Annotated in this window: 41 protein-coding genes; 28 read left to right on the top strand and 13 right to left on the bottom strand. The window is 73.3% G+C overall.

What is annotated here, in order from left to right:
• Positions 1-44: 44 nt before the first annotated feature.
• Positions 45-2,045 carry an ArnT family glycosyltransferase gene (locus PSU4_RS21710; protein WP_147111518.1) on the bottom strand — a complete coding sequence of 667 codons (2,001 nt, stop codon included), beginning with the start codon at positions 2,043-2,045 and terminating at the stop codon, positions 45-47.
• A complete protein-coding gene (locus PSU4_RS21705) occupies positions 2,042-3,322 on the bottom strand; it encodes a bifunctional glycosyltransferase family 2/GtrA family protein (protein WP_147111515.1) in 1,281 nt (426 codons plus the stop codon). Before PSU4_RS21705 ends, PSU4_RS21710 begins: the two co-directional genes overlap by 4 nt.
• Before the next feature lie 325 nt (positions 3,323-3,647).
• On the opposite strand from PSU4_RS21705, the gene PSU4_RS21700 reads away from it, so the two are divergent.
• The 13 genes from PSU4_RS21700 to PSU4_RS21640 all read left to right on the top strand — a co-directional run bounded on the left by PSU4_RS21700 (position 3,648) and on the right by PSU4_RS21640 (position 17,062).
• Positions 3,648-4,037 (top strand): cupin domain-containing protein, encoded by a 390-nt coding sequence (locus tag PSU4_RS21700; RefSeq protein WP_147111512.1) that lies wholly within the window; start codon positions 3,648-3,650, stop codon positions 4,035-4,037.
• On the top strand, positions 4,034-4,897 hold the full coding sequence (locus PSU4_RS21695; RefSeq protein WP_147111509.1) for an MBL fold metallo-hydrolase: 864 nt from the start codon (positions 4,034-4,036) through the stop codon (positions 4,895-4,897). The genes PSU4_RS21700 and PSU4_RS21695 overlap by 4 nt, the downstream gene beginning before the upstream one ends.
• A 51-nt stretch (positions 4,898-4,948) precedes the next feature.
• On the top strand, positions 4,949-6,100 hold the full coding sequence (locus PSU4_RS21690; protein ID WP_147111506.1) for a sugar ABC transporter substrate-binding protein: 1,152 nt from the start codon (positions 4,949-4,951) through the stop codon (positions 6,098-6,100).
• Positions 6,100-7,635: a sugar ABC transporter ATP-binding protein gene (locus PSU4_RS21685; RefSeq protein WP_147111503.1), complete on the top strand. Its 1,536-nt coding sequence runs from the start codon at positions 6,100-6,102 to the stop codon at positions 7,633-7,635. Before PSU4_RS21690 ends, PSU4_RS21685 begins: the two co-directional genes overlap by 1 nt.
• A gap of 41 nt (positions 7,636-7,676) precedes the next feature.
• A complete protein-coding gene (locus tag PSU4_RS21680) occupies positions 7,677-8,687 on the top strand; it encodes an ABC transporter permease (protein ID WP_246115264.1) in 1,011 nt (336 codons plus the stop codon).
• A gap of 21 nt (positions 8,688-8,708) precedes the next feature.
• A complete protein-coding gene (locus PSU4_RS21675; protein WP_147111500.1) occupies positions 8,709-9,821 on the top strand; it encodes an NDMA-dependent alcohol dehydrogenase in 1,113 nt (370 codons plus the stop codon).
• A 22-nt stretch (positions 9,822-9,843) separates the two neighbouring features.
• Positions 9,844-11,331, top strand: coding sequence for an aldehyde dehydrogenase family protein (locus tag PSU4_RS21670; protein WP_147111497.1), 1,488 nt, complete (start codon positions 9,844-9,846; stop codon positions 11,329-11,331).
• Positions 11,318-12,430, top strand: a complete 1,113-nt coding sequence (locus PSU4_RS21665; RefSeq protein ID WP_147111494.1) for an alkene reductase — start codon at positions 11,318-11,320, stop codon at positions 12,428-12,430. The genes PSU4_RS21670 and PSU4_RS21665 overlap by 14 nt, the downstream gene beginning before the upstream one ends.
• Complete coding sequence (locus PSU4_RS21660; protein ID WP_147111491.1) at positions 12,427-13,164, top strand: SDR family NAD(P)-dependent oxidoreductase; 738 nt, start codon at positions 12,427-12,429, stop codon at positions 13,162-13,164. The genes PSU4_RS21665 and PSU4_RS21660 overlap by 4 nt, the downstream gene beginning before the upstream one ends.
• Positions 13,161-13,910 carry an SDR family NAD(P)-dependent oxidoreductase gene (locus PSU4_RS21655; RefSeq protein WP_147111488.1) on the top strand — a complete coding sequence of 250 codons (750 nt, stop codon included), beginning with the start codon at positions 13,161-13,163 and terminating at the stop codon, positions 13,908-13,910. Before PSU4_RS21660 ends, PSU4_RS21655 begins: the two co-directional genes overlap by 4 nt.
• A gap of 151 nt (positions 13,911-14,061) precedes the next feature.
• The gene (locus PSU4_RS21650; protein WP_147111485.1) at positions 14,062-14,955 is read left to right on the top strand and encodes an isocitrate lyase/PEP mutase family protein; all 894 of its coding nucleotides are present in this window, start codon (positions 14,062-14,064) and stop codon (positions 14,953-14,955) included.
• Positions 14,952-16,358, top strand: a complete 1,407-nt coding sequence (locus PSU4_RS21645; protein ID WP_147111482.1) for a dihydroorotase — start codon at positions 14,952-14,954, stop codon at positions 16,356-16,358. Before PSU4_RS21650 ends, PSU4_RS21645 begins: the two co-directional genes overlap by 4 nt.
• The gene (locus PSU4_RS21640) at positions 16,355-17,062 is read left to right on the top strand and encodes an isochorismatase family protein (protein WP_222596363.1); all 708 of its coding nucleotides are present in this window, start codon (positions 16,355-16,357) and stop codon (positions 17,060-17,062) included. The genes PSU4_RS21645 and PSU4_RS21640 overlap by 4 nt, the downstream gene beginning before the upstream one ends.
• A 205-nt stretch (positions 17,063-17,267) precedes the next feature.
• Here the strand turns inward: PSU4_RS21640 and PSU4_RS21635 are convergent, their stop codons facing one another.
• Positions 17,268-17,948, bottom strand: a complete 681-nt coding sequence (locus tag PSU4_RS21635) for a GntR family transcriptional regulator (RefSeq protein WP_147111479.1) — start codon at positions 17,946-17,948, stop codon at positions 17,268-17,270.
• Between the two features lie 318 nt (positions 17,949-18,266).
• On the opposite strand from PSU4_RS21635, the gene PSU4_RS21630 reads away from it, so the two are divergent.
• The 4 genes from PSU4_RS21630 to PSU4_RS21615 all read left to right on the top strand — a co-directional run bounded on the left by PSU4_RS21630 (position 18,267) and on the right by PSU4_RS21615 (position 23,860).
• Positions 18,267-19,589 (top strand): MFS transporter, encoded by a 1,323-nt coding sequence (locus PSU4_RS21630; protein ID WP_147111476.1) that lies wholly within the window; start codon positions 18,267-18,269, stop codon positions 19,587-19,589.
• Positions 19,590-19,609: 20 nt separating this feature from the next.
• Positions 19,610-20,989: an FAD-dependent oxidoreductase gene (locus tag PSU4_RS21625; protein ID WP_147111473.1), complete on the top strand. Its 1,380-nt coding sequence runs from the start codon at positions 19,610-19,612 to the stop codon at positions 20,987-20,989.
• A gap of 100 nt (positions 20,990-21,089) precedes the next feature.
• Positions 21,090-22,427 (top strand): MmgE/PrpD family protein, encoded by a 1,338-nt coding sequence (locus tag PSU4_RS21620; protein WP_186817105.1) that lies wholly within the window; start codon positions 21,090-21,092, stop codon positions 22,425-22,427.
• On the top strand, positions 22,424-23,860 hold the full coding sequence (locus tag PSU4_RS21615) for an MmgE/PrpD family protein (protein WP_147111467.1): 1,437 nt from the start codon (positions 22,424-22,426) through the stop codon (positions 23,858-23,860). Before PSU4_RS21620 ends, PSU4_RS21615 begins: the two co-directional genes overlap by 4 nt.
• A gap of 257 nt (positions 23,861-24,117) precedes the next feature.
• Here PSU4_RS21615 and PSU4_RS21610 read toward each other — a convergent pair whose 3' ends face one another.
• The 4 genes from PSU4_RS21610 to PSU4_RS21595 form a co-directional block, all read right to left on the bottom strand.
• A complete protein-coding gene (locus tag PSU4_RS21610; protein ID WP_147111465.1) occupies positions 24,118-25,632 on the bottom strand; it encodes a sensor histidine kinase in 1,515 nt (504 codons plus the stop codon).
• Positions 25,629-26,372: a response regulator transcription factor gene (locus PSU4_RS21605; protein WP_147111462.1), complete on the bottom strand. Its 744-nt coding sequence runs from the start codon at positions 26,370-26,372 to the stop codon at positions 25,629-25,631. Before PSU4_RS21605 ends, PSU4_RS21610 begins: the two co-directional genes overlap by 4 nt.
• A 115-nt stretch (positions 26,373-26,487) precedes the next feature.
• A complete protein-coding gene (locus tag PSU4_RS21600) occupies positions 26,488-27,234 on the bottom strand; it encodes a siderophore-interacting protein (protein ID WP_147111460.1) in 747 nt (248 codons plus the stop codon).
• Between the two features lie 23 nt (positions 27,235-27,257).
• Entirely contained in the window at positions 27,258-27,869 is a 612-nt protein-coding gene (locus tag PSU4_RS21595; RefSeq protein ID WP_147111457.1) for a TetR/AcrR family transcriptional regulator, read from the bottom strand.
• 73 nt (positions 27,870-27,942) lie between these two features.
• Between PSU4_RS21595 and PSU4_RS21590 the strand changes: the two genes are divergently transcribed.
• From PSU4_RS21590 to PSU4_RS21565, 6 genes are all read left to right on the top strand, one after another.
• On the top strand, positions 27,943-29,427 hold the full coding sequence (locus PSU4_RS21590; protein ID WP_147111455.1) for a flavin-containing monooxygenase: 1,485 nt from the start codon (positions 27,943-27,945) through the stop codon (positions 29,425-29,427).
• A 16-nt stretch (positions 29,428-29,443) separates the two neighbouring features.
• Positions 29,444-30,388, top strand: coding sequence for an o-succinylbenzoate synthase (locus PSU4_RS21585; RefSeq protein ID WP_281290722.1), 945 nt, complete (start codon positions 29,444-29,446; stop codon positions 30,386-30,388).
• Between the two features lie 246 nt (positions 30,389-30,634).
• Positions 30,635-31,579: an NAD(P)/FAD-dependent oxidoreductase gene (locus PSU4_RS21580; RefSeq protein ID WP_147111451.1), complete on the top strand. Its 945-nt coding sequence runs from the start codon at positions 30,635-30,637 to the stop codon at positions 31,577-31,579.
• Positions 31,580-31,588: 9 nt separating this feature from the next.
• A complete protein-coding gene (locus PSU4_RS21575; RefSeq protein WP_246115263.1) occupies positions 31,589-33,058 on the top strand; it encodes an FAD-binding oxidoreductase in 1,470 nt (489 codons plus the stop codon).
• A gap of 1 nt (position 33,059) precedes the next feature.
• On the top strand, positions 33,060-34,604 hold the full coding sequence (locus tag PSU4_RS21570; RefSeq protein WP_147111449.1) for a CYTH and CHAD domain-containing protein: 1,545 nt from the start codon (positions 33,060-33,062) through the stop codon (positions 34,602-34,604).
• A 25-nt stretch (positions 34,605-34,629) separates the two neighbouring features.
• A complete protein-coding gene (locus PSU4_RS21565) occupies positions 34,630-35,652 on the top strand; it encodes a PHP domain-containing protein (RefSeq protein WP_147111446.1) in 1,023 nt (340 codons plus the stop codon).
• 161 nt (positions 35,653-35,813) lie between these two features.
• Here the strand turns inward: PSU4_RS21565 and PSU4_RS21560 are convergent, their stop codons facing one another.
• The 4 genes from PSU4_RS21560 to PSU4_RS21545 form a co-directional block, all read right to left on the bottom strand.
• A complete protein-coding gene (locus PSU4_RS21560) occupies positions 35,814-36,380 on the bottom strand; it encodes a DUF1707 SHOCT-like domain-containing protein (protein ID WP_147111444.1) in 567 nt (188 codons plus the stop codon).
• 45 nt (positions 36,381-36,425) lie between these two features.
• Complete coding sequence (locus tag PSU4_RS21555; RefSeq protein WP_147111441.1) at positions 36,426-36,839, bottom strand: cupin domain-containing protein; 414 nt, start codon at positions 36,837-36,839, stop codon at positions 36,426-36,428.
• A 234-nt stretch (positions 36,840-37,073) separates the two neighbouring features.
• Entirely contained in the window at positions 37,074-38,039 is a 966-nt protein-coding gene (locus tag PSU4_RS21550; RefSeq protein WP_147111438.1) for a carbohydrate kinase family protein, read from the bottom strand.
• Positions 38,040-38,043: 4 nt separating this feature from the next.
• A complete protein-coding gene (locus PSU4_RS21545) occupies positions 38,044-38,553 on the bottom strand; it encodes an SRPBCC family protein (protein ID WP_147111436.1) in 510 nt (169 codons plus the stop codon).
• Positions 38,554-38,624: 71 nt separating this feature from the next.
• Here PSU4_RS21545 and PSU4_RS21540 point away from each other — a divergent pair, with 71 nt between their 5' ends.
• From PSU4_RS21540 to PSU4_RS21520, 5 genes are all read left to right on the top strand, one after another.
• Positions 38,625-39,629, top strand: a complete 1,005-nt coding sequence (locus tag PSU4_RS21540; RefSeq protein WP_147111433.1) for a CobW family GTP-binding protein — start codon at positions 38,625-38,627, stop codon at positions 39,627-39,629.
• Between the two features lie 34 nt (positions 39,630-39,663).
• A complete protein-coding gene (locus PSU4_RS21535; protein ID WP_147111431.1) occupies positions 39,664-40,800 on the top strand; it encodes an alpha/beta hydrolase in 1,137 nt (378 codons plus the stop codon).
• A 67-nt stretch (positions 40,801-40,867) separates the two neighbouring features.
• On the top strand, positions 40,868-41,548 hold the full coding sequence (locus tag PSU4_RS21530) for a hypothetical protein (RefSeq protein WP_147111428.1): 681 nt from the start codon (positions 40,868-40,870) through the stop codon (positions 41,546-41,548).
• 161 nt (positions 41,549-41,709) lie between these two features.
• Positions 41,710-42,030, top strand: a complete 321-nt coding sequence (locus PSU4_RS21525; protein ID WP_147111426.1) for a putative quinol monooxygenase — start codon at positions 41,710-41,712, stop codon at positions 42,028-42,030.
• 81 nt (positions 42,031-42,111) lie between these two features.
• Positions 42,112-43,035: a LysR family transcriptional regulator gene (locus PSU4_RS21520; protein WP_147111423.1), complete on the top strand. Its 924-nt coding sequence runs from the start codon at positions 42,112-42,114 to the stop codon at positions 43,033-43,035.
• Here PSU4_RS21520 and PSU4_RS21515 read toward each other — a convergent pair whose 3' ends face one another.
• Both PSU4_RS21515 and PSU4_RS21510 read right to left on the bottom strand, forming a co-directional pair.
• On the bottom strand, positions 43,036-43,338 hold the full coding sequence (locus PSU4_RS21515) for a TfoX/Sxy family protein (RefSeq protein WP_147111420.1): 303 nt from the start codon (positions 43,336-43,338) through the stop codon (positions 43,036-43,038). It abuts the gene before it with no gap.
• An 85-nt stretch (positions 43,339-43,423) separates the two neighbouring features.
• On the bottom strand, positions 43,424-43,721 hold a 298-nt coding region (locus PSU4_RS21510), incomplete at its 5' end, for an aldehyde dehydrogenase family protein (RefSeq protein WP_147111417.1).

The following is a 43,721-nucleotide window of genomic DNA, read 5'->3' as shown; positions in this document are numbered from 1 at the left end:
GGCGCGGCGGGCCCCAGCCCCGCCGCGCCGCCGTCGCAACCGCGTCAGCTGGTCGGTGAGCTCAGGTCGTAGACCGTCCGCCCGCCCACCGTCGACGCGGTGAAGTGCTGCTGCACCCATTCCTGGATCTGCGCACCCGTGCCGCGGCCCTCACGACCGCCGCCGGGCCCGCCACCCATGCCTCCGGAGACGAAGTACCGCACGTCGCCCGCCGCCACCCAGGCCTGGAACTGCTCCAGGGTCGGGGCCGGGTCGCTCCCGGTGAACCCACCGATCGCCATGACCGACGCACCCGTCGCCAGCTGCAACGACGCCGCGCTCTGCGACCCGAGCGTCGCCGCCGCCCACCGCGCTCCGGCGGCGCCCGTGACGAGCTCGGCGAGGGCGGCATCGGTGTGTTCCTCACCGGGTCCACTGCCGCCGGGCGCGGCAGGGGAGGCCCCGGCGCCGTCACGGTCCCCGAACCCGGCCGGGCCACCGAAGCCGCCGCCGAACCCGCCACGCGCACCCTCCACCGACGGACCTGCCGACGGGATCGACCCCTGGTGCGCCGTCGTCGTGGTGTCGACGGCGTACGCCGCCGGCCCGGCCGCCCCGACCAGCACGGCCGCCGCGGCAACGGCCGCGAGCCACCGGCGCCTGCCGACCGGGACGAGCAGCACCACGGCCACGACGACCCCGGCGACGAGCACGACCCACCGCAGCCACGGCAGGAACTCCGGCGTGCGACCGAGCAGCACGAACGACCACACCGCGGTCAGCGCGGTCGCGGCGGCGAGCGTCCCGCGGCCCGTCCAGGTGTCGCGGGCCCGCCACGCCTCATGGCCGCCGACTGCCACCAGCGCGGCGATCCCCGGCGCCAGCGCGACCGTGTAGTACGGGTGGAAGGTGCCCTCCATCAGGGAGAACACCGCCGTCGTGACGACGGTCCAGCCGCCCCACAGCAGCAGCGCCGCGCGGGTGCGGTCGGTCCGTGCGGCGCCACGGGTGAACCACAGCCCGGCGACGAGCAGCAGCAACGCCGCGGGCAGCAGCCAGCTGATCTGGCCGCCGATCTCGCTGCTGAACAGCCGCCCCAGCCCGGTCTGTCCCCCGAAACCGCCGCCACCGCCGCCGGGACCACCACCGGAGAAGGCGCCGTCCGGGACCCCGCCGCCTGGGACTCCGCCGCCCGGGACTCCGCCGCCGTTCCCCGAGCCGCCGAAGATGCGGCCCAGCCCGTTGTAGCCGAAGGCGAGCTCCAGCGCGCTGTTGTCGGTCGACCCGCCGATGTAGGGCCGGTCGGCCGCCGGCCAGAGGGCGACCGCGACGATCCACCATCCCGCCGACACCACCACCGCGACGCCGGCCGCGAGCACCTGCCGGATCCGTCGCCACATGCCCGTCGGCGCCGCCCACAGGTATGCGAGGACCAACCCGGGCAGCACGAGGAAGCCCTGCAGCATCTTGGTCAGGAACGCGAACCCGATCAGCACGCCCGCGAGCAGCAGCCAGCGGGTCCCGGCTTTCTCGATCGCCCGGGTCGTCGCGTAGGCGGCGCCGACCATCAGCAGCACGAGCAGCGCGTCGGGGTTGTCGAACTTGAACATCAGCACCGCGACGGGGGTGAGCGCGAAGACCGCCCCCGCGACGAGCCCGGCGGCCGGTCCGGCGATGCGGCGCACGGTCGCCCACAGCAGGGCGACGACGCCGACGGCCATGAGCGCCTGCGGCACCAGCAGGCTCGCCGAGGAGAACCCGAAGATCCGCCCGGACAGCGCCATGACCCACAGCGACGCGGGCGGTTTGTCGACGGTGATCGCGTTGCCGGGGTCGAGCGAGCCGAAGAAGAACGCTTTCCAGTCCTGCGTCCCGGCCTGCACGGCGGCGGCGTAGAACGAGTTGGCGTAGCCGCTCGCGGTGATGTCCCACAGGTAGAGCGCGGCCGTGGCGACGAGGAGCCCGGCCAGCGTCGGCAGCTCCCAGCGGGGGCGGGGCCGCGGCGGCGGGGGAGGGTCGGGGACGGGTGCGGCGGCCGGTGCACCGGGGTCGAGCGTCGTGGTCATGCGTGGCTCTCCGGGGCGCGATCGACAGGAGCGGGGGTGGGGGGAACGCGTCGGGGGCTGCGGAACACCCACGTCCGGAACAGGACGAACCGCAGCGCGGTCGCAAGCGCGTTGGCGGCGACGAGTGCCGCGACCTCGGTCACCCGGCCCGCGCCGGGGACGAGCGTGTCGAGCAGTGCCAGCGCACCGGTGGTCAGCCCGAGACCGATGCCGAAGACGACCAGCCCCTGGAACTGGTGGCGCGCCGCGCCGTCGCGGCCGCGGACCCCGAAGGTGAGCCGGCGGTTGGCGGCGGTGTTGGCCACGGTCGTCAGCAGCAGCGCGACGAGGTTCGCCCCGATCGCGCCCATCGCGGCGCGGAGCAGCACGAACAGCAGCAGGTGGGCGACGGTGCTGGCGACGCCTATCGCCGCGAACCGGGCCAGCTGGCCCGTCATCCCGGTGGGCACGCCGGGCACCTCCAGAGGTGCGCGGCCGAGGCTCGCGCGCAGTTCGCCGACGGGGAGCCGGCCCGCGGCCAGGGCCCGGCCGACGCGCCAGATGCCGCGCAGGTCGGCCTTCGCGGTCGCGACGATGTCGACGCGCGAGTCGGGGTCGTCGACCCAGTCGACGGGGACCTCGTGGATGCGCAGCCCGGCACGTTCGGCGAGCACCAGCAGCTCGGTGTCGAAGAACCAGCCGGTGTCCTCGACGAGTGGCAGCAGCCGGGCGGCGACGTCGGCGCGGACGGCTTTGAACCCGCACTGCGCGTCGGTGAACCCGGCGGCGAGCGTGCCGCGCAGCAGCAGGTTGTAGCAGCGGGAGATGATCTCGCGTTTCGCGCCGCGCACCACCCGCGACCCGCGGCCGAGCCGGGTGCCGATCGCGAGGTCGGAGTGCCCGGACAGCAGTGGGGCGACCAAGGGTGCCAACGCGGCGAGATCGGTGGAGAGGTCGACGTCGCAGTAGGCGAGGACCTGCGCATCCGAGGCCTCCCAGACGGTCCGCAGCGCCCGGCCGCGGCCTTTCTGGTCGATGCGGACGGCCTCGACCTCGGTGATCTCGTCGGACAGTGCGGTGGCGATGCGGGGGGTGGCGTCGGTGCTGGCGTTGTCGGCGATCGTGATCCGGAACGCGTAGGGGAACCATGACCGCAGGTGGGCGTGCAGCCGCCGTACCGACGGTTCGAGGTCGCGCTCCTCGTTGAAGACGGGGACGACGACGTCGAGGACGGGGTATCGGGTCGGGCCCGGGGGGCGCGGCGCGGGCACGTCCGGCTCGGCGGTGTCGAGGGTCATGGGGACGACGATGTCGCCGGCTGATGTCGTGGCGTTGTGGTCGGGCTGTGTGACGGCTGTGAACGTGTCCCGGGTCGGGAGCCGGGCGCCGCCGCGGGGCGGTCCTGGTGCGCCGAAACCCTCGTGAGTGGCGATAGTCGCTATAGCGACTATCGCCACTCACAGGGTTGGTTCGGGCACCCTCCGTGCGTGAACGCCGCCCTGCTGCAAACCGACAACTGAAGACTGTTGACAGTTTTCAGCGAGGGGCTCTAGCGTCTCTCGCCGAGCCCGGATCGTTCGTCGACCGGTGCACTCACGACAGTCGAAGGGGACGGTGACGCGGATGGCGGCCTACTGGGCCAGCTGGTCGGACCTGCCGGAACAGGAGGTCCTGCCCGGGAACTTCCGCACCGCCGTGACGGGCAAGGAGATGGGCGTCAACCGCATCCGGTGGGTCCACCCCACCACGCTGCCGGCGCACACCCACCCCGACGCGGAGCAGACGATGGTGGTCACCAGCGGACGCATCGCATTCACGGTCGGCGGCGAGGAGACCGTTCTCGAAGAGGGCGACATCTGCGTGATCCCCCGCGACGTCGTGCACTCGGGACACAGCATCGAGGGTGAGGCGACGTTCGTGGAGATCTTCGCCCCGACCCGCATCGAGAACCTGCTGGGCTTCCTCGGCGGCGCGTCGATGCCGGACCCCGCGGGAACCGAGGAGAACCGGTGACACTGCAGCAGGTCAGCGCGCACGTCCACGTCGAGACCGCGCACCTCGGCAGCAACAACTCGATCATCGCCGGCGCCGACGGCGTGGCGCTGGTGGACACCCCGCACAAGCCGACCGACGCCATCGCGTGGCGCACGGTGGTCGACGGTTTCGGTCGGACCCGGTTCGTCGTCAACACCGACCACCACCCCGACCACACGATCGGCAACTTCTGGATGGCCGGCGAGGTGGTCTCGCACCGCGGCACCCGGGACCGTCTGCTCAACGAGGCGCCCGACCACGACTACCTGGCCAGGCTGTTCGACCGCATCGATCCCGAGGCGGTCCCGCTGCTGGCCGGGTACCGGGTGCGCGTTCCCGAGGTCGTCTTCTCCGACCGGCTCGACCTGCACCTGGGCGACGTGCACCTCGAACTGAGCTTCCAGCCCGGGCACACGGCCAACAGTCTGATCGCCTTCCTCCCGGAGGACGGGGTCGTGTTCACCGGCGACATCGTCTGCGAGGCGGGGCTCCCGTCGTTCCAGGACTCGCGGTTGTGGGACTGGTTCGACGCGATCGAGAAGGTCGCGTCCTACGACTTCTCCGTTCTCGTCCCCGGCCACGGGGAGGTGGCCGACCGGGCGGTGCTGGACCGCTACCGCGAGTGGGGGCGCGAGGTGGTCGGGCAGGTGGCCGCGGCGATCGGCCGCGGTGAGGACAGCGATCAGGCAGCCGCGGAGATCCGGTTCGCGGACAACATCCACGTCGACACCGAGGACTACGTCGGTTACCCCGACGACCTCATCGAGATGTTCCAACGACGGTCGGTCGCCCGCATCTACGACGACCTCGTCGAGCGGCCCGATCTCGCGACGCGCTAAGCCAGCCCAACCCCGGTACGTGTGCCGGCATCCCCTCTCGGAGAGTCATCCATGCGCATCTCGAAGATCGTCGTCGCGGTGGTCGCCGCGGCGTCACTCGGCCTGTTGGCCGGCTGTGGCGGTGGCAGCGGCGGTACCGACGGCGGAACGTCCACCGCGTCGGCCGCCGACACCGGAAAGGCCGAGGCGGCCCAGCAGAAGGTCGACGCCGCCAAGGCCGTCCCGGGCACCGACGACCTCGGCCCCGCGATCGACGTCAGCTCCCTCAAGGGCAAGACGATCTACAGCATCCCGATCGACAGCAAGGCCGAGTTCTACCAGGCCGGCGAGGCCGCGATGAAGATCGTCGCCGAGAAGGCCGGCGTCGGCTTCGTGACCTTCCCGTCGGACGGTACCCAGACCTCCTACCAGCAGGGCATCGCCCAGGCCATCAACGCGAAGGCCGGCGCGATCCTGCTCAACGGCCCGTTGCCCTCGACGCTGGGCCCGCAGATCGACGACGCGACGAAGGCCGGCATCCCGGTCATCCCGCTGCACCTGTCCGACAAGGACACCCCGTCGGTCACGGGGCTGAAGTACGAGGCGTTCGCACCGTTCAACGAGGGCGCGCACCTCATGACGCAGGCCGCGATCGCCGCCGGCAAGGGCGCCCCGATCCACGCCCTGGTCATCCAGGCGTCGGAGACCGGCCCGTCCAAGGGCATGGTCGAGACCATCGAGAAGGCGCTGACCGACGAGGGCCCCGCGGGTTCGGACGCCACCGTCATCAACGTCGCGGTGCCGCAGTGGTCGCAGCAGATCCAGAGCCAGGTCCAGTCGGCGCTGCTGAAGAACCCGAACATCAACGCGGTCCTGCCCATCTACGACTCGATGGCTCTCTACGCCGCGCCGGGCATCCAGCAGGCCGCCGGGGGCCGTGAGGTCCCGATCTACACGTTCAACGGGACGCCCTCGATCCTGAAGATGGTCCAGGACGGCACCGTCGCGATGAACGTCGCGGAGAACCCCGACTGGGTCGCCTACGTCAACGTCGATGTCGCGTTCCGCGCCATGCTGGGCGCCCCGCCGGTCCCGGCGGAGTCCGGCCCGGTGCGTGTCATCGACGAGTCCAACGTCGCGGACACCGGCAACCCGCCGGAGAGCGGCAAGGGCTTCGGCGACACCTACGCCGGCGCGTTCACGAAGCTGTGGGGCCTGGGCTGATGACCGCCCCCGCGCCGCTGCTGGCCGTGACCGGGCTCGCCAAGGCGTTCAACGGCGTCCCTGCGCTGCGCGGGGTCGACCTCGACGTCCGGCCCGGCGAGGTCCACGGGCTGCTCGGGGCCAACGGCTCCGGCAAGTCCACATTGATCAAGATCCTGGCCGGGTTCCACGACGCCGACGGTGGCACCGTCACCGTCGGCGGGACCACGGTGGCCGGCCCGTTCGGGGCGCGTGGTCTGCGTGACCACGGTCTCGGGTTCGTCCACCAGGACCTGGGCCTGGCCGGGACGTCCACCGTGCTGGAGCACATGGCACTGGACTCCCACGGCGACGCCCCGGGGCGGCGCCGGGTGAGGTGGAAGGCCGAGCGGGCCCGGGTGAGCGAGCTGCTCGAACGCTTCGAGGTCGACGTCGACCCGGACGCGACGATCGACACCCTCTCGCCCGTGCAGCGGGCGATGGTGGCGGTCGTCCGCGCGGTGGGCTCCCAGGAGCTTGCCTCCGGGAGCGGCGGCGGGCAGATCCTCATCCTCGACGAGCCGACGGTGTTCCTGCCGCGCCACGAGGTGGGGCTGCTGTTCGCGCTGCTCGGGCGGCTGCGGGAGCGCGGCGACGCCGTCCTGCTCGTCTCGCACGACCTCGACGAGATCCTCGAGGTCACCGACCGGGTCACGGTGTTCCGCAACGGGCGCACCGCCGGCACCCGGACGACGGAGGGCTCCACCCGCGACGACCTCGTGCAGCTGATCCTCGGCGCGCGCGACGAGCACGTCGCCAAGGGTGCCGCCATGGTGCGCTCGGACCGGCCCGCGCTGCTCAGCGCTCGCGGGCTGTGCGGGGCCCGGGTCCGCGACCTGGACCTGGACCTGCACGCCGGTGAGGTCGTCGGTCTCACCGGACTGGCCGGGTCGGGTTTCGAGGAGCTGCCCGACCTGCTCTTCGGGGCCCGCCAGGCCACCGCCGGACGGATCGAGCACGGCGGCACGGTGGTCGCCAGGCCGACACCGGCCCGCTCGATGGACGCCGGCGTCGTGCTGATCCCCGCGGACCGCAAGGGTCAGGGCGGGGCGCTGGGCCTGTCGGTCCTGGAGAACGTGTCCCTGCCGTTCCTGACCGAGCGGGCCGGTGGCCTGCACGTCGACTGGAAGAGCCTGGACCGCCGCGCGCAGGGGACCTGCGACCGGCTGGGTGTGGTGCCGGCCAACCCGCACGCCCTGTTCGGGCACCTGTCCGGCGGCAACCAGCAGAAGGCGCTGCTGGGCAAGTGGATGGACACGAACCCGCAGGTCATGTTGCTGGCCGAGCCCACCCAGGGCGTCGACATCGGAGCCCGCCGCGAGATCTTCGCGCTCATCCGGTCGGCCGTCGCGCAGGGCATGGCCGTGTTGTGCGCGACGTCGGACTACGAGCAGCTCGTCGAGATGGCCGACCGGGTCGTCGTGCTCGACGGTGGCCGGATCAGCGCCGAGGTCACCGGATCCGACATCACCAAGGACGTCCTGGCGTCCGCCGTCTACGCGGAGGAAGCGTCGTGAGAACCACCCGTTCCGAACCCCCCGTGACGAAGGTCGATCCCGTGACTTCCACCCCGGCAGCGCAGGCGAAGCGGCGCAAGGCACCCGCCGAGCCGGAGCGGTTCGCGCTCATCGGCGTGTGGGCGGTGCTGATCGTCGCGTTCAGCCTGGTCGTGCCGCAGACGTTCCCGACCGCGGCGAACGTGTCCAACATGCTGTCGTCGCAGGTCGTGCTGCTGATCCTCGCGATCGGCCTGCTCTACCCGCTGCGGGCGGGCGACTACGACCTGTCGGTCGCGTCCACGTTGAACCTGTCGACGGTGATCGTCGCGATCCTCAACGTGCAGCAGGGCTGGAACATCTGGGTCACGGTGATCGTCGCGATCCTCGCCAGCCTGCTCGTCGGTGTGATCAACGGCGTCGTCGTCACGGTCTTCGACATCAACCCGTTCATCGTGACGCTGGGCATGGGCACGGTCGTGCAGGGCCTGATCTACCTGCTGTCCGACACGTCCACGATCAGCGGCATCGACCGGGCGCTGTCGTCGGCCGTGCTCACCCGGCCCTTCCTGGGCATCCCGGTCGGCTTCTACTACGCGATCGTGCTCGTCGCGGTGGCCTGGTACGTCTTCGACAAGACCGCGTTCGGGCAGCGTCTGCTGTTCATCGGGCAGAGCCACGACGTCGCCCGGCTCAACGGCGTCAACGTCCCCGCGCTGCGCCTGCGCGCGCTGATCATCTCCGCGGGCTTCGCCGGTATCGCCGGTGTCGTCTACGCCGGTACCACGGCGAGCGCCGACCCGGTGTCGGGCGCGGCGTTCCTGCTGCCCGCGTTCGCGGCGTGCTTCCTCGGCTCGACCGTGCTGCGCATCGGGCGGTTCAATGCCTGGGGCACGTTGATCGCGGTGTACTTCCTGGTCACCGGCATCACCGGCCTGCAGCTGCTGGGTGCCGAGCAGTACGTCCAGCAGCTGTTCTACGGCGGTGCGCTGGTCATCGCCGTGATCCTGTCCAAGCTCGTCCGCAACCGCGGCGAACGCAAGCGGCGGGCCGAGGCCGCCGACCCGGCCTGATCGAACGAGGAGTCAGTGACAATGAAGGTACGTGGAGCCGTCATCCACACGGTCGGCGGTCAGTGGGAGGTCGAGGACCTCGAGCTCGACGAGCCGCGCGACCACGAGATCCGCGTCAAGATCATGGCGTCGGGGCTGTGCCACTCCGACGACCACTTCGTGACCGGCGACCTCGCCGTGACGCTGCCGATGGTCGGCGGGCACGAGGGCGCGGGCATCGTCGAGGCGGTCGGCCCCGGCGTCACCAAGGTGGCGGTGGGCGACCACGTCGCGACGCTGTTCATCCCCGCCTGCGGCAAGTGCCGCTACTGCGCGCGGGGCCAGCAGTACATCTGCGACAACGGCGCCGGCATGGAGCACGGCCGCGCGATGGACGGGACCGCCCGCTTCCACGCCGCGGACGGTTCCGACGTGGGCGGCGTGACCCGGCTCGGCACGTTCGCCGACCGGCTCGTCTGCCACGAGAACCAGGCCGTCAAGGTGCCCGACGACATCCCGTTCGAGCTGGCCTGCCTCGTGTCCTGCGGGGTGGCCACCGGATTCGGTGCCGCCGTCAACGCGGGCCCGGTCCGCCCCGGCGACGTCGTGCTCGTCGCCGGTCTCGGCGGCGTCGGCGCGAACGCCGTGCAGGGTGCCCGGATCGCCGGTGCCGCGCACGTCATCGTCGTCGACCCCGTGCCCTACAAGCAGGAGCGCGCCGAGGACTTCGGCGCCACCGCCGCGTTCGGCTCGATCGCCGAGGCCCGGCCGCTGATCGACCAGCTCACCAACGGCCAGGGCGTCAACGTCGGCATCGTGACCGTCGGCCGCGTCGACGGCGACATCATCGGTGACGTCTTCGGCGCGGTCGGCAAGGCCGGGCGCTGCGTGCTCGTGTCGGTCGGCGCGTCCGACAAGCACGTCGCGATCAGCCCGCAGGACCTCACCAACTTCGCGAAGTCGCTCAAGGGCGTCATGTACGGCGACTGCAACCCGACCGCCGACATCCCGGGCCTGATCGAGCTGTACCGCAGCGGCGTCCTGCGCCTCGACGAGCTCGTCACCCGGCGGTACTCGCTCGACCAGATCAACGAGGCCGTCGCCGACATGCACGCGGGCCGCAACATCCGCGGCGTGCTCGTCCACCAGCACTGACCTTCTAGGGGAAACGCGCGACATGACCGCAGTGACCGAGAACCCGGCCGACCTCGCCTCCCGGCCGGTGGAGCACACCCGCCTGCACATCGGCGGCGAGTGGACCGACGCCGTCGGTGGTGGCGAGCTCGACACCGTCAACCCCGCGACCGGTGAGGTGTTCGCGCGGGTGGCGCTCGGCGAGGCCGCCGACGTCGACCGCGCCGTCGCCGCCGCGCGGAAGGCCTTCGAGGAGGGCCCGTGGCCGCGGATGACCCCGCGCGAGCGGGCCGCCGCGCTGTGGCGCCTCGGCGACCTGATCCTGGCCGACGCCGCCGAGATGGGCCGCGTCGAGACGCTGGACCAGGGCAAGCCGTACGCGATCGCGCAGGCCGCGGACGTCCCGTCGGCGGCCGGGCTGTTCCACTACATGTCCGGGTACGCCACGAAGATCGAGGGCGAGACCATCCCGATCTCGGCGCCGGGGGAGTTCCTCACCTACACCCGGCGTGAGCCGCTCGGCGTCGTCGGGCTGATCGTGCCGTGGAACTTCCCGCTGGTCATCACGTCGTGGAAGGTGGCGCCGGCGCTCGCGGCGGGCAACACCGTCGTCCTGAAGCCGGCGGAGGCCACCCCGCTGTCGGCGCTGCGGCTCGCGCACCTCGCGCTCGAGGCGGGCATCCCACCGGGCGTGCTCAACGTCGTCAACGGCTACGGGTCGACGGTCGGCGCCGCGCTGTCGGCGCACCCAGGGGTGGACAAGGTGTCGTTCACCGGCTCCACCGCCACCGGTCGCCGGATCCTCGACGCCGCGGGTGGCAACCTCAAGCGCGTCACCCTGGAGCTGGGCGGCAAGTCCGCCAACGTCGTCTTCGGCGACGCCGACCTCGACAAGGCCATCGGCGGCTCCTCGGACGCGATCTTCTTCAACGCCGGCCAGGCCTGCGCGGCCGGTTCGCGGCTCTACGTCCACGACAGCGTCTACGACGAGTTCGTCTCGGGCCTGGTGGAGAAGGCCCGCGGGATCACGGTCGGCGACGGGTTCGACCCGGCCAGCCAGATCGGTCCGCTCGCCAGTCGCGAACACTTCGACCGGGTCAGCAACTACCTCGCCGTCGGCGCCACCGAGGGCACCGTCCTCACCGGAGGCGGCCGGGTCGGCGACCGCGGCTATTTCGTGGAGCCGACGATCATCGCCGACACCGCGCCCGACTCCCGCGTCACCAAGGAGGAGATCTTCGGGCCGGTCGTCGTCGCGCACCGCTTCACCGACGAGGCCGAGGTCGTCCGCGCCGCCAACGACACCCGCTACGGGCTGTCGGCCGGCATCTGGACCCGCGACGTCGGCCGGGCGCACCGCGTCGCGGCACGGCTGCAGGCCGGAACGGTGTGGGTCAACACCTACGGCGTCTTCGACCCGAGCATGCCGTTCGGCGGCATGAAGGAGTCCGGCTGGGGCCGCGAGATGGGCCACGAGGTGCTGCACGACTACACCGACGTCAAGACGGTGTGCGTCGATGTCAGCGCCTGATCACCCCACGGTCTTCGACCCCTGGGAGCTGGGCCGCTGCGAGCTGGCCAACCGCGTCGTCATGGCCCCCATGACCCGCAACCGCGCCGACGACGACGGTGTCCTGCCCGACTACGCCGCGACCTACTACGCGCAGCGCGCCGGCGCGGGCCTGATCGTCACCGAGGGCACCCAGCCCAGTGCCGCGGGCAAGGGCTACCCGGGCACCCCCGGCGTCCACAGCGACGACCAGGAGCGGGCGTGGGCGCGGGTCGCCGACGCCGTCCACGCCGCCGGCGGGCGGATCTTCTGCCAGCTCATGCACACCGGCCGGATCGGGCACCAGAGCCACATCCCCGCCGACGCCCGCGTCGTCGCCCCCAGCGCGGTGGCGGCGAACCTCGAGGTGGAGACCGCCGACCGGACCATGGTGCCCGCACCGGTCCCGGTCGAGCTCGACGACGCCGGTATCGCGCGGATCGTCGAGGACTTCGCGAGTGCCGCCACCCGGGCCGTGCGCGCCGGGCTCGACGGGGTCGAGCTGCACGCCGCCAACGGCTACCTGCTGCACCAGTTCCTCTCGCCGGGGACGAACCGCCGCACCGACCGCTGGGGCGGTAGCCCGGAGAACAGGGCGCGGTTCGTCGCCGAGGTGACGACCGCGGTCGCCGAGGCGGTCGGTGCCGATCGGGTCGGTGTCCGGATCTCGCCCGGCGGCCAGTTCAACGACATGGCCGACAAAGGCAACGACGACACCTACGTCGCGCTCGTCGAGGCGCTCGCGCCGCTGCGGCCGGCCTACCTGCACTCGTTGCGGCGGCGCTCGTCGCCGCTGCATGAGCAGCTGCGTGCGCTCTGGCCCACGGCATACGTGCTCAACACCGGCTTCATGGGTGCCAGCGAGCTCGACGACGTCGCGCCGCTGGTCGCCGACGGCCACGCCGACCTCGTCAGCGTCGGTCGGCTGTTCATCTCCAACCCCGACCTCGTCGCGCGCTGGCGCCACGGCCTGCCCCGCGCCGCGTGGGACGAGGACACCTTCTTCACCGCGGGCGAGCGCGGCTACGTCGACTATCCCGCGCACACCGTTCCCGAGCCCACCCCGAGGAGCAGCTCATGAGCACCCCGTTCGACGGCCGGGTGGTCGTCGTGACCGGCGCCGCGTCCGGAATCGGCGCGTCCACCGTCGAGGTGTTCCGCGCCCAGGGCGCGACCGTCGTCGGCTGGGACCTGTCCGGGACGACGGAGGCGGGCCCGCTCGACCTCACCGACCCCGCCGCGACGACGGCGGCCGCCGAGGCGGTCGTCGCCGAGCACGGCCGCGTCGACGCCCTGGTCAACTGCGCCGGGATCATCACCGAGAACCTGCCGATGGAGGAGACCTCCCCGGCGGACTTCCTGCGCACCTACGAGGTCAACGTCGGCGGGATCGTCAACGCCTCGCAGGCGCTGCACGCCACGCTCGTCTCGGCGAAGGGCGCGGTCGTCAACGTCGCCTCGCAGGCGGCGCTGGTGTGCCTGCCGCACCAGTCCGCGTACTCGGCGTCGAAGGGTGCGGTCGCGGCGCTGACCCGCTCGATGGCGATCGACTGGGCCGCCGCGGGTGTCCGCGTCAACGCCGTCTGCCCCGGCTTCACGCTGACCCCGATGGCCAAGCAGCAGATGACCCCCGAGCTCGACGCCGCCGTCTCGCGGCGCGTCCCGATGGGCCGGATGTTCGAGCCCGAGGAGATCGGGTCGGTCATCGCGTTCCTCGCGTCGCCGGCCGCCTCGGCCGTGACCGGCGTCGTCATGCCCGTCGACGGCGGCTGGACCGCCGGCGAGCCGGCCCTGCCGATGGGAGCGCCGTCATGACCATCGCGTACGTGTCCGGGGCCAGCTCCGGGATCGGTCGCGGCGCGGCTGTCCGGCTCGCCGCCGACGGCGCGACCGTCGTCCTGCTGGGCCGCGACGAGAAACGCCTCGCCGAGGCGGCGCAGGAGTGCGGCCCGAACGCGGTGACCGCCGCGTTCGACGCGGCCGACGCGGACGCCGTCGACGCCGCCCTGCCGGGCCTCATCGAGCGCACCGGACCGCCCGACGTCGTGGTGCACGCGGCCGGGATGACCGTCGTGGGCGCGCTCGACCAGCTGACGCCCGCGCAGTGGCACCAGCAGATCGACGTCAACCTGACCAGCATCTACAGTCTCAACCGGCACCTGTGGCCCGCGATGGTCACGGCCGGCGGCGGATCGGTCGTGCTCGTGGGGTCGACGGCGTCGTTCGCCGGCTTCCCCGCCGACGCCGCGTACGTCGCGTCGAAGGGCGCGGTGCTCGCGATGACGAAGGCGATGGCGCTGGACGGCGCGCCCGTCGGGATCCGGGTCAATGCGGTGTGCCCGGGCTTCATCCTCACGCCGAACCTGCAGGGCTTCTTCGACGCCCAGCCCGACCCGGACGCCGCGTCGGCGGGTGCGGCGTCGGCGGCGCCGTTGGGGCGCATGGGAACCCCGGCCGACGTCGCCGGTGCGGTGGCGTTCCTGTGCTCGGCGGAGGCGTCGTTCGTCACGGGGACGTCGATCCTCGTCGACGGCGGCCTGCTCGCGCGGGTGCCGAGTTGACCCGCGGCTCCGCTCGATCTGACCACCGCGGCTCCACGCAACCGCCAACTGTTGACAGTTGGCAGTTTGCGTCTCACGATGAATGCAGCCTCACGATGAACGAAGTTGCGCGGAATGCAGTTGCGCGACCCGACGACCTCCTGGAGGTTCGATGACCAGCCCGGGGCGAACCCTGCGCGCCCTCCTCGCGGCGCAGGACCGGCCGCTGATGCTGCCCGGCGCCGCCAACGCCCTGACGGCGCGCGTCGTGGAAGAGGCAGGCTTCGGCGCCGTCTACGTGACCGGCGCGGGCGTCACCAACACCTATCTCGGCGTGCCCGACCACGGCATCCTCACCCTCGACGAACTCTGCGGGCACGTCGAGGCGATGTGCGACGTCGTCGGCATCCCGGTCGTCGTCGACGCCGACACCGGCTTCGGCAACGCCCTCAACGTGCAGCGCACCGTCCGCCGCCTCGAACGCGCCGGCGCCGCCGGCCTGCAGCTCGAGGACCAGGTCAGCCCCAAGAAGTGCGGCCACTTCGCGGGCAAGGACGTCATCTCCGTCGGCGAGATGGTCGGCAAGGTCCGCGCCGCCGTCGACGCCCGCCGCGACGACGACCTCGTCATCGTCGCCCGCACCGACGCCCGCGCCACCGAGGGCCTCGCCGCCGCCTGCGAGCGGATGCAGGCCTACAGCGAGGCCGGCGCCGACGTCCTGTTCGTCGAGGCCCCCGAGAGCCTCGAGGAGATGCGCTACATCACCGAGAACGTCCCGGGCCTGCACGTCGCCAACATGGTCGAGGGCGGTCGCACCCCGGTTCTGCCGCGGCGCACACTGCAGGAGCTGGGCTTCGCCGTGGCGCTCTACGCGAACGCGACGATGCGCGGCGCGGTGGTCGGGATGCGCGAGGTGCTCGCCCACCTGGACAAGCACGGCGACACGCTCGAGGCGGGCCGCCTGATGATCAGCTGGGAGGACCGGCAGGCGCTCGTGCGCAAGCCCGAGTTCGACGAGCTGGAGGAGCGGTACGCAGCGACCGCGGAACGGAGGCGTGCCCGATGAGCGAGGTACACGATCTGAGGTTGGTCGGCGGGCGCGTCTTCCAACACGGCGCCGGGCTGCAGGATCTCGACATCCTGGTCACCGACGGCGTCGTCTCGGGCCTGGTGGCCCGCGGCGCGACCGTCGCCGCCGCGTCCGAGGTCGACATCACGGGCAAGGTCGTCCTCCCCGGCGGCATCGACCCGCACGTGCACCTGGGCAAGGACATCCGGGTTCCGCGCGACCCCGAGGACGGCGAGCGCGAGACCGCGTCCGCCGTCGCCGGCGGCATCACGTCGATGCTGATCTACCTGATGAGCGCCGACCCCTACGAGAAGGTGTTCGCGGAGTCCGACGCCGCCATGGCCGGCAACTCCCACACCGACTACGGCTTCCACTTCGTGCTCGGCACCGACGACCAGGTCGCGTCCATCCCGGACTACGTGCGCGAGCTGGGCGTCCCCAGCTTCAAGTTCTTCATGAACTTCCGCGGCGACGAGGGTAGGTACCTCGGCCTGCCCGGCAACGACGACGCCTACATGTACAACCTGCTCGGCAAGGCTGCCGACGCCGGCGCGCTCGTCTGCCCGCACCCGGAGAACATCGAGCTCGTCTGGAAGCTGCGCGAGCAGCCCCGCGACGAGACGCTGCCCCCGCTGGAGGCCTGGTACCGCAGCCGCCCGCCGGTCGTCGAGGCCGAAGCCGTGCAGCGCGTCGCCTACTTCGCCAGCCAGACCGGTGCCTCGGTGTACGCGGTGCACACCTCCAGCAAGGCCGCACTCGACGCGATGGCCATGCAGCAGACCGCGTACCCCAACCTCTTCACCGAGACCTGCACCCAGTACCTGACCCTGACCACGGACGCCGACTGCGGCACCTACGGCAAGGTCAACCCGCCCGTCCGGCACACCGAGGACGTCGAGGCGCTCTGGGAGGGGCTGCGCACGGGCAAGGTCGACACCGTCGGGTCCGACCACAACTCCCGCCACCGCACGGCCAAGGAGAAGGACATCTGGACGGCGTCCGCGGGCTTCCCCGGCACCGGCCTGATCCTGCCGACGACCATCGGCCTCGGCCTGGCCCGCGGCATCGACCTGGAGCGGCTCGTCGAGGCCACCAGCACCCGCGCCGCGCAGCTGTTCGGGCTGTTCCCGCGCAAGGGAACCATCCGCGTCGGCTCCGACGCCGACCTCGCCGTCCTCGACCTCGACACGCCCATGACGGTGCGTGCCGAGACCCAGCACTCCGTCGCCGAGTACTCGCCGTGGGAGGGCGCCGAGCTGCCCTGCTCCGTCGTGCACACGATCGTCCGCGGGAAGTTCGCGGTCCGCGACGGGCAGCTCGCTTCCGTGCCGGGCGGCACCTACCTGTCCCGCATCAACGGCGGCGCCGCGGCGCTCGCCTCCCAGAAGGAGCTCGTGTGACCGACCCCGTGTGGGGCGTCGGCGGTGCCGGCGTCATCGACGAGACGACCCTGAAGCACTACGACCTCGCCGGCTTCGGCGGGCCCGTCGGCCTCGGGACGCGGCCCGCGCTGCTGATCATCGACGTGCAGTACCGGACGGTCGGCACCCGCCCGATGCCGTTCGAGGAGGCCGTGCAGGAGTTCCCGACCAGCTGCGGCGACGTCGCGTGGGCGGCCGTCGAGCGGATCGCGAAGCTGGTGGCGCTGTTCCGTGAGAAGGGCTGGCCGATCCTCTACCCGCACGTCGCGCCGAAGAAGTCCTACGATGCCGGGCGGCTCGGCGCCAAGGTCCCGGCGATCATGACCATCCCCGAGAAGGGCTACGAGTTCGTCGCCGAGATCGCGCCGGAGGAGGGCGACGTGTTGCTGCCCAAGCGCCACCCCAGCGCGTTCTTCGGCACGCCGCTGGCCAGCTACCTGGTCGAGACGGGCGCGGACTCGCTGGTGGTCACGGGCTGCAGCACGTCGGGCTGCGTGCGTTCCAGCGTCGCCGACGCGTTCTCCTACAACTGGCGTGTCAGCGTGCCGGCCGACGCCGTGTACGACCGCAGCCCGGTCGTGCACGAGGTCAACCTGTTCGACATGGCGCAGAAGTACGCCGACGTCACGACGACCGACACGCTCCTCGCAGCGCTGGCGGACGTCCCCGCGAAGGGCGCCTGACCGCTCCTTCCGAGCGCACGAACGGCCCTTTCCCGCAACTCGGTTGCGGGAAAGGGCCGTTCGTGCAATTCGGGGTGGGCGCCGCCGGGCACTCCGCGGGGTGCTTCCGGGTTGCGCCGGGACTTGCACGAACGGCACAGTCGCGCAACTCAGTTGCGGCACTGTGCCGTTCGTTCGGAATGGGGGTGCGGGACGGGGGCCGGGCTCAGTCCGGTTCGGCGGCGCGCAGGACCGCGAGGGCGTTGTTGAGCGAGCTCGTCAGGTGGGACTCGAGCTTCGCGGCCGCGCCCTCGCCGTCGCGGGCGACGAGCGCGGCGAGGATCTCGCGGTGCTCGTCGAGGGCGGTGCGGGCGCGGCGGGGCTGGTGGGCCGAGCGGGCGCGGGCGAGCCGGATCCTGCGGCCGACGTCGGTCAGCGCCTCGACCAGCGGCGGGTTGGCCGCGAGCCGGGCGAGCCGGGCGTGGAAGTCGGGGTCCTCCGGGTAGGCGCTGGTGGCATGCACACCCATGCTGGACTCGGTCTCGTCGAGCATGCTGCCGAGCTCGTCGATGCGCTGCTGCGGCGCGTAGCGGGCGGCCAGGCGTACGGCGTGGGTCTCGAGCGCGATCCGCAGCTCGTAGAGGTCCGACAGCTCGCGCGCGGAGAACGAGCGGACGTAGACGCCGCGGTGCGGGACGGCCTCGACGAGCCCTTCGCTCGCCAGCCGTTGGATGGCCTCACGCAGCGGGCCGCGGCTGATGCCGAGGGCCTGCGAGAGGTGGACCTCGTTGAGCCGCTCGGCGGGGGCGAGGGTGCCGTCGAGGATCATCCCCCGCAACACCTCGAGGCTCTGCCCCGCGTAGGTCGCGACGCGGCCGAGCTTCGGCGGACGGGACTGCTCGCTCACGGGTTCTCCTCGCCTCGGGTGGCTGCGACCCGCTCCGTCATGGTGCCACGTGGCCCCACGGACACTCTTTCGCACGTGCGCGCGACCTCCCTCGGTCGCCGGTCCGGCCGCGCCTTCTGAGGCCCGACCGACCGTCGTCGATTACAAACTGTCGACAAGCGGAAACGCTATTGAGCTGCCGTGTCGACTTGGTCACCGGTCAATCTACGGCAAACTGTTGACAGTTGTCAGTAGGTGGCGCAGCGTAGGGCGAGTGGCTGCGGCAACGCGTTTCATGAACATCGCCGCACCGACGACGACGGGACGAGGGGGCTGACGATGCAGCCAGATGATCAGTCCACACAGGTCGGGACCGCTACGCCCGCGGTACCCGAGACCATCGACCCCAAGGTCGTCTCGGCCGGCCTCGTCGGCTCCGTCGTCGAGTACTACGACTTCGGCATCTACGGCTACCTCGCCACGGTGCTGTCCGTCGTCTTCTTCGCCGAAGGCTCCGACCCGACGACCGCCCTGCTCGCCACGTTCGCGACGTTCGCCGCCGCCTTCGTCCTCCGCCCGCTCGGCGGCCTGATCTTCGGCCACCTCGGCGACCGTTTCGGCCGCTCCCGCATCCTGGCCGCGACGATCCTCGCGATGTGCGCGGCCACCGTGCTCATCGGCATCCTGCCCACCTACGCCGCGATCGGCGTCGGCGCCGCGTTCCTGCTCGTCGCCGCCCGGTGCGTGCAGGGCATCGCGTCCGGTGGCGAGGTCGGCGGCGCGGCGGCCTACGTCGCGGAGAAGTCCCCGCCCGCGCGCCGCGGCTTCCTGTGCTCGACGGTGCAGCTCGGCGCCCTGTCCGGCGCGCTCCTCGCCTCGATCGTCGTGTCGGTCGTGAGCTCCGCGCTCACCGCCGACCAGCTGGCGTCATGGGGCTGGCGGCTGCCGTTCCTGCTCAGCCTCCCGCTGGGCCTGGTCGGCCTGTGGATCCGCTTCCGGCTCGACGACTCCGTCCACGAGGACGAGCTCGCCGCCGAGGGCGTCGCGTCCGCGCCCGTCGTCGAGCTCTTCCGAGCCCACCTGCCCGGGCTGTTGCGCACGCTGGGCCTGTCGACGCTGCTGTTCGCCGGCTACTACGTCGTCTACGTGTACGCGTCGACGCACCTGCAGCGCACCGGCGGTTTCGACGCCCGCGCCGCGTTCTGGTCGACGACGGTCACCCTCGTCGTGTCGTGCCTGGCCATGCCGTTCTTCGGCCGGATGTCCGACCGTGTGGGGCGCAAGCCGATGCTGCTGTGGGCGGCCGTCGCGTTCGGCGTGCTCGCCGTGCCGGGGTTCGCGCTGATGAACGCGCACTCCCTGCCCCTGGCGATGCTCGCGCAGGTCGTGCTCGGGCTGCCCGAGGCGGCGCTGATGGGCGTCGTGTTCGCGACCTTCGCCGAGATGTTCCCCTCCCGCGTGCGCTACACCGGCATCGCGCTGGGCTTCAACCTCGCGAGCATGGCCGTCGGGGGCACCGCCCCGCTGATCTGCCTGTGGCTGTTGCGCATCAGCGGCGACCCGCTCTCACCCGCCTGGTTCCTCGTCGCCGCGGCGGTCGTCACCGTCGTCGCGGCCCTGACCCTCACCGAGACCCGCGGCTCCGTGCTGCGGACCGCGTGACCTCCCCGAAAGGACTCCCCATGTCGGACAGCCGGCCCGCAGAGGTGGACGTCGACGTCGTCGTGGTCGGGGCGGGCGGTGGCGGGCTCGCCGCCGCACTCGCCGCGGCCGACGCCGGCGCGACCGCCGTCGTCCTCGAGAAGGAGGAGCGCGCGGGCGGCAACTCGGCCCTGTCCACCGGCTCCGTGCCCGGTGCCGGCACCCGTTGGCAGGCCGACGCGGGTATCGACGACTCCCCGGCCCGCCTCGCCGCCGACCTGCTGCGCCAGTCCGGCCCGCACGACGCCGAGGAGCCCGTCGAGGTCCTCGCCGCGGCGAGCGCCGGGCTGGTCGAGTGGCTCGTCGACAGCCACGACATCGACCTGCGGCTGATCACCGACTACAAGCACGTCGGGCACAGCGTGCCGCGGCTGCACGCGCCGCCGTCGCGCAAGGGCCACGCCCTCGTCGCGGACATGCTGCGCGCCGCCAAGGCCGCCGACGTCGAGGTGCTCACCCACTCGCCGGTCGACCGGCTCGTCGTCGAGGACGGGGTCGTGCGCGGCGTCGTCGTGTCCGGCGCCCGTTCGGGCACGTACACGTTGCGCTGCAAGGCGGTCGTGCTGGCCGCCAACGGTTTCGGCGCCGACCCGACCATGGTGTCGCGCTTCGCCCCCGACGCGGCGGGCCTGGAGTACCTGGGCGCCCACGGCAGCACCGGCGAGGCCGTCCGGTGGTTGCTCGACCTCGGCGCGACCATGGGCAACGCGTCGGCGTTCCAGGGCTACGCCGCCGTCGCCAGCCCGCACGGGTCGATCACGTCGTGGACGACCGTCGAGCACGGCGGCATCGTCGTCGACGCGAAGGGGGAGCGCATCGGCGACGAGTCGATCGGCTACTCCGGCTTCGCCGCCGACGTCTCCCGTGCCGCCGGGCCCGTCCACGTGATCTTCGACGCCCCGATCCGCGACTCCGTCGCCGCGCACGAGGAGGAGTTCGCCGAGCTCGTCGCCGCGAACGGCACGAAGGAGGCGCCCGACGCCGCCTCGCTCGCCGCCGCCATCGGCGCCGACCCGGACGTCCTCGCCCGCACCCTCGACGAGGCCGCCGCGGCCGCCGCCGGCGACGCCCCGGACCCGGTGGGGCGCACCGCCTGGGGCCGCGGCCCGCTGCAGCGCCCGTACGTCGCCGTCCGTGCGGTGCCCGCCCTGTTCCACACCCAGGGTGGCGTGCAGATCGACGCGCACGCCCGGGTCGTCGGCCCGGACGGTCCGATCCCCGGTGTGTACGCGACGGGTGGTGTCGCCGCCGGCGTCAGCGGACGGACGGGCGGCCGCGGCTACTCGTCGGGCAACGGCCTGCTCACCGCGCTGGGCCTCGGCATGATCGCCGGCCGGCACGCCGCCTCCGTCCGTTCCTGACCTCGCCCCCTGACCTCGCCCCCTGACGTCCGCTCCCCGACGGACACACCCGAGGACCCCGGGCCCGACCTGTCCGTCCCTGCGAAGAAGGAAGCACCGGTTGTCCGAGCTGCTCACGTGGGCGGCGGCCCGCGCCGCCGACGCCGACATCCCCGAGCACGTCCTGCGCACCGCGCTGGTGATCATGTGCGACGACCTCGCCGCGATGGTCGTCGCCCACACCGAGGACGAGGTCCGCGCCGTCACCGCGCAGGCGGGCGGCGGAGCGCCGGAGTCGACGGTCGTCGGGGCGCCCGGGCAGCGCTCCGACCGCAGGTCCGCGGCGCTGGCCAACGCCGTCGCCGCCAACTGGACCGAGCTCGACGGCGGCTACCGGCCCGCGACCTGCCACGGCTCGCTCTACTCGCTGCCCGCCGCGCTGGCCGAGGTCGAGGCCACCGGTGGCACGCTCGGCGACCTGCTGCGCGCCCACGTCCTCGGCTACGAGGTCGTCACCCGCGTCGCGCGGGCCTACCGGCCGCCGGTGCCGCTCGCCCTGCACCCGCACGCCACGCTCTCGCCGATCGGCGCCGCCGCGGCCCTCGCGGCGGCGCGGCGCCTCGACGCGGACACCTTCGCGACGGCCGTGCTCGGCGCCGCGTCGATGTCGCTGACCGGCCCCTTCTCCCACGCCACCAGCGGCGCGACGATCCGCAACGCCTGGGCGGGCGCGGGCGCGCAGCTCGGGTTCGTCGCCGTCGACGTCGCCGCGGCCGGGCTCACCGCGAGCCCGACCGTCCTCGACGAGGTGTTCGCGTCCACGGTCGTCACGCCCGGTGAGCTGACCGCCGGGCTCGGCGAGCGCTGGGGCGTCGAGGACGGTTACCAGAAGCCCTACGCGTGCTGCCAGTACCTGCACGCGAGTGTGGAGGCTGCCGCGGCGCTCATCGCGTCCATCCCGGACGTGGACGCGATCGCGTCGGTCGACGTCCGCACCCACCCACTGGGTGCCGCGCTCACCGAGGCAGACCCGGCGACGACACTCGCCGGCCGGTTCTCCCTGCCCCACGCCGTCTCGACGGTGCTGCACCACCGCACCACCGACGCCGCCGTGTTCTCCGGCGCGCACCTGCACGACGGGGCGACCGCGTCCCTGCGCGGGCGCGTCCGCATCGAGCCGTGGACCGACACGCCTCCCGCCCCGCACGACCGCCCGTCGACCGTGCGGGTCACCCTGCACGACGGCAGCGTGCTGGAGGAGACGGTGCTGTCGGCGGCGGGCGGCCCCGACCGGCCGCTGTCGCGCCCCGAGCTGCTCGCCAAGTACGAGACGCTCACCGGCGAGCTGCGCCCCGGGTTCGCCGACCGGGTCCGCGACCTCACCGACCCCCGCGGCCCCCTCGACCTCGAGGCCCCGCTGCGCGACGTGCTCGACAGGCTGCTGGGGGACAACCGATGACCACCTCATCCCCGAGTTCGCCGTCGGACCGGTCCGGCGGCGCTCGGGACCAGTCCGGCGTCGAACCCGGCGGGAGCACTGCCGCCGAGGCGCTCGTCGACGGCGTCCTCCGGGTACCCGCGGCGCTCCCCGCCGAGGTCGACGTCCTCGCCCGCCGGCACCTGCTCGACGCCGTCGGTGTCGGGCTGGCCGCGTCGCGGGTCGGGCCCGCCCGAAGGATCGTCCAGGTGCCCCGCGCAACCGGGCCCTGCACGGTCCTCGGAGCGGCCGAGGGGGCCGGGGCCGCCGACGCCGCGCTGGTCAACGGCACCCTCGTCCACTCCCTGGAGTACGACGACACCCACACCGGCTCGGTCATGCACGGCAGCGCCGCGCTCGCCCCCGCCGTCCTGGCCGCCGCCCAGGAGACCGACGCGCCCGGCGACGTCGTCGTCCGCGCGTTCGCCGTCGGCTGGGAGGTGCTCGTCCGGATCGGGCTGGCCACGCCGAGCGGGTTCCAACGCGTCGGGTTCCAGGGCACGTCCGTCGCCGGGACGGTGGCGGGCGCCGTCGCCGTCGGGCTGGTCCACGACCTCGACCGCGACGCGCTGCTCGACGCCGTCGGGGTGGCCGCCAGCTTCTCCGCCGGCAACTTCACGTTCCTGACCCGCGGCGCCACCAGCAAGGCCGCCCAGGCGGGCATCGCCGCGCAGGGCGCGGTGTCGGCCGTGGCGCTGGTGCGCGGCGGGATCACCGGCGGGCGCTCGGTGTTCGAGGGCGACCGCGGCTTCTTCGGCCTCTACGCCCACGACGGCTCCGCCGCCGGGCGCCTCGCCGACCTCGCCTGCGACCTCGGCAGCCGCTGGCACCTCGTCGACGCCGCCTTCAAGGGCCTGCCCTGCTGCCACTTCCTGCACCCGTTCGCCGAGGCCGTCGCGACCGTCGACGTGCCCGCCGACCGCATCGCCCGCCTGCTTTGCCGGGTTCCCGCCGGTCAGGAGGAGGTCGTCGCGGTGCCGTGGGAGGCCAAGCAGTCGCCCGCGACGGCCGGCGAGGCGCGCTGGAGCCTGCCCTACGTCGTCGCGCTGCAGGCCGTGCGCGGCGCGGTGACCCTCGACGACTTCGTCGGCGACCCCGATCCCGAGGTCGTCGCCGTCGCGAAGCGGGTCGAGCAGGAGCGCTGGGAGGACTCCGGCTACCCGGCGGTGTTCCCCGCCGAGATCGTCGCCGAGCTCACCGACGGCACGGTCCGCACGGTGCGGATCGACGACGTCGACGGCAACGCGGGGCGCCCCTGGGACGAGGAGCGGGTCGTCGCGAAGTTCCGGGACAACTGCGCGCGTGCCGGCGCCGATCCGGACACCTCCCGGGCGCTGGTCCGGGGCCTGCTCGGCACTGAGGTCCCCGACCTGACGGCCCTGCGACGCCTCGCCGCCCTGCCCACACCGGCCTGACCCCCGCGCGCAACCTCACTGCTGTCCGGCGCCCGATTCACGACCGTGAGGTTGCGCGCGATCCTTAGCGCGCAACCTGACTGCTCCCGGGCCGTCGAATCGGGACCGTGAGGTTGCGCGCGAGTCGTCGGTGCGCGCACCCCGACTGCTCCCGGCCCGATCGCGACCCCCGGGGTTGCGGCACAGACCGCGCGCAACCTCACCGCTGTCCGGCGGCCCGATCACGACCGTCAGGTTGCGCGCTGAAATCCGCGGGCTCAGGGGCGTTCGGCCGCGGGCTGCGGGGTCCGGGCACTCGTCGTGCGGGGGTCGGCGGGCGGCGGGGGAGTCCCGGTGTCGCCACCCGGGAGCCGCACGACGAACCGGGTGCGGCCAGGGACGCTCTCGACGCCCACCGTCCCGTCGTGCGCGGTCACGACGGCGTGCACGATCGCCAGCCCCAGCCCCGTGCTGCCCGCCGCGCGCGACCGCGACTTCTCCCCGCGCGCGAACCGTTCGAACACGTGCGGCAGCAGCGCCGCCGAGATGCCGGGGCCGGTGTCGGTGACCGTCAGGACGACCTCGCCCGTCCGGCTGTCCGGGGTCAGCCCCACCGTCACCTCGGTGCCTGGCGGGGTGTGGCTGCGGGCGTTGGCCAGCAGGTTCGTCAGCACCTGGGTGAGCCGGGACGCGTCGCCGACCGTCGAGACCGGCTCGTCGGGCAGCGCCATCCGCCACGAGTGGTCCGGTCCGACGGCGTGCGCGTCGCTCACCGCGTCGAGCACGAGCCGGGTGAGGTCGACGGGCGCGCGCTCCAGCGGCCGGCCCGCGTCGAGCCGGGCGAGCAGCAGCAGATCCTCGACGAGCGTCGTCATCCGCTCGGCCTGCGTCGAGATCCGCACGAGCGAGTACTCGGCGTCGGGAGACAGCTCGGAGCGCCGGGTCAGCTCGGCGTAGCCGCGAATCGCGGCGAGCGGGGTGCGCAGCTCGTGGCTGGCGTCGGCGATGAACTGCCGCAGCCGCATCTCGCTGTCCTGGCGCGCCTCCAGGGCCCCACCGACGTTGTCCAGCATCAGGTTCAACGCCGCGCCCATCTTGCCGACCTCCGTGCGCGGGTCGGTGTCCGGGATGCGCTCCACCAGCTCGACCTCGCCACGGTCGAGCCGCAGCGCGCTCACCGACGCCGCCGTCTGCGCCACCCGCTCCAGCGGGCGCAGCTCACGCCGCACGAGCACCGCCCCGGTGACGCCCGCGCCCAGCAGCGCGACACCCAGCACGATGACCTCGATCAGGATCAGCCCGTCGACGACCGACTCCGCCCGCGCCTGCGGCAACCCGATGACCAGCAGACTGCCGTCGGGGGCGGGGAACGCCGAGAGCCGGTAGGCGCCGATCGACAGCGACTTGCTGACCGGCTGCGCGTTGACCGGGACGGCCTCCAGCGCGGCGAAGTCCCCGGGGTCGACGGGCCGCGACGTGCCGCCCTTGTCGCTCACCAGCGCCTCGATGACCTGCCCGCCGACGACCCGCGCCCCCAGCGTCCGGGGTTCCTGCGCGGGGCCGAGGAAGGAGTCGTTGCGGTCGGGCGTCGTGCCCGGCGGCGGGGCGTTGTCGTGGAACCGGGAGAACCGCTGCCCGGCCGAGCGGAGGTCGTCGTCGAGCTGGCGGATCATGAACTGGCGGGCGGCGATCGTCGTCGCGAACCCGATGACCAGCACCGCGGCGGTCAACAGGATCAGCACGGTGGCGACGAGCCGCGCCCGCAGGGAGCGCGGTGCCGCCCGGGGGCTCACTCGCCCGACGCGGGCTTGAGCACGTATCCCGCGCCGCGGACCGTGTGGATCATCGGCGCCCGGCCGTTGTCGATCTTCTTGCGGAGGTAGGAGATGTAGAGCTCCACGACGTTGGACTGCCCCCCGAAGTCGTAGTGCCACACGCGGTCGAGGATCTGGGCCTTGCTGAGCACGCGTCGCGGGTTGCGCATCAGGAACCGCAGCAGTTCGAACTCGGTCGCGGTCAGCTCCACCTCGGCGTCGCCGCGGCGGACCTCGTGGCTGTCCTCGTCGAGGGTCAGGTCGCCGACGGCCAGCTCCGAGCCCTGCCGGGCCGCGGTCATCCCGGATCGGCGCAGCAGCCCCCGTAGCCGCGCGACGAGCTCCTCGATGCTGAACGGCTTGGTGACGTAGTCGTCCCCGCCCGCGGTGAGCCCGGCGACGCGGTCCTCGACGGCGTCCTTCGCCGTCAGGAACAGCACCGGGACGTCCGGGGTGTCGGCGCGCATGCGGCGCAACACCTCCAGCCCGTCGAGGTCGGGCAGCATGATGTCGAGGACGACGGCGTCGGGGCGGAACTCCCGCGCCGCGCGGACGGCGGTCAGCCCGTCGGCGGCCGTCCGCACGTCCCAGCCCTCGTAGCGCAGCGCCATCGACAGCAGGTCGGACAGCGTCGACTCGTCGTCGACGACGAGGACCCGCACCGCGCTGCCGTCCGCGCGCTGCAGCCGCCCCGCCACCTGCTCGTTCACCCCGGTCATGCTAGCGAGACTCGCGCGCGGGACTGTGCCGGCGCTGGGCGCAGTCTGTGCGTTCCCTGTGTAACCCTGTGAGTGGCGATAGTCGCTAGGGCGACTATCGCCACTCACGACCCTGCTAGCGCGCCCGCCAGTAGCCCGTCGCGTAGACGCGGCGCCTGTCCAGGCGACGGTCGTCGAGAAGGTGTTTGCGCAGGTCACGCACGGCAGCGGATTCCCCGGCCAGCCACGCCTGGCCGCCGGCCCCCGGCAGCGTCGCCGCACGCACCGCCTCGACGAGCCGTTCGCCCGCCGGCGCCTCGCCGCGGTGCACCCACTCGACGTCGGCGTTCGCGGTCAGCTCCTGCTCCTCGCCGGCGTCGGCGACCTCGAGGAAGGCGAGCACGGGCCCGGTGAAGCCGGCGAGCTCCTCCAGGACGGTCGCGACGGCGGGCAGCGCGCTCTCGTCCCCGATGACGACGTGGAACTCCGCCGCGGGGTCGGGCTCCCACCGCCCGCCCGGCTCGGAGACGCCCACCCAGGCGCCCGGCTCGGCCGCCCGCGCCCACGCCGCGGCCGGGCCGTGGCCCTCGTGCAGAACGAAGTCGACGTCGAGCTCGCCGGCGGCGGCGTCGAAACGGCGGACGGTGTAGGTGCGGATCGTCGGCCGGGCCTCGCCGGGCGGCCACACCGGCCCGCCCGTGCTCGCGCGCGGCACCGCGGGGCGGTCCTGGCCGTCGACGGGGAAGAACATCTTCACGCGGCGGTCGGGACCGTCGCCGGGGAAGCCCGCGAGCTCGTCGCCGCCGAGGGTCACGCGGATCATCTTCGGCGTGATGCGGGCGCTGCGGCGCACCTGCAGCAGCCGGGGTGGGGTCATCGTCATCGTCGGACATTCTGCCGAGCGGGCTACGAGCGCTGGTGCGCGAGCCCCGTCCAGACGAGATCCATGAGGTGTTCGGTGGCGTCGGCGGCGCTCGTGCGGGGTTCACAGTCGGGCGTGGATCCGCGCCACAGGGCGAGCCGCTCGCACGCGCCGACGATGACGTGCGCCCACCCGGCGAGCCGTTGTGGCGCGGCGTCGGGGGCCTGGGCGGCGAGCAGTCCGGCGATGAAGTCGGTCTGCTGGGCGCGGATCTCCTCGAGTGCGGCCGCGGCGGCCGGCGACACCGACGCCTCGGTGTAGAGCAGCGACCACGACGGTTTCTGGGCGTCGAGGTAGGAGAAGAAGGCGAGGGTGCCTCGGCGCAGCATGTCCTCGGGTCCGTCGGCGGCGGCCGCGGCGGCGGAGGTGACCTCGAGCAGCTCGGTGCGCACCCGTGCGACGCAGGCGAGCAGCAGGCCTTCCTTGGAGCCGAAATGGCTGTACAGCACGGGTTTGGTGACGCCGACGACCTCGGCGACGGCGTCCATCGACGCGTTCTGGTACCCACGTCCGGAGAACACCGTGACCGCGGCGTCGAGGATCTGTCGCTCACGCTCGGCGCGGGCGACACGGCGCCGGGGCGTGCGGGTCTGCATGGCGGTCGACCCTACCGGCCGCTAAGTTACCCGTGGTAGGTTACCGGCGGTAACACCCAGCGAGGGGGCAGTGATGAACGAGCGCATCGGGGCGGCCGTCCCCGGGGAGATCGTCACCGTGGACACCGCCGTCGTCGGCAGCGGGTTCGCGGGCCTCGGCATGGCCGTCAAGCTCGACGAGGCCGGCCGGCGCGACTGGCTGATCCTCGAGAAGGGCGACACCCTCGGCGGCACCTGGCGCGACAACGAGTACCCGGGCTGCGCCTGCGACGTCGAGTCGCACCTCTATTCCTTCAGCTTCCGGCAGAACCCGGCCTGGACCCGCACCTTCGCGCGCCAGCCCGAGATCCGCGCCTACCTCGAGGACGTCGCCGACCACTACCGGCTGCGCGACCGCATCCGCTACGGCGCCCACGTCACCGGTGCCGAATGGGACGGGACGGGGTGGGACGTCCGTCTCGCCGACGGCTCCACGATCCGCGCCCGCTTCGTCGTCTTCGGCACCGGCGCCCTGCACGACCCCGCGATCCCCGACATCGAGGGCCTCGACCGCTTCGCCGGCACCGCCTTCCACTCCGCCCAGTGGGACCACTCCCGCGAGCTGCGCGGTACGCGAGTCGCCGTCATCGGCACCGGCGCCAGCGCCGTCCAGTTCGTGCCCGCCATCGCGCCCGACGTCGAGTCGCTCACCCTGTTCCAGCGCACCGCCCCGTGGGTGCTCCCCAAGGGCGACAAGCCGATCTCCGACGACGCGCGGCGCCGCTACCGGCGCTTCCCGCTGCTGCAGCGCCTCGCCCGCACCGCCCTCTACTGGCGGCACGAGGTGCTGGTCGCGGGTTTCATGAACCCCCGGCTGATGAAGGTCATCGGCCGCGTCGCCACCACCTACCTCGACCGCTCCTTCGCGAACGACCCCGCGCTCAAGGCAAAGGTCACGCCCGACTTCACCATCGGCTGCAAGCGCATCCTGCTGTCCAACGACTACTATCCGGCCCTGCGCCGCGACAACGTCCACGTCGAGACGACGGGCATCGCCCGCGTCACCGAGACCGGCGTCGTCACCGCCGACGGCGTCGAGCACCCCTGCGACACCATCGTGTTCGGCACCGGGTTCACCATCGCGGACAGCCTGTCCCGCATGACGATCACCGGTCGCGACGGCGCCAAGCTCGGCGACGCCTGGCGTGGCGGCATGCAGGCCCTGCTCGGCACGACCGTCGCCGGCTTCCCCAACCTCTTCCTGCTCACCGGCCCGAACACCGGGCTCGGGCACAGCTCGATGGTGCTGATGATCGAGTCGCAGATCCCCTACGTCCTCGACGCGATGGACACCGTCGACAGGCACCGGGCCACCGCCATCGACACCGTCCGCGAACGCCAGGACGACTTCAACACCGAGGTCCAGGCCAAGCTCGAGAAGGCCGTGTGGAGCCAGGGCGGCTGCAACAGCTGGTACCTCGACGAGCACGGCCGCAACCGCACCCTCTGGCCGGGCGCGACCTTCACCTACCGCCGCCGCACCCGTCGTATCGACCCCGCAGACCACGTCCTGATCTGAGACGTACCGTCTGACCGTGCGGGCCTTCACCTACTCGATCCCCATGACGACGCGGTTCCGCGGCATCACCGTCCGCGAGGGGATGCTCGTCGAGGGGCCCGCCGGCTGGGGCGAGTTCTGCCCGTTCCCCGAGTACGACGACGCCGAGGCCGCGTCCTGGCTCGCCGCGGCGCTGGAGGCGGCTTCTGTGGGGTGGCCGGCGCCGGTGCGGGTGAGCATCCCGGTCAACTGCATCGTCCCCGCCGTCGACCCTCTCCGCGCCCAGGAGATGGTGCGGGACTCCGGGTGCACGACCGCCAAGGTCAAGGTCGCCGACGAGCCCGGCTCGCTGCCCGCCGACCTCGACCGCGTCGCCGCCGTCCGCGACGCCCTCGGCCCCGGCGGGGCGATCCGGGTCGACGCCAACGCCCGCTGGGACGTCGACGAGGCCGTCGCCGCGATCCGCGCCCTCGACCGCGCCGCCGGTGGGCTGCAGTACGTCGAGCAGCCCTGCGTCACCGTCGAGGAGCTGGTCGCGGTCCGCACGCGTGTCGACGTCCGCATCGCCGCCGACGAGGCCATCCGCCGCGCCGACGACCCCCTCGCCGTCGACGTCACCGAGGCCGCCGACGTCGCGATCCTCAAGGTCGCGCCGCTGGGCGGGGTGCGCCGGGCGCTCGCGGTCGCGGAGGCGTGCGGGCTGCCGTGCGTCGTGTCCTCGGCGTTGGAGACGAGCGTCGGGCTGGCCGCGGAGATCGCGCTGGCCGCGGCGCTGCCGGAGCTGGAGTTCGCCTGCGGGCTGGGGACGGTCGCGCTGCTGCGTGAGGACGTCGTCGACGCGCCGCTGCGGCCGGTCGACGGGATGCTCCCGGTGCTGCGCCGGGCCCCCGACCCGGTGCGTCGCTGCGCCCTCGCCGCCGACGGCGACCGCGCCGCTTGGTGGGGTGCCCGCCTGGCCCGGGTTTCGTCGCTCGTCCCGTAGTCCGGGCGCAACCTCACGGTCGTCTCGCGGCGCCGGAAGAGCAGTGAGGTTGCGCGCGGTTTGTCGGGCGCAACCTCACGGTCGTCCGACGGCCGGAACGCAGCAGTGAGGTTGCGCGCGGTCTGTGCGGTCGGCACCCAACACCGCGCGCAGGTACCGATCCCCGCGCAGGGCCGACCTCTCGTCGGCCGGGAACCCCGCCGGTGATCGTCAGCCGATTCTCGCCGGGGTTAGGGTGACCTGGTCATGTCCGTAGTGGTCGTCGGGGCCGGGCTGGCCGGGATCGCCTGCGCCACCGAGCTGGTGGCAGCGGGTGTCGAGGTGCGCGTGCTCGACCGCGCCGACCACGTCGGCGGCCGGATGGCCACCCGCACCGTCGACGGGCGGGCGGTCGACACCGGCGCCGCCTACTTCACCGTGCGCGACCCGGAGTTCGCCGAGGTCGTCGCCGGCTGGCGCACCGCGGGCCTGGCCCGGCCGTGGACGCCGGAGCTGGCGGTGCTGAGCGGCGACGGGCCGGGCCGCTCGCCCGGCCCGATGCGGTGGTCGGCGCCGCAGGGGCTGCGCAGCCTCGTCGAGGACCTGGCGTGCGGGCTTCCCGTGGAGCTCGGCCACCAGGTGCGCCACGTCCGCCCGGGGCCGACCGTCGACGGGGAGCCTGCCGGCACCGTCGTCCTCGCGATGCCCGACCCGCAGGCGGTGCGCGTCCTCGACCCTGCCCTGGCGGCGCACGCCGCGGCGGCGGGACGCCGCTGGCGCCCGGTGGTGGCGGTGGCGGCAGGGTTCGCGACGCGGTCCTGGGCGCCGCTGCCCGCGGCGTTCGTCAACGGTCATCCGGTCGTCTCGATGGTGGCCGACGACGGTGCCCGCCGCGGTGACGCGGCCCCCGTCCTGGTGGCGCACACGACCTCCGAGGTGGCCCGCACGTACGACGCCGACCCGGATGGCGCGATCCCGGAGGTGCTCGCCGCGGTGTCGGAGCTGCTCGACGTGCGCGCCGAGCCGGTGTGGACGCGCGCCTACCGCTGGCGCTACGCCGCGCCGGAGGACGACCGGGACGTGCCGTTCCTGCTGGCTGGCGACGGCGTCGCGCTGGCAGGCGACGGGTGGGGGAGCCCGCGGATCGAGACGGCGTGGCGGTCGGGGACGCTGCTGGGCCGGGAGCTGGCCCGGCGGCACCGGGCGTCGTAGCGTCGGGGCATGGAGACCGCCGAGCCCGTGTCGCCGCTGGACCGTCCCTTCGGTGACGACCGGCCCGCCCGGCTGGCGACGCTCGACGCGGACCCCGCCGCCGAGGCGGTACTCGCGGAGCTGCGCGCCGCGCTGCCCGCGGACCGGCTGCTGACCGATCCCGACACGATCGGCCCCTACGTCCACGACGAGGCGGAGTGGGCCGAGTACGGCACGCCGGTCGCGGTGGTCCGTCCCCGCACCACCGACGAGGTCGCCGCGGTGGTGCGCAGCTGCGCGCGCCATCACGTCGCCGTCGTCCCGCGCGGGGCGGGGACGGGCCTGTCGGGTGGCGCGAACGCCGTCGACGGCTGCCTGGTGCTGAGCCTGGAGCGGATGAACGACATCGTCGAGATCGACCCGGGGGAGCGGCTGGCGGTCGTGCAGCCCGGCGTGGTGAACGACCACCTGCGGGCGGCGGCCGCCGCGCAGGACCTCTGGTACCCGCCGGACCCGGCGAGCGCGCCGTGGTCGACGATCGGCGGCAACGTCGCCACCAACGCGGGTGGGCTGTGCTGTGTGAAGTACGGCGTGACCCGCGACTACGTGCTGGCCCTGGAGGTCGTCACCGCGGCGGGCGAGATCGTGCGGGTGGGCCGGCGGACGGCCAAGGGCGTCGTCGGCTACGACCTCGCCGGGCTGATGGTCGGCTCCGAGGGGACCCTCGGCGTGATTACCGAGGTCACCGTCCGGCTGCGACCGCTGCGGACGACGCCGCCGCGCACCGTCGTCGGCTTCTTCGACTCGCTCGCCGACACCGGTGCCGCGGTCGCGGCCGTCACCGCGGCCGGTCTGCAGCCGGCGGTGTTCGAGCTGATCGACCGGCACAGCCTGCGGGCGGTCAACGAGTGGCGCAACGCCGGCCTGCCCGAGAACGCCGCGGCGCTGTTGCTCGCCCAGACCGACCTTCCCGAGCCGGCCGCGACCGCCGAGGCCGAGGGCATCCTCGCCGCGTTCGAGGCGTGCGGGGCGAAGGACGCCATGATCTCGACCGACGCCGTCGAGGCCGACGCCCTCTTCGAGGCCCGCCGGATGGTGTACCCGGCGCTCGAGCAGCGCGCCGACGCCGTCCTCACCGAGGACGTGTGCCTGCCCCGGCAGAAGCTGGCCGACATGCTCGCCGAGGTCGAACGCATCGGGGAGCGGCACACCACGTTCATCGCCACCGTCGCGCACGCCGGCGACGGCAACCTGCACCCACTGATCATCGTCGACCGCCACGACGTGGACGCCCGCCGCCGCGCGCAGTCGGCGTTCGAGGAGATCATCGACGCCGCGATCGCGCGCGGAGGGACGGTGACCGGTGAGCACGGCGTCGGCCTGCTCAAGCGTGCCGGGATGCGCCGCGAGCAGTCGCCGCAGGTGCTGTCGATGCAGCGGGCGATCAAGGCGGCGCTCGACCCGCTGGGGATCCTCAACCCCGGCAAGGTGGTGGGTTGAGATGTCCTCCGACCGGGCACGTCACGACATGCGTCCCGCCACCGAGGTCCCGTCGACCGCCCGCACGTTCCGAGCCCCCGCCGGGACGAGCGCCCCCCGGCTGGCCGGGCTGCGCGGAGTGACCGCGGCCCCCGACCCTGCCGTCGTCACCGAGACGCAGCGCTACGACACCGACGACCTCCGCCTCGCCGCGGCCGGCATCCGGCTCGAGCTCGCAACGGGTCCCGACGACGCGCAGTGGCGGCTCACCCTGCCCGGCGAGGACGACGTCATCCGGCTGCCCGCGACGGTACCCGACGTCGAGGGCGCGGACCCGCACGACCCGCCCGCCGAGCTCGACGAGCTGGTCCGCGGCGTGCGCCGTGACCGTGAGCTGCGGCCCGTCGCCCGGGTCCGCACCGTCCGCACGACGACGCGGCTGCTCGCCTCCGGCACCCCGCGGGCGGCCCTCGACCGCGACGACGTGTCGGTGGCGACGCTGGGGGAGTCGACGACCGTCGACACGTGGACGGAGTTCGCGCTGCACCCGCCCGCCCGCGGCACGGCGCTGGCCTCGGAGCTGGAACGACGCCTCGGTGACGTCGGCGCCGTCGCCGCGGCCCCCGGCGCCGACGACCGCGTCGACGAGCTGCTCGCCCCCGCCCGTCCGCGACGGGTGCGCCGGGGGAAGAAGGGCACCGCCGGGCGGGTGCTGGTCGACTACCTCGCCGCCCAGGTCGACGCCCTTGCGGCGCAGGACATCCGGGTCCGTCGCGACGAGCCCGACGCCGTCCACCAGATGCGTGTCGCGTCCCGGCGGCTGCGCAGTGCCCTGCAGGCCTACCGCCCGCTGGTCGACCGCGAACGCACCGACCCGCTCGTCGACGAGCTGCGCGAGCTCGGCCGCACCCTCGCCCCCGCCCGTGACGCCGAGGTGCTGCGCGAGCGGATCAGCGCCGGGATCGCGGGACTCGACCCCGGCCTCGTGTTGGGCCCCGTGCAGGCCCAGGTCACCCGGCACTTCGCCCGGATCGAGGCCGAGGCCCGCGCCGCCGTCCTCGCCGAGCTCGACGGCGACCGCTACGCCCGGCTGCGCACCGCGCTCGACGACCTCCTCGCCGATCCGCCGCTCTCGGCGCGGGCGGGCAAGCCCGCGGAGAAGGAACTGCCGAAGGTCGCCGGGAAGACGGCGCGCCGGCTGGAGAAGGCCGTCGCGGTCATGGAGGACGAGCCCACCGACGACGCGATCCACCGCGTCCGCAAGGACGCCAAGCGGATGCGCTACGCCACGGAGCTCGCCGCGCCCGCCGTGTCGAAGAAACAGGTCAAGGCGTTCCGCAAGGGCCTCAAGGGGATGCAGACCGCACTCGGGGAGCACCAGGACTCCGTCGTGTCCCGCGAGGCGCTGCGTGAGCTCGGTGCCCAGGGCCACGCGGCCGGCGACAACGGGTTCACCTTCGGTGTCCTGCACGGCCACGACCGGGCGATGGCCGCGCTCGTCGAGTCCCGGCTGCCCGGGCTCTGGGACGTCGCGTGGGCGAAGAAGGCACGCCGCTGGCTGCGGTGACCGGCCACCGACGACAATCGCCGACGTGAGCGAGCCCCGCGACCCCGTCGCCGACCTGCGCCGCATCGCGTTCCTGCTGGAACGCGCCCACGAGTCCACCTATCGGGTGCGTGCATTCCGTGGGGCGGCGTCGGTGCTGCGACGCAAGACCGTCGACGAGCTGGCGCAGCTCGCCGGGTCGGGCGAGCTCGTCCGGCTGAAGGGCGTGGGCGAGGTGACGGCCCGCTGCGTCGAGGAGTCGCTCACCGGCGAGGAACCCGTCTACCTGCGACGGCTGCGCGCCACCGAGGACACCCCGCTCGACGAGGCCGCCGCCACCCTGCGCGAGGCGCTGCGCGGCGACTGCCACTCCCACACCGACGCCTCCGACGGCGGGTCGCCGCTCGCCGAGATGGTCGAGACCGCGATCGACCTCGGCCACGACTACCTCGTCATCACCGACCACTCGCCGCGGCTCACCGTCGCCAACGGGCTGTCCGCCGACCGGCTGCGGGCCCAGCTCGACCAGATCGCCGCCCTCAACCAGGCCCTCGACGGCCGGTTCCGGGTGCTCACCGGGATCGAGGTCGACATCCTCGACGACGGCGCCCTCGACCAGGACGCCGACCTCCTCGACCGGCTCGACGTCGTCGTCGCGAGCGTGCACTCCAAGCTGCGGATGGCGAAACCGGAGATGACCGCACGGATGCTCGCCGCCGTCGCCAACCCGCTCGTCGACGTGCTCGGGCACTGCACCGGCCGGATGGTGACGGGGCGGCGCAAGCGTCCCGAGTCGGAGTTCGACGCCCCGTCGGTGTTCGCCGCGTGCGCCGAGAACGGGGTGGCCGTGGAGATCAACTCGCGGCCCGAGCGGCTCGACCCGCCCAAGCGGCTGCTGCGCCTCGCGGTGGAGGCGGGCTGCGAGTTCACGATCGACACCGACGCCCACGCCCCCGGCCAGCTCGACTGGCTCGACAACGGCGTCACCCGCGCGGTGGCGTGCGGCGTCGACCCGGGGACGGTCCGCAACACCTGGACCGCCGACGCCCTGCTGGCCGCCCACGCGTAGCCGGGGCCCGGCTCGGCGAATTGCACGAACGGCACAGTCGCGCAACTCAGTGGCACCACTGTGCCGTTCGTGCAACCGGGCCCCGGCCCGCCACAGCGAACGAACGGCCCGCTGGCGCAATTCAGTTGCGCGACTGTGCCGTTCGTTCGGAATGGGCAGGCTCAGCCGCTGCGGAGCTTCGCGTCGCCCAGCAGCGAGAACACCCGGATGCGGACGACCGGGGTGCCGGGGACGCGGGGGACCGGGGCGAGGTCGACGCGGCGGTCGCCGAGCAGGCTGAAGCCGACCAGCTCGGCCTCGACGCCGTCGGGGACGACGACGTCGGTGTCGCCGATGATCGACCACACGTCGACGGTGACGGGTTCGCTGCTCTGCTCGGTGACGACGGCGCCGCGCAGGTCGAGCTCGACGTCGCCGATGAGCAGCACGGCGGTGGTCTTGCGGCGCAGGGCCCAACGGCCGCGGCGGCGGATGTCGCCGATGACGCTGACGAGCGTCGAGCGGGCCGGCTGGGTGCTGCCGACGACGGGCGCGGCGGGGAGGTCGGCGACGACGGCGTCGAGCTCGCCGGCGTTCTGTGCCTTCCAGACGAGCGCGGAGCGGTCGGTGAACTCGTCGAGGGTGAGTCTGCCCTCGCCGACGGCGCGTTCGAGCTGGTCGGTGATGGTGCGGCGGGCCGGGTCGAGGGACTCGGGCGGTGTCTGGTCGGGAGGCTGCGCGACCGTCATGGTTGCCACCCTAGCCCCACCCCTGTCCGTTTTGACCGGAGTCGATCACGCGAGTGAGAAGTCCGCGAAGTCGAACCCAGGGGAGACGATGCAGCTGACGAGGGCGGGCTGGGCGCCGAGGAGTCGTGCGGTCTGCCAGACGCCGGGTGGGATCTCGCGTTGGGGCAGCGCGCCGTCGCCGGGTGGGCCGAGGACGGCCTCGTCGGGAGGGCCGGGGGTGTCGAGCGAGCCGCCGAGCGCGAGGCCGACGGGTGATCCGGTGTGCCAGCACCACAGTTCGGTGGAGCGGACGCGGTGCCAGGCGGAGACGCCGTCGAGCAGGTAGAGGATCGCGGTGGCGGTGGGGCGCGGCCCGTGCGGGGTGTCGACGGTGCCGGGTGCGGTCCAGGTGCGTCGGTACCAGCCGCCCTCGGGGTGCGGGGCGAGGTCGAGCTCGGCGGCGAGGTCGGGAACGGGCACGGGCGTTGGTTACCGACTGCGCCCGTGGGGCGCAAGTTCTCGTCGACATCGCCACGATCGAGGTACACGTCCGGGTGGAAGGGTTCCCCGACGGTGACGAGCTGGGGTGAAATGAGAGGCGTCGCGGGACGGGAGGGGCCAACGGTGCTGAGGTCGGTTTCGCCCCTTATGTCGCCTGCGACCCCCGAACGTGAGCGGCGGCGGACGAAAGGATCTGGGGCCGTCCGCCGTCGCTCACGGCCTGCCCGACGCTGCGGAGCGGTCCAGCTCGTCGGCCGTGGGCGGGTCGGCACCACGTCGTGAGCAGGTGATCGCCGCGGCCCGGATCGCGCCGTCGAGGACCGCGTCGAGATCGTCGGCGGCGATGGCGCGCAACGCCTCCCGCGCAGCGGCGCCGAACAGACCGCGGGTGTGCAGGCCGGTCAGCAGCCCCGCGGAGAAGGTGTCGCCGGCCCCCACGGTGTCGACGACCTCCACCGGTCGCCCCGGCAGCCGCGTCCGCAGGCCCGCCGCGGTTGCGGCGAGGACGCCGTCGGCGCCGAGGGTCACCGCGACCAGCGCGGCACCGCGGGCGAGCCAGTCGTCGACCACCGTGTCGTAGGACGTCCCGGGCAGCAGCCAGTCGAGGTCCTCGGAGCTCACCTTCACGATGTCGGCGAGGCCGACCATCTCGTGCACCCCGGCGAGGACGTCGCCGCCCATCAGCAGCGGCCGGCAGTTGGGGTCGTAGCTGACCGTCGCGGTCGGGGCGGCGCGGCGGACGAGGTCGCGCAGCACCGCGGCCCCGGGCGCCGTGGTCAGCGCGAGCGACCCCGTGTGCAGGGCGACGACGGGGCCGGAGAGTGCGTCGGCCAGCTCGTCGGCGGTCCACTGCCAGTCGGCCGTCCCGGCGACGCGGAAGTCGTAGCTCGCGACACCGCGCTCGTCGACCTCCACCACCGCCATCGACGACGGCTCGGCGGCGGCGACGACGTGGCTCAGGTCGACGCCGTTGCGCTCCAGGTGGGTGCGCAGCCTGCGGCCGAGGAGATCGTCGGCGAGGCGGGCCAGCATCCGCACGGGGACGCCGAGCCGGGCCAGTCCGACAGCGGTGTTCGCGGGGCTGCCGCCGGGTGCGAGCTCGTGGTAGCCGGCGACGGGGGCGGGCACGATGTCGACCAGCGCCTCGCCGGCGACGGCGACGACCCCGGGCGCGGGCACCGGGTCAGTCCTGGTCGGACCGCTCGACGGACGGGGAGTCCCCGGGGTCGGCGTCCGTGCCGGCCTCCGGCTCCGCCGCCACGATGCGCTCCAGGTTCGCGAGCACCTCGTCGTAGATCGCGGCGAGTGCCTTGGGGGCGAACCGGCGCTCGAAGAACCCGCCGATGCCGCCGGCGCCCTGCCAGGTCGAGGTGACGGTGACGGTGCAGGTGATGGGCGGGCCGGGGGTGACCTTCCACGTCGTGACCATCGTGGAGTTGCGGTCGGTCTCGACGATCTTGTCGTGCATGGGCAGCGAGACGTCGACGACGACCTCGCGCGACCGCTTGCTGGTGGCCTGCAACGTCCAGCCCGCGACCGTGCCCTCGCCGACGGTGCCGCTGTGCAGCACGTAGTCGCGGTAGTGCTCGGTGAGGATGCGGGGGCGGACCGTCTCGTAGTCGGCGAGCATGCGCCGGACCCGGAACGCGGGGGCGGAGATCGTGCGCGTGGCACTGGCGGTGACGTCGGCCATGCCGGACATCCTGCTGCAAGTGACCTGGCCGTCGCACAGCGGATCACCGAGGTCGTGATAGGCATTGCCGGATGCGCGGCCGTCGGATCCCGGTGCTCGTCCTCGCCGGGTTCCTGGGCGCGGGCAAGACGACGCTGCTCAACCACCTGCTCGCGCACAGCGCGGACGTTCGGATCGGCGTGATCGTCAACGACTTCGGCAGCATCGGGATCGACGCGATGCTCGTCGGCGGGCAGGCCGACGGTGTGGTACCGCTCGGCAACGGCTGCCTCTGCTGCGCCGTCGGCGAGGAGGGCGTCGGGCCGCTACTGGAGAAGCTTGCGGGCCCGTCGTCGGAGGTCGACGTGATCGTCATCGAGGCCAGCGGCATCGCCGAGCCGGGCGCGCTCGTGCAGCTGGTGCTCACCGCGGGCACCGCGCGGACGACGTTCGGCGGGCTGGTGCAGGTGGTCGACGCCGCGGAGTTCGAGACCACCCGGGCCCGGCACCCGCAGGTCGAGGGGCACGTCGGCCTCGCCGACCTCATCGTGCTGAACAAGGCCGACCGCGTCGACCCGGCCAGGTTGTGCCGGGTCCGGCGGGCGTGCCGGGAGGCCAACGGACGTGCGCCGATCGTCCCGGCGAGCCACGGCGTTGTCGATCCGGGGCTGCTGTTCGACATCCACGTCGTCCCCGGGCGGCAGCTGATGCTCGCCGGGGCCACCGACGACGACCACACGAACCACCTGCACGCCGCCTACGAGGCCGTCGAGTACGTCACCGAGCGCCCGATCGACCCGCGGCGGTTCGTCGAGCTGCTCGACCGCCGGCCCGCCGGGACCTACCGGGTCAAGGGGTTCGTCGACTTCGGGGTGACCGGGCACCGGCAGCGGTTCGGGCTGCACGCCGTGGGCCGGTACCTGCGGTTCGACCGGACGTCGTGGCCGCGCGACGAGCCGCGGCGGACGGGTCTGGAGTTCATCGGCTCGGGTGTCGACGCCGACGCGCTGCGGTCCGCGCTGCGTGCCTGTGAGCGTGAGGAGCCCGCCGGTCCCGACGACATGCTCGCTGTGCTGCGGTACACCTTCGACAGGTGAGCGTCCGGGTCGTACTCGGGAGTAACCTGCGGGCATGGTCCGCGAGTGGGCCCGGCTGCGGGCGTGGCGAGTGGCGTTGCGAGTCGTGTTCGGGCTGCCCCGACCGCTCAAACGCCTGGTCGCGGGCCCGCCCGTACGCATCGACGACCAGCAGCTCGACCTCGACCTGCAGCTGCTCAACCGCGTCGGTGAGCTGCTGTCGTCGGAGAGCGAGGACCGCCTCGGCGAGGCCGCACTCGCCGAGCAGCGCCGCCAGGCCGACTTCGCCGCCGAGATCGTCGCCGTCGGCGCCCCCGACGACATCGAGACCTACGACCTCACCGTCCCCGGCGCCACCGGCCCGCTCGCCGCGCGCCTCTACGTCCCGCCGTCGGTGCCGACGACGTCGGGGATGGTCGTGTACTTCCACGGCGGCGGGTTCGTGCTCGGCAGCCTCGGCTCGACCGATCCGCTGTGCCGGCTGCTGGCCGCGCAGTCGCAGCTGCGGGTGCTCTCGGTCGACTACCGGCTCGCCCCCGAGCACCCCTACCCGGCCGCGCTCGACGACGCCATCGCCGCGTTCGCCCACGTCGCCGGCCACGCCGACGAGTTCGGCGCCGACCCCCGCCTGCTGGCCGTCGGCGGTGACAGCGCGGGCGCCAACCTCGCGCTCGTCGTCGCGCACCAGCAGGCCGCCGAGGGGCTGCCGTCGCCGTCGTTCGTGCTGGCCCTGTACCCGGCCACCGACGCGGAGCGCAGCGGCGGCTCCCGCGAGCTGTTCGGCTCCGGCTTCGGCCTGACCGCCGAGTACCTCGCGGAGCTGGAACGCGCCTACCTGCCCGACGGCGTCCCCGACGACGACGCCCGCGGCGCCATCCTGCGCGCCGACGACCTGTCCGGGATGCCGCCGGTCTACCTGTCGACGGCCGGGTTCGACCCGCTGCGCGACGAGGGCGAGGAGTTCGCCGCCCGGCTGCGCGACGCCGGCGTCCCGGTGCTGGCGCGACGGTTCAGCGGGCTCGTCCACGGCTACGCGAGCTTCACCGCGATCAGCGCGGCCGCCCGCGACGCCACCCTCGACGCCGCCAGCGCCGTCCGCGCGGGCCTGTCGCTGGCCGTCCGCGACCATGACCGCGACCGGGGCCCGGTGGGTGCGCGCGCTATGGAGCGAATCACCCGCGCGGTCGGCTAACACCGCGGCACGGTCGTCGATACCTGGTTGTAGCAGTCGGCTTTCGCATGTGAACGGGACACGCACGATGGAACGACCCGCCGCCGGGCGGCACCCTTTGCAGACGCTGGTCCGTACCCGGCGAGGCTTCGTCGTGTTCGATCCGCGGATCGTCGAGGGCACGCACTACTCCATCGACGACCACGGCGCGCTCGTCCACGACCGGGTGCCCGCGGGCGCGACCCTCGGGGTCGTCGTCGCCGCGGGCGCGGCCGGTGCGCTCTTCCTCGGCGACGGCTGGTGGAAGCTGGCGTGGCTCGTCGCCGGCCTGCTCGTCGGCGCGGTGCTGGCGGCGCTGCTGCTCGCGATCGTGGACCTCGTCGACAGTCCCGAACGTCGCTACCGCAAGCTCACCGGCTCACGACGGTTCAGCCGCAACGTCACCGACACCACCGACCCGTCGACGTGGCAGCTGTGCGTGCTGGGCTCGCGTGTCGCCGACAGCCGCGCGTGGCGGACCGGGCTCATCGACCCCGACCGGCTGCTCGGCCCGCTGCTGTGGTCGGCGGTGTCGGGGGACGACTCCGGGGAGACCGTCCGCGACACGTTGACCGAGCTCGCCGACGTCGCCACCGAACTGGACGCGACGGGCCCGGTCCCGGGACGCCGCCGCCCGAGCACCGTGACCGGGCAGGACGACACGCTCGACCCCGTCGTCGTCCTGCGCGCCCGTGCCGACGCGCTCCGCGACCGGCTGCGCTGCGCCTGACCGCGGGGCGTGGCCCGACCGGGGGACGTTGCGCGCGAACGCCGCTGATCATCACCCGGGGAGAATTTCGGCCCTCCCGGGCGTCGTGGCCGGGCACTACGGTCGGGGGTCGACGGCCGGCCTGCGCCGGCGACCTCCGAACGGCAAGGGAACCCCATCCGATGATCTTCATCGCGCTCAAGGCGAAGATCCGCCCCGAGAAGCGGGACGAGTGGCTCAAGGGCATCGCGCAGTACACCGCGGATGTCAACGCCGAGCCCGGCAACATCTCCTTCGAGTACTTCGAGAGCACGGAGCACCCGAACGAGTTCGCGATCCTCGAGGCCTTCGTGGACTCGGCGGCGGGCGAGGCGCACGTCGCGATGGACCACGTGAAGAAGTTCTTCGAGTGGATGCCCTACCAGGTCGCCGAGCGCCCGAAGATCATCTACCAGGAGCTCGACGGCTGGAACGACATGGCCGAGGTGACTCCCGCCGAGTGACGGCGCCCGTCGGCCCCGCGCGCAACCTCACGGCCGTGAGCGAGCGCGGATCGAGGGCATGACGGCACCTATGATCGCCGCGTGTCCGGCGACGTGCTCATCCGCCAGCTCGAGTACCTCGTCGCGCTGGGCCGGGAACGGCACTTCGGCCGGGCCGCGGCGGCCTGCCACGTCAGCCAGCCCACGCTCTCGGCCGCGATCCGCAAGCTCGAGTCGGAGCTCGACGCCGTGATCGTGCTGCGGGGCAGGCGGTTCGAAGGGTTCACCGACGAGGGCGCGCGGATCCTGGGCTGGGCCCACCGCATCCTCGCCGAGCGCGACGCCCTCTACGCCGACCTCGACCGCATGCGCGACGGCATCACCGCGACCGCACGCATCGGCGCCATCCCGACCGCGATCCCGGCGACCCCGCTGATCACCGAGCTGTTCGGCCGGCGCAACCCGCTGGCCCGGGTGCGGATCGAGGCGCTGCCGTCGCGGGAGATCAGCAGGCGGCTCACCGAGTTCGAGCTCGACGCCGGCGTCACCTACCTCGACGACGAGACCCCGCCCGGCACCCGCCGCGTCGAGCTGTACCGGGAGCGCTACCTCCTGCTGCTGCGCGACGACGACCCGCACGCCGACGACGACGTCGTGACCTGGGAGGCAGCCGCCCGGATGCCGTTGTGCGCGCTACCGCCGTCGATGCGCAACCGGCGCATCCTCGACGCCACGATGGCGGCGGCGGGGGAGCGGCTGGACCCGGTCGTCGAGGCCGACAGCGTCGACGGGCTGTACGCGCACGTCGCGTCGCGCCGGCTCGCGAGCATCGTCGCCCACACCTGGCTGCACGCGTTCGGTGTCCCGGCGGGGATGTGCGCGCGACCGCTCGCCGAGATCCGGCCGCGGCCCGTCGTGGGGCTGATCGTGCCCGACCGCGAGCCGGCGTCGATCCTCGCCGAGGCGCTCGTCGAGGTCGTGACCGGCGCCGACATCGGCCGCAGCCTGGAGGAGGCGGTCCTGTGACTAGGACTCCTCGCCGCGCCGCACCCAGCGCGTGAGGTCGTCGTCGTCCGCGACGGCGTCGGCGGCCACGACCACGTACGCCTCGACGACCTTGGCGCCCATCATCAGCGGCTGCACGTGCGGTTCGGCGAGCGCCGCGTCGCGACCCTGCACGCCGACGCGGACCATCAGCCCGCCCTTGGTGACCCCGCAGCACATCCGGCCGTCGACCAGGAACGAGCGTCCCCCCACCATCCGTTTCTCGACGACGTCGGCGCGGCCGTCGAACAGGGTGCGGAGCCGTCCGAGCAGTTGGTCGTCCACGACGTGCAGCACACCACACCGCCACCAACCCCTGTGAGCGGCAATAGTCGCTATGGCGACTATTGCCGCTCACGAGGTCCGTGCGTCAGTAGCCGGTCGGGGTGGCGTCGAGGACGACCGTCGTGGTCTCCAGGTACGGCGCCACGCCCTCGGTGCCGCCCTCGCGGCCGACGCCCGACTGCGCGAACCCGCCGAACGCGATCCCGAAGTCGGTGCGGAAGGCGTTGTGGCCCACCGTTCCCGACCGGATCCGGCGGGCGACGGCGAGCGCGCGGTCGGCGTCGTCGGTGACGACCGAGGCGGTCAGGCCGCAGATCGTGTCGTTCGCGGATCCGCACGGCGCCGGCCCCGACGAGCGGTCGTGAGTGGCGATGGTCGCTATA

It is taken from the genome of Pseudonocardia sulfidoxydans NBRC 16205, assembly GCF_007989085.1.
Classification (GTDB): domain Bacteria; phylum Actinomycetota; class Actinomycetes; order Mycobacteriales; family Pseudonocardiaceae; genus Pseudonocardia; species Pseudonocardia sulfidoxydans.
The sequence above is the reverse complement of the archived record's forward strand: the minus strand, read 5'-3'. Positions and strand labels throughout refer to the sequence as shown.

Coding starts and splice junctions, on each gene's coding strand:
- PSU4_RS21710 (WP_147111518.1), bottom strand. CDS start 2,045: ATGACCACGACGCTCGACCCCGGTGCACCGGCCGCCGCACCCGTCCCC.
- PSU4_RS21705 (WP_147111515.1), bottom strand. CDS start 3,322: ATGACCCTCGACACCGCCGAGCCGGACGTGCCCGCGCCGCGCCCCCCG.
- PSU4_RS21700 (WP_147111512.1), top strand. CDS start 3,648: ATGGCGGCCTACTGGGCCAGCTGGTCGGACCTGCCGGAACAGGAGGTC.
- PSU4_RS21690 (WP_147111506.1), top strand. CDS start 4,949: ATGCGCATCTCGAAGATCGTCGTCGCGGTGGTCGCCGCGGCGTCACTC.
- PSU4_RS21685 (WP_147111503.1), top strand. CDS start 6,100: ATGACCGCCCCCGCGCCGCTGCTGGCCGTGACCGGGCTCGCCAAGGCG.
- PSU4_RS21675 (WP_147111500.1), top strand. CDS start 8,709: ATGAAGGTACGTGGAGCCGTCATCCACACGGTCGGCGGTCAGTGGGAG.
- PSU4_RS21670 (WP_147111497.1), top strand. CDS start 9,844: ATGACCGCAGTGACCGAGAACCCGGCCGACCTCGCCTCCCGGCCGGTG.
- PSU4_RS21665 (WP_147111494.1), top strand. CDS start 11,318: ATGTCAGCGCCTGATCACCCCACGGTCTTCGACCCCTGGGAGCTGGGC.
- PSU4_RS21660 (WP_147111491.1), top strand. CDS start 12,427: ATGAGCACCCCGTTCGACGGCCGGGTGGTCGTCGTGACCGGCGCCGCG.
- PSU4_RS21655 (WP_147111488.1), top strand. CDS start 13,161: ATGACCATCGCGTACGTGTCCGGGGCCAGCTCCGGGATCGGTCGCGGC.
- PSU4_RS21650 (WP_147111485.1), top strand. CDS start 14,062: ATGACCAGCCCGGGGCGAACCCTGCGCGCCCTCCTCGCGGCGCAGGAC.
- PSU4_RS21645 (WP_147111482.1), top strand. CDS start 14,952: ATGAGCGAGGTACACGATCTGAGGTTGGTCGGCGGGCGCGTCTTCCAA.
- PSU4_RS21630 (WP_147111476.1), top strand. CDS start 18,267: ATGCAGCCAGATGATCAGTCCACACAGGTCGGGACCGCTACGCCCGCG.
- PSU4_RS21625 (WP_147111473.1), top strand. CDS start 19,610: ATGTCGGACAGCCGGCCCGCAGAGGTGGACGTCGACGTCGTCGTGGTC.
- PSU4_RS21615 (WP_147111467.1), top strand. CDS start 22,424: ATGACCACCTCATCCCCGAGTTCGCCGTCGGACCGGTCCGGCGGCGCT.
- PSU4_RS21605 (WP_147111462.1), bottom strand. CDS start 26,372: ATGACCGGGGTGAACGAGCAGGTGGCGGGGCGGCTGCAGCGCGCGGAC.
- PSU4_RS21600 (WP_147111460.1), bottom strand. CDS start 27,234: ATGACGATGACCCCACCCCGGCTGCTGCAGGTGCGCCGCAGCGCCCGC.
- PSU4_RS21595 (WP_147111457.1), bottom strand. CDS start 27,869: ATGCAGACCCGCACGCCCCGGCGCCGTGTCGCCCGCGCCGAGCGTGAG.
- PSU4_RS21590 (WP_147111455.1), top strand. CDS start 27,943: ATGAACGAGCGCATCGGGGCGGCCGTCCCCGGGGAGATCGTCACCGTG.
- PSU4_RS21580 (WP_147111451.1), top strand. CDS start 30,635: ATGTCCGTAGTGGTCGTCGGGGCCGGGCTGGCCGGGATCGCCTGCGCC.
- PSU4_RS21575 (WP_246115263.1), top strand. CDS start 31,589: ATGGAGACCGCCGAGCCCGTGTCGCCGCTGGACCGTCCCTTCGGTGAC.
- PSU4_RS21570 (WP_147111449.1), top strand. CDS start 33,060: ATGTCCTCCGACCGGGCACGTCACGACATGCGTCCCGCCACCGAGGTC.
- PSU4_RS21560 (WP_147111444.1), bottom strand. CDS start 36,380: ATGACGGTCGCGCAGCCTCCCGACCAGACACCGCCCGAGTCCCTCGAC.
- PSU4_RS21545 (WP_147111436.1), bottom strand. CDS start 38,553: ATGGCCGACGTCACCGCCAGTGCCACGCGCACGATCTCCGCCCCCGCG.
- PSU4_RS21540 (WP_147111433.1), top strand. CDS start 38,625: ATGCGCGGCCGTCGGATCCCGGTGCTCGTCCTCGCCGGGTTCCTGGGC.
- PSU4_RS21535 (WP_147111431.1), top strand. CDS start 39,664: ATGGTCCGCGAGTGGGCCCGGCTGCGGGCGTGGCGAGTGGCGTTGCGA.
- PSU4_RS21530 (WP_147111428.1), top strand. CDS start 40,868: ATGGAACGACCCGCCGCCGGGCGGCACCCTTTGCAGACGCTGGTCCGT.
- PSU4_RS21525 (WP_147111426.1), top strand. CDS start 41,710: ATGATCTTCATCGCGCTCAAGGCGAAGATCCGCCCCGAGAAGCGGGAC.